This window comes from Photobacterium kasasachensis (assembly GCF_050336885.1).
GTDB lineage: Bacteria > Pseudomonadota > Gammaproteobacteria > Enterobacterales > Vibrionaceae > Photobacterium > Photobacterium kasasachensis.
In genome coordinates, this window is the sequence record NZ_JAKJSH010000033.1 from 1 (window position 1) to 50,233 (window position 50,233).

A 50,233-nucleotide genomic window follows, 5' to 3' on the forward strand; every position below is an offset into this window, starting at 1 on the left:
GCATTCAGGGCAAGCAGATTAGTTTGCTCGGCGCATTCAGGGCAAGCAGATTAGTTTGCTCGGCAATCCCGCTGATCACATCGACAACCATGCTTATGCTGGCTGAGTCTTTCTCAAGTTGCTCAACCATCTTGCCCGCATCTTCGATAACGCCTGCGACTTGCTGAATGCTCTGAATATTCTGCCGTACATTTTTGCTGCCGCGATTGGCATTTTCGGTGGATGTTGTGGCCGAGTGAGAGGCATCTTCAGTATTGCTGGCCACTTCGTTGACGGTAGATTGCATTTGGTTCATGGCAGCGGCAATCATATTGATTTCGTCTTGCTGCTGTTTCATCCCTTGCGATGTTTGCTCTGATACCGCACTGACTTCTTCTATCGCAGCGCTAAGCTGGGTGACGGCGCTAGAAATCTCATGAATTAAATCACGAAGTCTGTTTTGCATCGAGACGCAGGCCGATGCCAGCTTGCCCAGTTCGTCGTTGCCCATAGCATTGAGATCAAGCTGATAGGTGAGATCGCCTGCGGCAATACGTTGTGCCATTTCGATTGTTGTCTTTAGTGGCTGGCAGATTTGGCGAGTCAGGAAGATCGTCATGGCAACCATAAAGCCCAGGATGATGACGATACCAGATATTGTCAGAAGGTTTGCCTGTGAGACGCGGTCTAAAACAGTCAACCTATCTTCGGAGGTGTAAGTTTGGTTGAGCTCAAACAAGCTTTGCAGGCTTTTATCTAAGGCAAGGAAGCTCTCGAAGCTATTTACAACGAGTTCGTTGGCATGTGAGACTTCTCTTTGTCTGATTGCGGTTACAAACGCGTCCTGTTGTGTTTTGTAGCCTCTCCAGGCTTTGTCGACGATGTTGTACTGCTGGATGTCCTTTTCATCCCAGAGCGTTTTCTCATATTGTGCAAGCTTGTTTTCCATTTCGACGAATAGTTTGCTGTAGTCGGTTAATGAAGTATTGATATTCAGTTCATTAATATTGGAAACAAGGAAAAACTGATCACGACGAATGGTAGCCGCATCTGTTTGCATGTCTTTAACTAATACAATGCTTGGCAGTGAGGTGTCTGTAAGCACTAATATGCTATCTTTCAGTCTTCCAACTTCATAAGTAAGGAAGCTTCCAAGCGCAGTAATTGCGATGGAAATAATAAAGAATATTGCGCCAATCTTTCTACCGACTGACAGGTTCTTAAAGCTCATAGAGTAAATTCCCATTTAATGACATACGACTATGGGTAAGTCTATGTATGAAGGAGAGAGATATGTTATTGGTTGAATATGCTCGTTCAATTGGTGGACATAGAAAGTGAGATATTCCTTCCAACCATAGCCATATTACGCCTACAAATTATTGTTTGGCGTCGTTCAAAGTTAGGTTGCACCAAAACAATATGTTGATAAATGAGCCGCTTGTGACACAAATTAAGGAGTATGCCAAAATAAATAGTCGGTTAAACTAAAGCTAATCGTTATATCTGCTATCTATGCTTGGGTTGTAAGTGATGGGATTGATGTATACCAAGTCCATTAATCATCCTAAAAGTAAACGACTAATGGGCTTGGTATTGCTTATATGTTGAAGGGATTATTGTAATGTCGAATAAGGATATTAAGCCAGTTTAAATCGAGCGACATTATCTTGCAGGCTGACAGCCAGTTGACTCAATTCTACACAGGCCTGGGCTGTTTGCCCGGCACCTGAAGCCACCTCTGTCGACGATAAGCTGATGTTTTCGACATTGCGTCCGAGTTCTTCAGTGACAGAGTTCTGCTCGCTACAGGCACTGGCAATCTGCATGCTCATTGTTGCGATCTGGCCAACTTCCTGTTCGATTTGAGCGATATCATTGCCCGTATCTTGTGATTGCCCAACACATTCGTGGATAAGAGTGCAGCTCTGCTTGGTTGCTTCGCCTGCTTCTTTGGCTCTATTTTGCAACTGTTCAATGATTGTGATGATTTCACTGGTTGATGCCTGCGTCTTGCCTGCCAGTGAGCGCACTTCGTCGGCAACGACAGCAAATCCGCGGCCCTGCTCGCCAGCACGCGCAGCCTCAATAGCCGCATTCAGGGCAAGCAGATTRGTTTGCTCGGCAATCCCGCTGATCACATCGACAACCATGCYTATGCTGGCTGAGTCTTTCTCAAGTTGCTCAACCATGTTGCCCGCATCTTCGATAACGTCTGCGACTTGCTGAATGCTCTGAATATTCTGCCGTACATTTTTGCTGCCGCGATTGGCATTTTCGGTGGATGTTGTGGCCGAGTGAGAGGCATCTTCAGTATTGCTGGCCACTTCGTTGACGGTAGATTGCATTTGGTTCATGGCCGCAGCAATCATGTTGATTTCGTCTTGTTGCTGCTTCATCCCTTGCGATGTTTGCTCTGATACTGCGCTAACTTCCTCGATAGCAGCGCTAAGCTGGGTGACGGCGCTTGATATCTCGTGGATCAAATCACGAAGTCTGTTTTGCATCGAGACACAGGCCGATGCCAGCTTGCCCAGTTCGTCGTTGCCCATAGCATTGAGATCAAGCTGATAGGTGAGATCGCCTGCGGCAATACGTTGTGCCATTTCGATTGTTGTCTTTAGTGGCTGGCAGATTTGGCGAGTCAGGAAGATCGTCATGGCAACCATAAAGCCCAGGATGATGACGATACCAGATATTGTCAGAAGGTTTGCCTGTGAGACGCGGTCTAACACTTTCAATCTATCTTGAGCTGTATAGGACTGATTAAGTTCGAACAATGCCTGAAGACTTTCGTCTACTTTGAGAAAACTGTCGAAACTGTCCAGTACCAGCTGGTTTGCTCGAGATGTTTCTTTGGAGCGAATGGCCGAAATAAAGGCGGCTTGCTGTGATTTATAACCCTGCCATGCGTCGCTAACGGCATTAAAATGCTTGATGTCATCGTCACTCCATAGCGTTTCTTCGTATTGTGCGAGCTTGTGATCCATTTCGCTTATCATTTTTTCATAGTCACCGATCCAAGTGTTCATGCTGGGGTGGTTAATATTCGGAATAAGAGAAAATTGATCTTTGCGGATAGTAGCAGCATCCGTCTGCATGTCTTTAACTAATACAATGCTAGGTAATGACGTATCAGTCAGTACCAATACACTGTCTTTGAGTTTTCCGACTTCAGAAGTAAGAAAGCCTCCCAACGCAGCGACTGCGATAGAGATTACCATAAATACTGCGCCAATCTTTCTACCGACTGACAGGTGTTTAAAGCTCATAAGGTGAAATTCCCGATTTATTGCATGGGACTATGCTTAAGTCTCATTATGAAAGTGTGTGGTATGTTATGAGTTGAATATGGGTGTTCAATTAATGGACGCCAAAATTGAGATATTCCTTCCAACTATAACTTGGCTGGAGAAAGGGAATATTGTGAATTGCCGTTTGCTATAGCTGGATTATTATTTTCCACAATCCAAATGAGACAATATCGACACATTTCCTTATTGTTTTTTATTGGAGAAATAGGTTTGAAATTGCAGTTTGTGAAAGAATATTCACGGTCTAAATACAGGTTAGAATTAAAAGGTAATTTCTTTTATCTTGCTAATTTTATAAATGATGTTTATCCCAGCACAGGCTGTTGAAAAAATGGTTATTTTCCGACTCTATAACACAATAATCAGTTTTAACTATGGCTGAGTATTTACTTTATTTTTAGAATGCGCGCGAAACATCATTTCAATCAATAAGAAATAAATCATTAAAAGGAAATGAGATGCGCAAGGTTCTATATCCAGTTGCAGGTATGACTTTCATGACGTTTAGTGCAGTCAGTCATTCATCAACTATTGATCAGACAGATACACTATCCGATATTATTCAGTCGACAACACCCTATTTTCAGCAAGAGTGCCATTTATACGGAAACGAAAGTTCTTTACCGGAAAACTGTAATTACTATGTCCTAAACCTGGCTGATATCAACCAAGAGCAGAGAAAGACATTCACCTATGAGCTGTTGGGTTTAGGGGTAGAAAGCGATGTTGTATTGGTCACTAAGCCGAACGATATCAAGAAAAGGGAAATCTACCTACTTGATAACATGGATGAAGAATATATTGCTTCAAGCCTGGTTAATGACCTCAGTAAGTTGAGCCGAAGCCGGCGATCGGCTGCCCAGGATAGCGGCAGTGTGATGGAGTTTGTTATTCATCGTCGCTTCAATGTCGAACGCCAAAACAAAGGGAATGTGACTTTAAAATATAAAGTACGCTACTACAGCAAATCTCCGTTTTACGCCCGCTCAGGTGACAAGGATAAATATGTTGAGATAGTACTGGCCGAAGGATCTGGTGTCGATATGGGCATGGAGGGGAGTTGGTCAGATATTTACCGCCGTTGGTACCACAACAGCAACTCTAGCTACGTTTATAATGAATATTTGGATGCAGTAGATGTCGATATCAAAGTCAATGACAAAGCAAAATTGCAGGCAGGCCAAATTTACCTGAATGACTTATACCCGAGAATGCAGGATCAAGTTGAGTCAAAAATCGAAAAAGAAACCAGTACTAGTATCAAAGTGGGTTTGGGTTTTTCACCTAAGATCCCGATTAAGGATATTGAATATAGCTTTACCGACAAGTACAGCATTACTAACAAGAAAGAATTTGGCTTGGTAACCCAAACAAATAGTGATGGTTATAATATCAAGTACGTAAACAACAAATATGGATCAGCGATTAAGCCTGTTAATGGTTTTTGTAATCTAGGCACGGCAGATGGTTGGTGTTGGGATTATGACGAGCGCCGCGGCAATCCGTGGAACTTTGACAAGTTAAGATCAAATAACCCACTCGCTATCAGCGGGCTGCGTCCTGATTTTGTTGCTAAAATTGCGGCAAAAGACACGACATCTGGTTCGTCCAATATTACTGTCAAGACAACCGTGAACAGTTTGGCATTGTTCGGTCATAACCGTTGGATTTTGGGACGTCGCTACGCATCGGGCAGCCAGTTATGGACAGCTAATACCAGCGCTGACCGTGATTGGAAAGAATCGACTGATTATGAAAAGTTATCCTATAGCGATCAGTTTTCTTTGCTGGTGGATTGGGAGAGCCCATGGTTCCTTGGTGCTGATTCTGTAACAATAAAATCTACCTACCTTAGCCAGGACAGTGCCCAGTGCCTGACAGTGAAAGATGGCGGAGCATTAGCCTTCGAGAGCTGTGTTGATGGTGCAAAATCCCAGTCGTTTATTTATGATCAGGAGAAACGCTATCGTAGCATTGCCAATATCGATCAGTGCCTGGATACCGAGGGAGGAACATTGTTCCTAAGTTCGGATTGTTCAGATGATTTTGCCAAGAATACGCAGGTTTGGTACTGGCAGGAGCCTAATGGTTTTGCCAACGATGTGCTTTATACCGTTAACTATGACCGAACTATTAATGCTATTGATGCGTCATCAAAGGCACCGAAGGTTGTAACGCTGGCAGACAATGAAGAGAAGCCTAAAGGTGTGCTTTATACCAGTCGGTTTACAGATTTTAGTAAGATAAGACCATAAGAAAGACATCGTTCGTAGCATAATCCATGGTTGATTAACACTAAACCACCTCGACCCGGGGTGGTTTTTAGTTTTGACCAGAGGCGTTTAAGGGATATCAACCTGTTGCTTATGTTCTTGTGAGGTATAAAATGAGCTGGCTTAGCTAAAGGGTTGTAACAGCTGAATTATCTTGGAGTATGCGATGCGCCAGTTGATAAAAAATGCGGTAGTGATTGATGGCAGTGGCGGAAACACTTTTTCTGGGGATGTGCTGATTGATGGTGAGTTTATTGCCTCGGTAGCACCATACATCGATGAAAGGGCTGATGTGGTGATTGAGGCTAATGGTGCCTACCTTGCACCGGGATTCATTGATGTCCATAGCCATGCAGATTTGGCCACCTTTATGCCGCAAGGCTTTAAGCCCAAAGTTCTGCAGGGGATAACAACCGAACTGGTCGGTCTTTGTGGTTTGGGTGTTGCTCCTTTGCCCAAACATCTGCAGCCAGCACTTCGGGACCGGCTTATCATTGGGAACCCACCAATCGACTGGACCTGGGATGATTATGCTAGTTACTGCCAGTCATTGAGTCAGCATGGGCTCGAGGTGAATTTGTCGGCGTTTCTTCCTCATGGCTTGTTGCGCTATCAAATTTGTGGCAATAGTCATTTCCCCATGAGTTCACAGCAGCGCTGCCAGCTGGCAAAGCTAACCGATGAAACGCTGGCTGCTGGGGCCAGAGGGATCAGCCTTGGGCTTATTTACCATCCGGCATTATTTAGTGATAAGGAAGAATTACTCACCGTTGCACAGGTTGCTGCTCAACATCGTAAGCCGCTTGTTGTTCATGTACGTAGTGAGAGTGACGAGATTCTGGAAGCTGTGCAAGAGATGGTTGCCATCTCACAGCAAGCGGGCTGCCAGTTACATATTTCCCACCTAAAATTGATAGGGCGACGTAATGCCGCCAAACTAGACTCGTTACTGGCGTTGATTGATCGTCACAATCTGACCTTTGACCAATATCCATATCATTTCGGCAGTACGACGTTGTTTTCGATTTTGCCTCCTGCACTTATTCGTACCTATGCACCGGATGAGTTAATGAATGCATTGAATACTCAACCAATCAGACGACAGGTTAAGGATTGGTTTTCAGAGCGACTGTTACCTCAGGCGGGTGAACCATGGGATAACCTGCCTGCTTTGGTAGGGTGGGAGAACATTCTGATATGCGAGGTAGAAACACCGTCAGCAAGGCAATGGCTGGGGCTATCGGTATCAGAGTGTGCCCGGCAAACGGATCAGCACCCGGTAGACTTTGTGCTGGATCTTCTTGTCAGTGAGCGCGGCAATGTACGAATGATTGACTACTTCATGGATGAAGCGCTGGTGGAGCGTATTTTTACCCACTCGAGGGGGATGGTCGGTACTGATACCATTTTCGGCGGTCAGATCCATCCAAGGGTAAGCGGGACTTTCCCTCGAATTATTAATCAGTTTGTTAAGCATAAGCAGCTTCTCCCCTTAGAGCAGGCTATTCATAAGATGACAGCGCTGAGTGCAGAGACATTCGGGTTGCGCAAGCGTGGTATAATTGCATCTGGCTACTATGCTGATATCAGTCTGTTTGGTGCTGATTTCAGCGATCATTCGACAATAGAGCAACCGGATGCTTTTGCCCGCGGGCTGAGAGAGCTATGGGTCAATGGCTGCCGGAAAGTGGCTGGTGGAGAGTATCAGGAAACACGTTCTGGCCAGCTGTTACATCACTGGACGGATAATAGGCATCTGTAGCGCGACGTGAGTTGCAAGAATGGATTAAGCGGTTAAAAAACCAGCATTTGTTTCCAATAATACTTGCCTAACATCCAGTTCGTGATAATTTCTCCTCACTGTTTATTTATGGGATGACTACCATGCCAAAGGCAAGTGAAATTAAAAAGTTTGCAGCTATCGAACATAACGGCAAAGTGTACCTTGTTAAAGAGATCAGCAAGTTGACACCAAGCGGCCGCGCAGGTGCAAGTCTTTACAGAATGCGTCTGTATGATGTTGCTACAGGCGTAAAAGCTGATGAAAGCTTCAAAGCAGATGAGATGATCAACCTGGCTGACTTCAGCCGTCATCAGGCTTCTTTCTCTTACATTGACGGTGATGAGTATGTCTTTATGGATGATGAAGATTATACACCGTACAACTTCAATAAAGAGGCGATTGCCGAAGAGCTTCTGTTTATTACCGAAGAAACCAAGGGTATTCAGGTTTTGACTGTTGATGGTTCTCCAGTCGCGATTGAACTGCCTGCAACGGTTGACTTGGTGATTGTTGAAACCGATCCTTCGATCAAAGGTGCATCGGCAAGTGCTCGTACTAAGCCTGCTGTACTGTCAACTGGCCTTACTGTTCAGGTGCCTGAGTACATTGCCAGCGGTGAAAAGATCAAGGTCAACACTGCCGAGCATAAATTCATGAGCCGTGCTGATTCTAAGTAATCGACAGACTCTTTGAGCTGGTTATTAAAAGCCCAACCGGTGAATGCTCACTGGTTGGGCTTTTCTGTGGCTGCTGCTCAGTTTTAGTGGCAGGTTTTGACTTGCCAATGGTGCAATTTAAAACTCAGCTTCAACCTGGAATTGCATGAACTCATTGGTAATGGGATGAGTCAGTTCCAGCCTTTCTGCGTGCAGGTGAAGACGGTTGGCTTTTTTGCCGTAAAGGTCATCACCAATCATCGGCATATGCAGGCCTTCAATATGGGCACAGTGAACGCGAAGTTGATGGGTACGCCCTGTTTTAGGGTACAAATAGACCTTAGTTCGTGCGTTCTTTCGCTCAATAACTTCCCATTTGGTTTCTGCTGGCTTGCCGTGCTGGTAGCAAACTAACTGGCGAGGGCGGTCATCAATATCACCACGCAAAGGCAGCTTAATAATGCCTTCGTCTTGTTCAATTAAGCCGTCGACCAAGGCGACATAGCGCTTTTGCACGGTACGCTGGATGAACTGCTTCTGCAGGCTTTTATTTGCCCGGTGGCTTAATGCAATAACCATCAACCCGGAGGTAGACATGTCGAGGCGATGAACAATAAGCGGCCCCGTTGCATCAGGGAACTGTTGTTTCATTCTGTGGTAGACAGAATCTTCAATGGTTTTTCCCGGTACCGATAGGAATTCAGCTGGTTTGTTAACCACAGCCATATCATTATCCTGGTAGATAACCTCGACGGTTTTTCCTTCGCAAGGATTAACCAGTAGCGGGTTTTCATCCATTTCAATACCGTCCAGCATATGCTCCAAAATCGGTTGGCATTTACCTTTGCAGGCCGGGTAGAAGTTTTTATGTTGTCTGATCTCAGATTTTGGTGATGAGCCCCACCAAAACTCAACCATTGCCAGCGGTTTCATCCCCCATTTGAAAGCGTACTGCAACAACTTGGGGGCAGCGCACTCACCAGCACCAGCAGGTGGAACCTTGCGAGTGGTATCGACAAACAATTCATTGAGATCTTTCTCGATGCCGTCTACGTTAAGGAAACGGTATTGGGCAAACAGCTTCTTTTGCAGCTCAGATGAGAGGGACTTACGCTTGGCCTTGAGCTCGTTTACTTCATCAGTAAGCTTATTAAGCTGTTGTTGCAAAGCGCCTAGGCGTGATTCCCAATGTAGCTTAAGATCTCGCAGTTGCAGCTTTTCAATCACACTTTCTTGGCTAAGTCGCTTTTTCAGTTCTTGAAGCTCATCTGATGAAAGGGTGGTTCCGTTGGCCCGTAGTGCCTTTCGTGTTTTGCGCCCTTCGACCATACGGCTTCGGTGAGCTTCCAGTTGTTTGCGGCTTTCGGCTTGTTCTTGTTTTAGGCTTTGGCGAGTTACCTCAATCTCGGGATTACTCGCTAGCTCTTTGATAACTGCGGTGAGTTTGTTGATTTCTAACTGCTCACTAAGAAAGAAGCTATCTTCGGCCAGCATATCGAACACCGGTGGAACAAAGTGTGACAGCAGGTTTTGATCAGCCATTTTTCCAGAAAATGCAGAGAGGTAGCCAATCTCTCCTTGCTCATTTTGAACCAGCAGGACACCAAACATCTTACCAATAGGCGCGGTTTTGTCCTCGGAAAGGCCAAAATTATGCTGCCACTCGGTTTGCGTTTCCAGGTGGTGCTGTAACTCTTTCGCCGCCAGCAAACACAGAGGATGAGGCTCATAGTAGAACGGAAACGTAAAACGCTCCGGCAAGCTATATGTGTCAATCGATTCTTTAAACGGCGTAAAACAATGTTCCGGGGAGTGCATATGCTGATCTATTGTGATGATGTTTAACCCGAGGAGCATGCAGCTCACAGGGGAGTAAGGCGGCGATTCTAACCTTTCGGCGTTGAGATATCACTATAGGATAGTGAATTCTTATTGTTTGTTAATTTTCAGATTGCTTACCAGTACTTTAGGCACCTGAAGATCGCCACAGTATTTTCTCGCCATTGCTCAATAAGGCCAATATTGCTCCTGGCGGAATTGGTAATTGGTTGTCAGTTGTTATTGCCTGCTTTGAAAAGTTAGCGATTATCTTGCTGCCATCACTAAAAGTTGTTTGTTGTAGTTGCCCTTGTTTGTCAAGCCATTGGAAATCAACTAACGCCTTGTTCCATAACTGTTTGTGAATAGGGGTGAAGGCTTTTTGATAATGGACTAGGGCCTGTAAACGTGGGGCGTCCGCACGATTGGCTTCATCTCGGCTTAGATGCACCATTGCCGGTGTGTTGTACAGCATGCTGGTTAAATCACGTTCAATCTGTACATTGCTGAATTTCAGGCTGTCGCTATGCCAGTGATGGCTGTTAATGACTTCATCATGAAATACGGCCTGGTATAGCGGGATTCGGTACTGAGGCGCAAAAAGCAGTGTCCTGTAGGGTTCCTTCACCTTTGCAGATTTAAAGAAAAAGTCTGGTTTCTGATCCGGGTACCAGGCGCCTAAAAAGTAGGGGGAGCGGCGATTGCTCTTCATATCCGGATCTGTCCAGCCAAAGCCGACTGTTTCCATTCCGTGGGCGAAGGCGATCCCCTGAGTTGTCAAACTGTTACCATCCTCAGAACCTAGTATGACTTTTTGCTGTGAGGTGATCCATTGCATGCGATCATTAAAGGCTGAAAGCATCTCAGTCTGACTCATGCCATCGTGGGGGACATTGTAGTCTTCTCGGGCCATTGCCGTTGCATCAACATCTAAAAACAAACTGTTAAAGCGCCCGTAGTGGATGATGTCTTTGATTCGTTGTTCAACATACTTTCGATGACAAGCCGGATTGAGGTAAAAGCCATTGCCGCGAAAGCCTTTTTGCTTTTCTCCGTTTGCATTCTCAATGGAGCAGGATTCACGCATCGATTTTGGCAACTGGGCGGTAAGCCATGCATCATTCACACCGGGCGCTATTGCTGTATTGTAGGAGTCATAGGTACCGACAAGATAACCCGCGTCTTTGGCTTGGTCGATGACCTGCGGTTGATAAAATGCTGGCATCCAGTTATCGAATCCTAGCCAGAGCTTTTTCAGACCAGCTTCTTGCAGGTTATAGACCATATCTTTGGAAATCGCCTGCCCCCATCGCTCTGAAGAGATCAGATACCGAGCAGCGTGTTCGTTAAGCCAGGCTTTGCGCTTCACTGCTGCTTGATACTGTTGCTGTATATTATTGCTGTTTTTAGTAAAGCTGTTTTCAGTAACAGCTTGGGCAGGAAAGAGGTTGTTAACCGACTGATTAATACTCTCAATCAGTAGCCGTTTATGGTAACGACTTAGCCAATCACTGCCTTGACGCAGAGGTTTGATCTCACTTTTTGCCTCGCGGGTTGGGGTAAGTGTTGCTTGATGAAAGTACCACTCCTGTAATCCCCACCAGTCTTTGACATCTTCAACGGCAAGGGTATCGCGCCCAAATAAATAGACATGACTGGCACCGATCAGTTTGTCTATCTGAGGATTATCGATGAGCTTGGTTGAGAGCGGTTGGGAGAGGCTCTGTTGATTACGCCATTCCCGGTACTGTTTAGCGCCCGAAAGAGGAGCATCGCCGAGGGTGATCTGAATGCTAAACGGCTGATCCCTGTTAAGCATTGTAAACTCATGCGTAGCCTGCATATCTAGTCTTCGTCGAAGTGCAGAGAAGATCAGCTCATTATTGGTGGCTGTAAGCATTTGATAGTTAATAAAGGTGCCATTTTGTTCTATGGTCCAAAATGGCATCTTCAGATCTTGGGTCGTGTTCGAACCGGAATAGTTTTCGCTTAGATAACGGATCCAAACTTGGTGGTCGGTTGGTATACGCATTCCTTCGCTGAAAGGAATCAACAGTGTTTGAGCTTCTTTCTCGGCGAGATCGAACCAGGATAACTTGATTGGTTGATTTCGCCTGATGGTTGTTTTCGGGCTGACTGTAAAGTCTAGCTTCAGGTTTTCACTCAACGTAGCGTTAACCCTGATGTTGCTGGGTTCAAGCAACCAGTGCGCCTGATTATGATTCGACTGATTTATCTCAGTTACTTTCTGTGGCCTGCCGTTGATTGTCAAAGCTGACTGGTTAACCAAGAAGGTATGTGTCTGCCTTTGCCAGTTAATCTGCAAGTTCCTTGGATTGATAGAAATATGTTGATTGTTGTGTGTTAACTCAACATCTGTGCTTTGAGCAGAGAAACTAATTGATGTCAAAACTGCGAATAATGGCATGAGTGTTTTCATGGAGGCTATCTTGTTGTGGATTTGCCTCTATTAAAGGTCATATCTGGACCTGCTTTGTCACCTATATGTCTCTATTCCCGAGACAGGCAGACTTAAGCGTTGTACATATTCCACCTTGATTCTCCCTTGGTATTCATATTGGCTGACCACGGCACTTAACAATTCTGTTTTGGCTGGTAGGCTCTCAGGTAACTGAGCATGGTATCGTTTGTTGCTATCGGCAGTGATTGGCGTCAATGACATAAGGGACGGCCTATCTAGTAGGTTGTATTGTTTATCAAGCCATTGCCAACTGACAGTGGCTGGTGAGCATGAAACAGTCTGGCTGGGAGGAGAGATGATCAGTGACTCAAAAGCCCGGTCTGTCGAAGGTTGGAGCCAGGCTTTGCTCTCGAATGAGGAGATCACCAAAGGATAATGAACGCCATTGACTGATAGCTGATACAACCCGGCTTTGGGTTCAATTAAGAGTTCGTTGCTTTCAAATTCGTGGTATTTCTTGGCTGGCGTTGGGATCGTTGCAGTTATCGCCAGCCGGTTATCTGCATCAAAGAGCTGTAGCTCAATGGGTTGACTGACTTTTTCAGCTGATAGCTTAACCTGGTAGCCTTGGTTAGTTGCGTTGCCTTTACGGATAATGGATAGGCTAATCTCTGCTGCTATTGAAGCTGAATTTGTTAGTTGTTTGCCGCACTGAGTCTCAGTCAATATAGCCTGTTTAACTGGCCGCCAATAGCGCTCCTGAATAGTGTTTTGGCTCAAGCTTAGCTGGAGCTCTTGCCATGCAAGCATTGCATTGCCCTCGGCTAGGGCTGAGTAGCTGGCTTGTAGTGGGGTATCGGGAAACCAATCACTGGCTAATACGACAGAAGTGCCTAAGGCGCTAGTCAGTATGCTGGAGGTAATAAGAGTTAGTTTTTTCATGCGCTCTTTACCAATCGATAGCCAACACCGCGTAATGTTTCAATGTCCAGCCCGGGTAGTTTTTGTCGAATGCGCAGAACATGATTGTCCACGGTTCTGGTGGTAGGAAAAGCCTGATAGCCCCAGATCTTATTGAGCAGCTCTTCACGATGAAACACACGGCCTTGGTTTTGTACTAACATCAGTAGCAGCTGGAATTCTTTCGGTTTTAGTTCAACACTGCAGCCGTTGTCGGTAACAGCCCGGTTCGCAACATCGATAACCAGTTGTTGGTACTGGATAGCACTTTGTCCCAGTGGGCGGAGCTGCGCCTGGATACGTGCCAATAGCTCTTGGTGGGAGAATGGTTTTAGAACATAATCTTTCGCACCTGCCATTAACCCTTCAACACGCTGGTCAACATCGACTTTGGCCGTGAGGATGATGACGGGCAGTGCTTTTAGGCTAAGCCATTGAGGCAGAAAAGCGATACTGTCTCCCTCAGCCAACTGACGATCCAGGATAACTAAATCAGCACGATACCAGTGTTTTTCGATGTGTTGGGTATTGGCGAGCCATTGGCACTCAAACCCTTGTTGCGTCAGGTATTCATTGAGCCCTTCGCCGAGTAGCTTGTCATCCTCGATAAGCAGAATATGGTTCATAGCGGTAACTCCAATATGCAACGAGTCGGTTTACGCTGGCAGATAAGCTTTCCTCCCATCTTTTCCATCAGACGCGACACGATAGTGAGGCCGATACCCATATTTGCCTGATGTTTGGGTCGACTGAGTATGCCTAGCCAACGTTTGACTGCATTGGGAAACAGACCTTGGTCACCAACTTGAATATGCAGTACTTTGTTAACCTTAACCTCTATAGTGATTTGGCCTTCACCATGTTGCTGTGCATTTTTGATTAGGTTGTCGAGACAGATCCCGAGCCAGTAGTAGGGCAGATCCAGTTCGCGATCTTTGTCTAAGCTGTAGCTAAGCTGATATTTGTCCAGACAATGGTCAAGCCAATCGGAAAGATAGGCGCGCTGGGGTTGAAATTGCTCTTCCGGATTAGTGGCTAAATACCCCTTGCTGGTTTCGGTGAGTTGAGCCAAGCGCTGGTGGTCGGCCATTACACGCCATACTGCTTGTTGAGCTTGCTCATTCAGGCCATCGAACTGTTCACGAAATAACTCTACGGTTAAACCTAAGCTAGTGATCGGTGTTCTCAGCTCATGGGTCAGAAGCTGAAGAACAAACTGTCTCTCTTTGGTGTTTTGTCGCCGTTGATAGAGGCTACGCAATAACAGAGAAGCAATGACTAAGGCGCTGAAAATCAGCGCCCAGCGAGCCCGTTGTGAATGCGGCGTGACGGCATTAATACATATGTTGCTGTAGCGAAAGGAGCAGTTTGTTGCTGTGTGGTTTGTTAGTTTCAATGTCATTGATGCTGCAAGAGGCTGCCATTGGTCTGCCTTAATCACCTTCCATCCTAACTCATTGTTTAACCACAATGTATTTTTATCAGTGATATAGGCGCGATAGCCTGAAAGCAAAGCGTCTACACCTTTTGTCGATAGTGGGCGCAGCTGCGAATGAAGTGGGTGAGCAGCATTGGCCAGTGTTAACTGTCTCTTATGATGAGAGAGAAATTCTTGGGTCTCGGGGTGATCCTTCCCTAGGTTGTTTTCGAGTGATGCTAAATATCTATCGGCATAGCTGCCACCGGCCGGGTGTAGCAAGGTTCGGTTATCAAACCACGCACTGGCCAATGGTGTCCCCTGACACAGTGAAAGCTCAAACTCGGCGGCAGCTTTTAATGCGGGTGCTGTGGTTGGCGATTGAGGATCTTTGCAGCCCTGACTGATTTGCCATAGCTGCTGGATTTCTCGCCAGTGAAATCGTGTGAAGTCGGGATACTGGCTGCTGCTAAGCAGTAGCGGCTTTGGGTAACGGTTAAGCTCAGTTTGGCTAACTACTTGTTCGGAGGAAAGTAGGCTCGCTTGCTGATAAAACTGTTGCCATAAGTGTTGAAGGTTGTTCGCACTCTCTTTAGCGACAGTCGGCAAAGTATGTAGGCCAACGATAGCGAGTAAGCCAAGGTATTGAATGCGATTCATAATCTGAACAAAAGTAGCAAATAAAGGCAATTTTAGCTTTATCTAGCATCTGTTTGTAACCTCAGTGTCAACATTGCTGCTATTAAGTTTGCTATCGAGGTTTCACCAGCGTGTAAAGAATTCTTATGGTTCTGCGCCCATTACGTATACTTAGGTGAAACGTGAACAAAGGAGAAGAACATGGCCCAGGTCAATCCTACCTTTGAAGATATTGTTAACGCTAACAAACAATATTCTCATATTTTTAGTCTGGGTGATGCTGCTGGTGTGGCCAACCTGTATACAGAGAATGGACAGTTCTTACTGCCAAACAGCGATTTTGTAACAGGAAGAGAAGCATTGCAGTTAACACTTCAAGCTCTTATGAATTCTGGTATTAAATCAATACAGTTAGAAACACTCGAAGTCGAGGATTATGGTGATACAGCCACTGAAGTGGGTAAGTATATACTTGAAGGTGACGGTGGAACCATGCTGGATAATGGCAAGTATGTTGTTATCTGGAAAAAAGAGGCCGGACAGTGGAAATTGCACCGAGATATTATAAATAGCAGTGTGGTCGATTAATTGGGCTTTATTACCTGCTGGCGTTAGAAATCTCCTAGCGCCTGTTTTATAGCCTTTATTACGGTGCGATGGGTCAACAGCACCTTGTAGTTGTTGGCTGAACTCGCTATGTCGTGGTTTGATAATTTATTTACTATTGCCGTTTTTTCCTGACATATAGTTCTTTATAAACCTTGGCTATTAACTGGTCATCTTCACCCAAAATATGGAGCTTAAAGTTCGGATGATATTTTTCACCATGTTCAGTGTGCTGAATTATGTCGTTTAACTCTTCTTGTGAAATAGCTATCACGCAGCGAATTGGCTTTTTGCTAGCCTTAACAAATTCTATATGCGCACTTTTATCCCATACAATGTAGTCTCGTCCTAACAGGTTGGTTAGCATCAATGCTAAGTGAGGATCAACCATAGAATAGATACTTCCGCCGAAATGGGTGCCGAATGCATTTCTGTTGTACCAGCGCATTTGCAGCCTGACTTCAACCTGCCGCCAGTCTTCTTTGATATAGGTGACTTTCACCCCTGCTCCCAGATAGGGCGGGTATAGGTTAATTAATCGCTTAAAAATCTTTGGGGACGATAGCTTAGATTTTCGCTCTTTTTTCGTAGCCTTCTGACCAACAGAGTTAGGCTTCTTACCTGTGCCTGTTGCAGAAACTGAAGTGGGAAAATAATTACTGAAAAAATCATTAGTCCATGATTTTGTTTGTGAGTAGCGATTTTTAGAACACAGACTTTTTATGATACGTAACATCCGATGACCTTTTATTTATAAAATCAGAATGGCAACAGTTCTCTTCTCTATGTTTATACCCAAGTTACCTCAAGATGCTCGTTTCGGCGAGAATTACTTGGCCACTAGGTCGGGCTGTGCAGGCGAGGTTCCGAATAGAAGGTCTTGTATGCAAGCAAAGAACCCAAAAGTCGATTGTGCTTAGCGTGACGAGGAAGCGAATGCTCGGAATTCTTACGTTGTACCGGGGCCGGGACCCTCAGAAAAATTGTGCCAAGTATTGTCTAATACTTGGCACTGTTTGATCTTATGTTTAACACAATTAATGCAAGGGACTTACTACATCTCTTTCATCGCTGAAATGACTGAAGGGTCGTTGATCAGATTAAATAACAAGCTCTTTGCTGACGATCTTTGGGAATCTGATAAGACCTTCTTAGGGTTCTCTCTGGATTGTGTCAGTATATTTTTGATGAATCTGTTGTTAGTACCGGATAGTTCGTACACAAATCTGAGAGTATCTAGCAATTCGCCTTGAGGCAAACTATAAACAGCCATCTCACAACTAAGGTTATCCATAGAAAGTAAGTTGTTGACTACCTCTTTACGCTCAGCATTGAATTTTTCTTTGGCTTCATAGGCATCAATTAAAGTCTGCACTCTATCGGCGATTGCTACTGGTACTTCCATTGTTTTAGTTTCATGAGTCATTTCTGATTCACCTGTTTTAGCTGGGATTTAATCACTGGCACAAGTTTACACGCTAGCTTATGTTTCGGCACCTGCTTTAATGTGAATGTGAGGTAGTACACCGTTTAAGTTGTCATTGAAAGGTCCGGCCTGAAGGCAAGACCCGTAGAGAGAGCGCCTATTGAGTCCACTTATTTGGTTGTTTTTTAATCATCTGTTTTTTGTATAAAAAATAAATTTCTTTGATAAAAAGCAAATGCATTGAAAACAATATGAAAATAAATATTGTGATCTAGGTTATAGGAATGGCTTATAACCTTGTCAATTGTGTGTGTATGAGTACTACATTAGCAATAAGTAAATAAGCGTTTTGTTTTTTAGCTTTTTCTAACTCATGTTTGGTTAGTGCTTTCACCCAGAGTTGGCCCCAATCGTGTTTAGCGTTAAGGGCTAAGTCTACATACTTATATTAGATTATTATTGAAGTCTAATGTTCTGGTTTGTGGCCTTCATGCTGGCGATGAGAGTGACTTTGTAATCACGCTGGTTGGAATCATATTGCTGGAGGTGGCTTGTACTAATGAAAACTCAACTATTTCTGTTGCTACTGCTGTGCCTTTGCCCGAATGCTTTAGCTAGTGTTATTAACGAAGAAGACGTTACCAAGCGTAATGTTCCGACGATAGCCAGCACCGCAGATCACTCAACATTTGAGATCCTGGATCAGGACTTTGATTATGCACCGGATGTGAGCGAAGCTTGCATTAGTTGTCATACTGAAGCTTCTAAGCAGATCCATAAGACTTTCCACTGGACATGGTCAAAGGAAGTAGACGGCGTTGAAGTAGGCAAAGGGAAAAATGGGCTAAATAACTATTGTGTTTCAGCCAGAGGGAATGAGAGCTGTACCCAATGTCATATTGGCTATGGCTGGCGTAATGAAGATTTTGAGCATGATGCAGAGGAGAATGTTGATTGCCTAATCTGCCATGATAAAACAAAGACTTATAGAAAATCGGCGGCTTCATCCGGTCATCCATATTATGAAGACACAAAGGTGGCAGGCAAGATTCAGAAAGCGGTTGACCTGAAATATGTCGCTCAACATGTAGGTAGCCCGGATCGCGAGAACTGTTTGGCGTGTCATGCGGTGGGTGGTGGTGGAAATGGTGTCAAACATGGCGATACAGATCTGTCGTTAATCGATCCAGCCTTCGAGTTGGACGTACATATGAGTCCGGAAAAGCTGAATTTCAGCTGCCAGACTTGCCATACCGCCAACGACCATAAAATAGCAGGTCGTTACAATGATCGAGCTGCATTCTTAGATTTTGAACTGAACCAAGGCCGGGTGTCGCGCGAAGGCAATAATCTTTCCTGCGAATCATGCCATAGTGCCACGCCACACCAGGAGCGTGTACTAGATAATCACTCGGCTAAAGTGGCATGTGCCTCCTGCCATATACCGGAAATGGCTCGAGGGCCATATCTAACCAAACTATCCTGGGACTGGTCTACAGCCGGGCAGATGAAAAATGGTAAGCCGATGACTATCGATCAGGAGTTCGATGGTGTGGTTAATCATTCCTACATGAGCAAGAAGGGCTCCTTCACCTGGGGACGCAATGTTGTACCGGAATACCGCTGGTACAAAGGTGAACTGAAGCAGATGACATTGCTAGACATAATTAACCCCGATAGAGCACCAATCGATATTAATCCGCCAACAGGCAACTATAACGATCCGGATGCGCGGATCTGGCCATTTAAAATTCATCGAGGCAAACAACCTTACGATACAGAGCTAAATCGTATGTTGCCTATCAAGCTGTACGGTCGCCCCGGGTCTGGTGCGTTCTGGACCGAATATGACTGGAATAAAGCCCTAGCTGCTGGTGCCAGGCTGAACGGGGTGGCGTTTAGTGGTCAATATGACTTCATTGAAACCAATGGTTACTGGCCAATCAAGCATATGGTTGCTCCTAAAGAGCAAGCCGTAGCGTGCGAAGCTTGTCACAGCCGAGATAGTCGGTTGGCCGGGCTGAATGACTTCTATCTGGTTGGGCGTGATAGCAATTTCATCGTTGAGTATTTTGGCATGATTGTTATATGGGGAGGGCTAGCCGCAGTCTTTATACATGCGCTTACCCGTATAGTGACGATTCGCCGCAGGAAAACCCGAACTGCCAATAGTCAGAAGTAATGAAAATGGGGAATGGTGATGAAAAAAACAATTGTGATTTTTAAGCGATTCGAGCGCTTTTGGCATTGGGGGCAGGCATTACTGGTGTTACTGCTCATTCTTACCGGGCTGGAGCTCCATGGGATTATGAGTCTGCTTGGTTTTCAGCAAAGCTCCATGCTTCATCATTGGGGAGGCTTTCTCTGGGTGGCAATCGTTGTGTTGATTTTTACCTGGGTGTTTACGACAGGAGAATGGAAGCAGTTTGTGCCTGATAGAAAAGGGATAGACGCTGTACTTCACTATTATCTTTACGGGGTATTTGTTGGTGAGTCCCATCCACACCATATGTCACCGGACAACAAGTTTAACCCACTTCAGCGAATGGCTTATTTGGGGCTGTTATTTGTTCTGATCCCGGTTCAGATTGCTACTGGCATGATTTTCTATTTTTTTCCTGAGCTACGTGCTGCCGGGTATATCGAACAGATCGGTTCTGTGGCTGTGATACATACCTTTACAGCCTATGCCATAGTCGCGTTTCTGATTGTGCATTTATATTTGATCACCCTGGGAGCCAAGCTTTCAAGTCACCTCAAAGCAATGCTGACGGGGAAAGAAGTTATCGATGAATGACAAGATTGTAGATTAACGATTAAGGGGAAATGTAATGAAAAAATATGTTTTGGGACTAATGTTCGCTCTAGCCTCCTTTGGCGTATCTGCTGATGCCGCCAAAGGGCAGGAATATTACCTGGAATATCTGCGGCCTTACTTTGAATACAACGGTCAGGAGTTTGCTGAGCAGCATTTGAAAGTTGAGTGGAAACGCTACTTCAAGAAAGATGGAGCAAGGTTTATCAAAAAGTACAGTAAAAAACATCCGAACGCAGCGGAATTTCTGGCTAGCGACAAGTTTCAGGAAATAGCACCGCATATTAAAGATTTTGCTGTGAAGTATGCTGCTGATAGCGGAGAACTACCGAGTTGTAATTAATGAAAAAACGATCCTCACACCAGGAGTTTCCTAAGAATGAAAGGCTGGATAAAGGATTTTTTGCTGTGTATTAATGGAGAATACTCATGTTTAAGAAAGCCGCTATAGTACTCGTCTTATTTGGGATGCCATTTTCACTGATGGCGGAAGATGTTGTCGGTAAAATCCAATCGATATCAGTGAAAGGGAAAGTCATTCAGTACCTCAACCCGAAAACAAATGAAGTCAATGTAATAAAGTTTACCGATAAGACGAAGCTTGAAAGCGCGAGTTCATTTACAGAGCTAACGGTCAACACCAAGTTTAAGGCAACGCTTGATGGCAAAGGGGTGGCCAGAAAAATAAAGCGGATTCTAGTCAAGCTTCCTAAAGAGCAAGTGATTGATACAGAAGAACTGTATGAATTAATTGATGACGGACAGCCATTGTTTATTGGTGATGCCCGTCCGGTTGGTAAATATCAGATTGGGCACATTCCCGGGGCAAAGGCGACACCTGCCAATGAGTTACAGCAAAACCTTCATTGGTTACCACAAGACAAGGCGACACCATTGGTGTTCTATTGCGGAGGGGTAACATGTCCGCTCAGTCCCAAGGCGCTAAGAACAGCCAAGGCTAATGGTTATAACAATGTGAAGGCGTATGTTGAAGGTTATCCGGCATGGAAAGAAGAGGTATACCCTTCACACGTCAATAAAGAATGGCTAGCTGAGAATCTGGATATTCATCATATTATTATGGATGTCAGAACGGTACCAAAGAGTTACATCAAAGGAGCTGTTCACCTGCCTGCAGAGAAGCTGCTGGAGATGCACGAACAGTGGAACAAAGAGAAATACCCAACTAATAAGCGTACAATTTTCGATCTCAGGGATAAAAAGGCCTCGATCACCATTGTTGCTGATAGTGACTCAAGTGATGATGCGATAGAAGCCTATGAGATTCTGACTTTCTGGAAGTTCAAGAATGTCTCGATATTAAATGGTGGTGTATTGGCATGGATGCAGGCGAATTTACCTGTTGAGACCGGCAAGATTGCAGAAGAGCTCAATTATGTCAAAAAGCTGGCTAAAGGGGCTATTGATGAGAAAGACTTTGTTAAAGCCGTGACATCAGGAACTGCAACAGTCATTGACGTGCGCTCTGTTGATGAAGTAAGCCATGGTCACCTGAAAGGTGCGATCAACATTCCTCTTGATGAGCTAGATCAGAACCTTGACCGTATTCCCAGAACCGACCTTGTTATATTACATTGCGCAGGCGGAGCACGCGCATCATTAGCTTATACCACATTAATAAATAAGGGATATACAAACGTGAAATTCCTTGACGAGTCGTTTGAAGCTGTGGTGAAAGACAACGGAATTAAGCTGATTTAGATTGGTGCGTTTGTCTTAAGTAGTATGTGGGAATATCATTGGTTGTGAGTATGAAACATGAGAGTTACCTCTTAAATCAAGGTGGGTAACTCTCTTCTTTTTACGCTCGATTATTAGATTTAGCCTGAACTAAAACATTGAGCATGGTAATAAATTATTATCGCTCAGAACAAAGACAGCCTTGGCTAAAGTTGCCTTGATTTCCTCTGCTCGCAGGCGGTCTTTAATAAAACCCTCCATTCTTCAAATGGCTTAGCAACAATACTCCCGCAATAGCTAACTCCAACACCAACGGTGGGATAACCGCTTTATCGAATCCATCGAGAACAAGACCTACTAATCGGCCAACGGCGACGGCAATAAGTACAATAGCAACGAAGAAATATCCTTCCGTTTTACCTGACGTCAAACCAAGTGCCAGAATAGTTACGCAGGCTAAAAATAGACCACCCATTACTGACCGAATAGTATTAAGTCCTGCTTTGCCTACGGGTTCTAATGAGAAATTAGTGACCATCTTTTGTGGTGCAAACATAGACATGATCCCCAGCCCACCTAGCATAAGCGTCGATAATCCAACAAGAATTTGTAATGTGGTATGCATAGTGTTTCTCCTTAAATATTGGAATCGGGTTTACGAGAATTGTTGAATCGCCAGACGAGCGTTGTCTTGAGCGGTAATATTGCCAAGTGAAGGTTCAATCGTTAGTTGGTCAACCACTGGGCCAGTAGGTGAGCCTGCCTGGCTTGCATAGAAATGCCCGCTCTCGAATCGTGGATCAAATAAACCATCGAGATAGCGCTTCGCGCCTTTATCTACGCTGTGCATCATGCCTAGCATTGGCATGAAAAGGCCTCCAACATACTTGAAGAAAAGCTTCTTGAGGAAAGGTAAGTCGCTCATACCGTTAGTGCCGGTGGTGCCTCCTGGACTCATGGTTACAAAGCGAAGATGAGGGTGTTGTCTGGACATCGATGCCATCCATAAAGCGCCCGTAAGTTTAATGGTGCCGTATATATCAAGAGGGTCAGCTTTTGCGCCGAACTTGCTGCCATTAGCAATGGAAGCGAACTCTTCCATTGAGGAGGTTTCTAGCTCTGGTTTAGCTACGCCCATTTTGGGTATGCCTCTAGCCGTTTCTGAGCCTGCATAGAGGATTGTTGAGGTAACAAGTTGACGATTGATTAGCTCTTCGACAAGTACGGCATGACCTAATACATTAGAAGCGAATATAGTTGTTACGCCATCATCTGTTAGCTTATTTGGTGTTTGCCCGCCAGTACCGCCGGCATTTAACACTACGGCATCGACAGGTGACTCCAGCTTGTTAACAGCATTACGTACTGATGCTGAGTCAGAGACATCCAGTATTAATATCTCAAAGATGTCTCTCCCTGTTTTTTCTACAAGTCTGTCTTTCGCGTCATTAGCTTTCGCCAGATTTCGACAGCCAAGATAGATTTTATTAATGCCATCCTGCTCTGCTAGTTGGCGGGCAGCTTCGAGTCCAATTCCTGCATTCGCACCCGTAACCAGAACGGTTTGAATTGTGTTCATGTCTTTCTCCATTAATGTGATTATTGGCATGCGAATAAGTTAACAGGATTGAAAAATGAACTGTATATGGGTAAAAGTGGACATAGTGTTTCAAATATGAACCGGATGTCGCCGTGTTAAACAACGAGAGTTATGCCTTCAACTGGGATGATCTAAAGTTCTTTCTTGCTGTTGTTCGAGCTGGAACAATACGGGGAGGGGCGCAGAGCATCAGTGTCAACCATACAACGCTCACTCGCCGACTTTCTATCATGGAAGAGCAAATAGGAAGTCGCCTTTTTGATCGTTCTAAGCAGGGGCTAGTCTTAACCCAGATTGGCGAAGAATTGCTGCCATATGCCGAGAGAGTTGAGGAGGAGATGACATCTGCTTCCCGCATGATTATCGGTAGAGATGCGGATCCTGTCGGTACTGTCTATGTATCTATGCCGCACGGTATGGCGATGACCTCGCTCATGGATGATCTGGCGCTGTTCTCTGAGCGCTATCCAGATATTACGCTCAACTTACAGTTTGGGAATGAGATTGTTAATCTTAGCCGCCGTGAAGCCGATGTCTCCATACGAGTGGCAAATGAAGTGTATGACGATGCGGTGGGGCGCAGGCTTGTTCAGATGTCTCAGGCGGCATATTGTACTAGAGAATATGCTGAGCGAGTAAAAGATAATGCGGGGCAAGGGTTAAACTTTATTGGTTGGCATGAAGCAGAAGGGGATATAACAGCTAAGTGGTTGAAAGAGAGCTTCTACCCCAACGCAACGCTTAAGCATCGTGTCTCGGAACTCGTCCCGTTAATATCACTTGCGGCCTCTGGGCTTGGCATGGCATATCTTGCATGCAACATTGGCGATAGACACCCCAACCTTGTGAGAGCGCCTTTTCAAAAGCCGCTTCCTTATAGAAGTATTTGGCTGCTTCTTCATCGCGATCTCCGTCGAACCGCCCGGATACGTTGTTTTGTTGATTTTCTCGCCGAACAGATTCAGTCACGGGAAAATGAGTTTTGGGTTACCGGAACGGTTCCAAATGCTATGAAGGGTAATGATCAAGAATAAATTACCTGTGTTCATTATATAAATAGGAAAAGGAATGGGCAGCTTTAATTTAAGCTGCCTTATATTTGTTGTGATCAAAGTAAACTATTGAAACATTCAATATCTAAATCTTTTAAATGTAGCCTAATGTAGAAATGGTATAGAGAAGAGCTCCTTATATAAAATTATTCATAATGACGGACCGCAAGTTCCCTATATAGTGTGACAAAAACCTTTGGTTCAAAACAGGCCATATAACACCATCAATTTAGAGGGAGAGAAAACATGGCTAAGGATACAATGGTAGAAACTAGTACAGATGATTCTCGCGCCAAGAACCCGATTTCGAATAATCAAGCGAACATTCCTGCTACGAAGCAATTTGTCGTTAATGCGACTGGAAACCTATTTATTGCTACAACGCTAAGCTCTCCCGATACGCCTGAAAATATCTCGGAGGAGGCCAAGGAAGCCTTTGCTCAGGTCAGCGTTTTTTTTGCTGCATTAACCAAGGCGATGTCAGACTCAGGTAAATCACTTTATGATTATGATGCTTTGAATGATTTGATCATGGGCTCGGGGCTTTTTGTTAATGTGACTAAAAGTACGATCAATTTTGAAAGCAGTAGCTGGGGGGTTACATTTTCGAATCAACTTATCCAGGCACTTCTCGGGCTGAGCGGAAACCTGGCTGCATTATCTCACTCCTTGCGTTCACTGATTGCATCGGTAGGGAGTGAAGGACTTAAAGTTGCAAAGAATAGAGTTACATCAAATAAGAAAGTTGGAACGATTATTTTTGTCTGTGAGTATCTAATGGGGGCGGTTTCAATTACCCCGCTTGTTTTTTCTATTGATGCGAGTTTGTCTGAAGGTGACCTTAAGCTTGGACCTTGTTTCGATGCCAACAACCAAAAGAAAATTTTTCACATTGAAAAGGAAGTGCATTTATTCGTGCCACCCAATTTTATTCGTCAGGCGAGTGAACTTAACGAGGCCATGTCTGATCCCGAGTTCAACAATTTAGTTGAATCGATGAAGCGCAGTATAGAGGGAACAGACGGCTCTCCAGGTACATCCTCCCCAGCAGATAATTCAAAGGGGTAAGCCATGGGTATGTTGAGTTGGCTGTTTCGTCCGAAGCATACAGAGTCCAAGAGCTCTCACTATGCTCCCTTAAGTAAATACTATGCCTTTAATGAGACGGGTAATGTAATGGTATGTACTACCAATGAGGGAGCAGAGGTAGTCAGTGATGCCTTGAAGCATATGTTTTCTGATATGAGCATTTTCTTTGCGGCGATGACGAAAGCCATAGCTACCCACAAGGACGCACAAGGAAAAGCCAACTCAATTTACAGTTCTAATGCCATTCTAAAGATACTCGGTAAATCTGAATTTTTCGTTGAAGCGAAACGTGAGTCAATCAAAGCGTCATCGAGTGCGGTCGGTGACACAATGAGCAAGGAACTCACCGAAAGCATCTTAGGGCGAGAGTTCGGCGAGAGCAGGCTTCACTTTTCCCGGGGGTTGTTTCGTACGATGTCCTGCCGATTAGAGGAGGCTAAGAGAGCAGGGCATGATGGGGATGCTGGCAGTATCTTCTTTGTCTGCGAAAGCATCCTCGGCCTACCAATGGTCAGCGCTGTCGTAGTGACACTTACATCACCTGATGGCAAAGGCAAAACAACAAGTGGGGACCTTGTTGATGGGTATAAAGGGATGTCAGAAATTCTCGATACAGCAGAGGATGAACCTGCCAAAGGTATTGTTAGAGAATGGGAATTCGATAAACGAACCTACATCTTCATTTCACCCAGATCTATTTCAGGCGTTAACTTTCCAGAACCTGGGGATGACGTAGAATACGAAACACTCGTAGCTTCTTTGAAAGAGCATTTAGTCTGAAGCATTTAGTGCCAAACGCCGAATAAGCTAGAAAATAATTGGTATATTTACCTCTATCGGCTGACATTACCGTTAAGCTATTGTCCTGTATAGCTGAAAGTCTATCGGTCATGCCTTTACTGCCCCCGTTGATATAAACAGTGGAAAGCTGCCTTCTATTTGCCTAACTATACAAACAATCCTGTCTGTTATTTTGTTGTCAACTAGTTAGGCCAGCATGGCCTACCTGAAAACCGGTCTCATGAGAATCATCTGTCCTTATTAGATATAAAATATATTAATGCCTTTTTTCTGGCCGAGAAACAGTTTTTATCGACGCTGATGAGGCTGTTCTCAATATTTTCTAGCAATAAGGATACCTTACACGATGAGCATTTTAATGAGTCTAGTTGGTATGGTCGTTCTTTTAGCCATAGCTGTACTCCTTTCTGACAACAGAAAGGCAATAAACCTTAGAACTGTCGGAGGTGCTTTTGCTATTCAATTTGCACTTGGTGCATTCGTTCTATACGTCCCCTGGGGTAAAGACCTGTTAGGTGGTTTCTCTGATGGTGTTGCCAATGTTATTAATTACGGTAACGACGGTACGTCTTTCCTATTCGGAGGTCTGGTTTCTGACAAGATGTTCGAAGTATTCGGTGGTGGTGGTTTTATCTTTGCATTCCGGGTCCTTCCAACACTCATCTTCTTTTCTGCATTGATCTCTGTGCTTTACTACATCGGTGCGATGCAGTGGGTAATCAAGATCCTTGGTGGTGCACTGGAGAAAGCGCTGGGCACATCACGCGCGGAGTCTATGTCGGCGGCAGCTAACATTTTTGTCGGTCAGACTGAGGCACCTTTGGTTGTCCGTCCGTTCATTTCTCGTATGACACAGTCTGAGCTGTTTGCGGTAATGTGTGGTGGTTTGGCTTCTGTGGCTGGTGGGGTATTGGCAGGCTACGCGTCGATGGGGGTGCCGCTAGAATACCTTGTTGCGGCATCTTTCATGGCTGCACCTGGTGGTCTGCTATTTGCCAAAATTATCAAGCCTGAAGCTGACCACTTCAAAGATGAAATCCCTGACCAGGAAATTGCGGGTGAAGACGAGAAACCCGCTAATGTTATCGATGCAGCTGCTGGCGGTGCTTCTGCGGGTCTTAGCCTGGCGTTAAACGTTGGTGCAATGCTCATTGCATTTATCGGTCTTATCGCACTTATTAACGGTATTTTCAGTGGTATCGGCGGCTGGTTCGGTTACGAGCAGCTAAGTCTGGAGCTTATTCTTGGTTGGCTCTTGGCTCCTCTGGCTTTCCTGATTGGTGTTCCTTGGGAAGAAGCCACACTGGCTGGTTCATTTATTGGTCAGAAGACCATAGTGAATGAATTTGTCGCCTACGTTAACTTCGTTCCTTATCTTGGGGAGGATGGTCTGGTTGTACCTGCTACAGGTGAAGTCATGACCGAAAAGACAACGGCAATTATCTCATTTGCACTTTGTGGTTTTGCCAATCTGTCATCAATTGCGATTCTTCTTGGTGGCCTAGGTGGGATTGCACCGAACCGTCGTCATGATATCGCACGTATGGGTCTTAAGGCCGTGGCTGCGGGTACACTATCTAACCTGATGGCGGCAACTATTGCAGGTTTTTGCATCAGCCTTGCTGCGGTTTAATATAGCTTAGATTCAAATAACAATTGTGACACCAGAGACAAGAAAAACAGTGAGTTGTGATAATCATGTCTTTTCACTTCGCCCAAGAAATTTAAAGCGATGAATTATTAACAACTCACTGAAAATGAAACGTATATGTTCACTGTTCTACAGAATTCGGCCATCTTTCATTTCGATAAGCCGGGTTGCTCGCTTAGCTTTCTCTAGGTCGTGAGTAACCATCAAGATTGTAACTCCCTCTGCATTGAGAGATTCAATAGTGTGCATGATTTCATCACCGGTCTTTTGGTCTAGATTTCCCGTTGGCTCGTCTGCCAGCACTATTGATGGGGCTCCTACAAGTGCCCGGGCAATCGCCACTCTTTGTCGTTCGCCACCGGATAACTCGTGTGGCTTGTGCAATCCTCGTTTGTTAAGTCCCACTTTACCCAGTGCCTCGTTAACTCTCATGGTTCGCTGTTTGTTGGTGAGTCTCCTATAGAGTAGGGGCAGCTCAATGTTCTCCATGACGTTAAGCTGCGGCATTAGGTGGAAGGCCTGAAAGACAAAGCCTATCTGGGTATTACGGACATGGGAAAGTTCATTGTCTGATAGCTCGTCCACTCGAGTTCCATTCAAGGCGTAGCGACCTGCGGTAGGGCTGTCCAGGCATCCGATAATTTGTAGCAGAGTTGATTTGCCCGAGCCGGATGTGCCGGTAATTGCGATGTACTCCCCTGAGCAGATTGACAGAGAGACGGAATGCAGGGCTGTCACATCCGTTTTGCCCATCCGATATGTTCTGCTTACAGCGTCTAGTGCAACTAATGAAGGTGATGCTTCGGTCGTGTTCAATTCTCTACTCCCGTTTGAGGGCGCGAATGGGATCTAGCCGAGATGCCAGCAGGGCAGGGTACAGTCCGGAAACAATGCCGACTGCTGTTGCTGAACCGAGTGCCAGAATGAGAGCGCCTGGTGTAATCATTACCGGGAAGTCGCGCAAGCGTGCAATCAGAACCACTAACCCCAAGCCCAGAGCTAGCCCTGATAGTCCACCGATAGTAGTGAGGCAAGTCGCTTCAATGAGAAACTGGTTTCTAATATCCTTATTGGTAGCCCCCACGGCTCGTCGCAGACCAATTTCTTCTGTTCTTTCTCGCACTGCCACCAACATGACATTCATGATGCTGATGCCTCCTACAACCAGAGATATGGCTGCTACCGATGCCAGCCAGAACGTGAGCGATTTTGTAGCTTCGGCCATGCTTTCTTGGATTGCGGTCAGGTCGTTTATTACGAAATCATCAGGATGGGTCATCGGAATGTGATGTTGGCGCCTTAATACAATTTGGATATCTTCTATGGTCTGGTTTATCCGCCTCGGATCGTCTAAACGGATGTGAGCATAGTGAATGGCCCCTGGACGGGTTTTGCTCAGGCCGATGATGCGAAGTCTGGCTGTGTCGAGCGGAACCAGTACTTTGTCGTCCTGATCTGCACCTCCGGGGGCCTGCCCTTTCCGTTTTAGGACACCGACCACTTTGAATGGAGTTTTACCGATACGTATTGTCTTACCGATGGCGTGCCCCAAGCCGAACAGCTCCCGGGAAACGGTTTCTCCCAGTATCGCCACTTTTTTTGCCCGTACCTCTTCTCGTTCCGTGAACATGCGCCCTTGTGCAATCTCCCAGCCCCTAATCGGGAAATAGTCTCGGGTTGTACCCTGGATCCGACTGATCCAATTTTGTGCCCCATATATCACACGGGCGTCGGCATAGACTGATGGAGCTGCGGTCAATACGTTTGGTACAAACTGGCGTACGGCTTCGATATCCTGGACAGTCAGCGTGGGAAATTTCTTTTGTAGTTGTACTCCACCAGTTTCCATTACGCCTGGTTCGATAAACAGCAGATTGGCTCCCAGGCTTTCTACGCGCTGAAGTACTTGGTGTTGACTGCCTGCACCGACGCCGATCACGGTAACGACCGCAGCCACACCAATCATAATGCCTAGTATCGTCAGAAAGCTTCGAAGACGATGTCGGTATATAGTTCTCAATGCATTGGTCAGATATAGCCAGTAGCTCATTGCCATTAATTCCAAAATATGATTTTGAGTTTCTGCTCCGTGGGTTATCGGCTCGTCGCGGATGAAGGTTACTCAGTCCTTGAAGAGTACTTTTCGATTTCGTTGTTGGCAGCTTGACCTGCGGCTATCTCAACAACAGCTGTCATTCCCGGTAACAGCGAGTCCCCCTGATTTTCAGCTAACAAAACAACCGTATAGGTCACTACGTTATCGATAATTTTCGGTGAAACTCGTATTTGTATGACCTTGGCACTAAAGCGTTGCTCTCCGTATGCTGGAACCGTGAATATCGCTTGCTGCCCAACCTGGAGCTGGCCAATATCAGCCTCATCGACTCTTGCGTGGATTTCCATTTCACCGAGGGTACGGGCTATCTTGAATAACTTGGGTGCTTCGAGACTAGCGGCAACAGTTTGTCCACTCATAACCTCGCGAGAGATGACTACACCGTCAATCGGGGCGCGTATTGCGGTACGTGATAGCGTAACTTTGGCTTCTTCCAGGGCGGCTTCATGGCTTCTGACAAAGGCTTTCGCCCGGTCAAGTTCTGCCCGGGCTACCCATACTTCGGTTTCGGCTTCGTCCAACAGATTCTCGGAGGCGACATTTTTCTTGTTGAGGATTCTGATCCTCTCCAGTGATCGTGAAGATTGACGTAAGGAGGCTTTTCGCATTTCTACGGTGGCCTTGGCATTTAGCAGTGTTGCTTTGGCTTGTCTAAGCTGCGCTTCAAAGAATTCCGAGTCTATGCGGGCAATGATTTGACCTTGTTGAACGACATCGTTGAAATCAACTAACAGCTCGGTGATGCGCCCGGACACCTCGGAGCCAACTTCGACTTCCCCGACAGGCTTGAGGGTGCCGGAAGCGACAACTAATTGGTCGAGGCCGGGGCCGTCACCTGGAACGACAAACGGTAGCGAACTGGGTGACGCGGAATCTTGTGTTTCTTGTTGCGAGTTATCGCAAGCGGTAAGTGATGCAAGTAAGCATATTAAGTACAGACAGAGCCAACTAAATGAGTGCATCGCAACATTAACTCCAGAAACAAAAAAACTGTTTAGCTCGTAGATGGAATAATTAGTTAGGAGCTAATACCAGAAGGTAGCGGTAGCTCATAGAGAGCTCCGCTTCCTTGGGTTTTAGCTGCTAACCCCAGTAGCGATCGCAGCTTTTTTTACTCTTGTAACTATATTCCTTGTAACTTGGTTTCTTATACTTGGAACCATAGTACTTGCCGTTGGACTTTTTGTATGAGGGCTCACTGTAATATTTTTTCGAGCTAACCTGACAAGTTACTTTCGGCTTATAACTTTTATAACCGGATTTGGATTTGTAGCTATAAGCATGAGCTCCTGATGCAGCTATTGAAAGTGCAAGAGCAGTTAAAAGGCCAACCGTTTTAATATTCATTTGATCAATATCCTGATATCGATTCTTAGGACTAATCCTTTATGATTATCTGGCTACTTCCTTTAGCACGATATTATTTATAGATAACCTCTAAAATCTACGCAAAAAATACGGTAAATAACCGTCTCATTATTAAGATAGTATTATTTTTGCGAGTAGCCTTTTGATGATGATGAACATAACTCACTGCTCTGGCTATCAATCGTTCAAAAAGAAGATCATTGATTTCTTTCTCTCTGGCTCTCACGATATTTACTCAAGGGAGCGACTCCAATTGATTAGCTTTTGAGTCTCTCGAACAAAATACCGCTAACAAGTAAAATACTGTCGCGCAAAGCATAATTGACGGAATTCCGAAATTAAGAGCAAGTCCGGCAGCGACAATCGATGTAAGAACCGATGCGCATCCGTTCATCGCCCAAGCAAAGGCCCGCTGTAGTGGGGTTGTAAGGAGGCAGCGCATTCCCAGAGTGAACGGCACTCCCATGATTACTCCAGGAGGAAAAAGTATAAGCAGGGCAATTAGATAGCGAAGAAGTACGGGTAACCCTAGAAGGCAATCGATTATCAGATCCATAAAGTAAAGGATGCCAAGAAGCGATAGGAAAAGAGCCGACAGGGAATAGGTAACAGCATTTCTTCCCATTTTTTGCGACCACCATCCGCCGAAACCTGATGAGAGCAGAATACCTGCCAGGACAAAAGTAAAGCTAAGCACCGGGCTGGAAAATATCTGGATATAGGCTTTGATAAAATAGATTTCCACGAACATAAATCCCGCTCCGATGGAAAAGAAATAGAGCTTCTGGGATAAAGGGACTTTCTTTTGTTTCCCTTTGGCGAAGAGCTTGGGAAGCAATAATAGCAGGACAGAGACAGCGAGTGCTTCGACAAAAACGACAGCAATGACGACCTCACCTGAAAGTAGCATTGAATAGGGTCTGCTTCCCATGCTCTGGTACAAATCGCCTAATCTGTCCCATTTTATATAGCGGCCTGGAAATGGTCTGTGGTCATCCTGTGGAGCTGCATCCAGAAGGTAATTATCGAAAAATTGTTTTTCTCTCTTTTCACTGTAATGCTGAAGAAGGTTTTCGACGGCAAGGTAATGATGGGGAACTTCGAAAATATTGAAGCGATTGGCAAGAGATAACTGCATATCTCGGATATAGACAATGTCGAAATTCAGCTTTTCAGCAAAGTTCATCGGAATTTCAATATTTTTTATCGGATTATTGCTAATTATTAGAGTGTATATTCCCCAATTTCTTAACAGAGTAACGTGATGCTGTGGGTTCTTTTTGCCGCTCTCGCGTAGGGCCTGAAGTGCCGTAGCAAAAAGGCGGATCGAGTCGGAGGGAGGAAGAAGCAGCTTGCGTGAAACGATGATGACTCCCTTTTCCGAAAGATGTTTCAGATACTCCTCGAAGGCTTTCGTGGTAAATAGGTATTCTTGGCTAAGCGCTGCAGATCCAGCCAGAGATGTTCCCCAGCTCTCAAGATGGATGATGTCGTATTTTCTTTGTGAGTGTCTGAGAAATATTCGAGGGTTCTCGGGCGTTGTACGCAACTTATAATGTTCTGCTATGGCCCGAGATATACTTGGGCTTTCATGAATAACGGTTACATCCGGGATCCCAGTAGCAAGCGCTGTCGGTATGCTGGTTCCTCCGCCTCTGATGATAAGAAGAGCGCTTTGGGGATGTGGGACAAGATCATAGCCTACCGATGGCAAGGTGAATTTTGCGAACTCGAACGTCTTCGAGCTGCTATCAGCGCCATAGAGAACCAGTTGCTCGTCTCCGTCGCGAAAAATGGCGTTTTGCACAGGAAGGCTGCCGTTATATTTGAGGCTGAGGCCTGGTGCGTAGCGAATATAGGGGCTGGTCGCTGTGTCAATTTTGCCCGTTATGCTGCTCTTCGACTCTGTGACTGTTGACTGAGGAAATTGCAAAAGCTGACTCAGAGATTTATACGGTGATGGGGTGACAGCCAGCTGAGTAGCTCCCCATGGAGTGAAGAGCAAAGGTATAATCAGCAACATAATACAGGTGCTGACGAGAGATAAAGATAGGTTCCGGGGCTGATGACGGGAGCCAACATTTTTCTTTTTTATTATTAAAGCGGCTGCTGTTACATAACATAGAGGAACTATTGCAACGGTTACGGCAAGTTTTCCTTCTCCGATAAAAGGCAGCAACAGGGAGGGAAGAATTGTACCCAGAGCAGAGCCTGCCATAGTGGAAAAGTAAATGAAGCCCGTGTTTTCTGGCTGCTCGACATAGGCAGAAAGCACAATAACACCGGCGAAAAAAAACGGTATCGCGAGAAGCGTGTAGCTGAGAAAAAGATAAAATGCCTGGATTGACTCCAGTGGAAGCCTGAAGTAATCAAGGGGAAGTTTTATAAGGATAAGAAAGGAAACAAGTGTAGAACAGCTGTAGAGCAGTACTAAAATAGATGTTGCTTTCCCTGTCGCAAGTCGCTTAACCCAGTTGTTTTTCCTTGAATCGAGAATACTTAATACAGTGCCGCTGGCAGCAAAGCCAAATAGCGCAATGCTGATCACCATAAAGGAGAGATGATTCCACTGGCTAATTGAGAAGATTCTGGCTAACAGTACCTCAAAGGCGAGCGAAGAAAGGGATACAAGGAAAACTGCCGGGAGATTCATTGTTATTTCCCGAAGGGCTTCATTGCGTGTCCGGTCATAGGCACAAAGAGAACACCGGCAATTTGCCAAACCCTATAGTCATTATTCTCTTTGGTGACGAGCACAAGGTTTTGATAACTGAAGGGGTTTCCCAAGGGGAGTACTAGCCGCCCTCCATCCTTGAGTTGCGCCAATAAAGGCGGAGGGATATGGTCTATGGCTGCGGTGAGCATAATCGCATCATAGGGCGCTCCCTTATTCCAGCCGAAATAGCCGTCACCGCACCGTGTTTCAACATTGGTATAACCAAGCGAGTCAAGGAGCTTTCTGGCCTTAACACAGAGCTTTTTCTTGATTTCGATGCTAATTACTTCTTTGGTTACTTCGGAAAGCACCGCAGCCTGATATCCAGAGCCGGTCCCGATCTCGAGTACTTTTTCATTGCCTTTGAGTTCGAGAACCTCTGTCATCAGGGCAACAATATATGGCTGGGATATAGTCTGTCCTTCTCCGATCGGCAGGGGAGAATCTGTATAGGCTTTAAACGCCAGAATCTTCGGAACAAAAAGGTGCCTAGGGAGCTTGTTCATTGCCGCTAGCACTTTCTTGTCGACGATGCCGCGTTTAATTAGCTGGTCTTGAACCATTGTCTCTCGGGCACGGGCATACTTGTCGGAATCACTCGCGGCCAATGCTGCTAGGGGCTGGAGTCCGAATACGATGAAGGCGAACAATAGAACCAAAGAGCGACCCATAGCGTACTCCCTACAGGATTTTGATCTGGCGAAATTACTATACCCAAGCCACCTCAAGATGCTCGTTTCAGCGAGAATTACTTGGCTTGTAGGCAAGGCACCGATTAGAAAATCTAGTGGTTCTAAATTGATAATCGGTAACAACGCATAGAAGCCAAGTAAACTCGCCCTTTGGGAGTGAGCCAGCGTGCCCATTTCTGTGTCAAATAACGTTGAAAGGGGCTACCATTCCTACCGCTATTTTCCTTGAACTGAACACGCTGGTCTCACTCTGAATCCTGCATCTTGAGGTAGCTTGGGTATATAGAGTATAGGAAGAGTACAGTTCGCTTTTTGTTGTAATGTGCCCCAAGGCTTCGAACTACAGTAACTTGCTCTATCTGTCTCGACAGCTAAAAACAAATCAAATTGCGACTATAGAGATAGGTATGCTGAGAATGAAGCTACCGCATAGTATGCTTCTATTTTCTGAATAAGTGGGGAGACTAGAATACAGCCAGCGAAAACCATCAGGTAATGACCTATACCAGAGATAAACCCGATCTGCGTCATCGACCATTCTGAATCAACCGTTGCTATGCAGCCAACTTATCAAACCTCACGCATAACAATAAATGGTCAGCTCTGACGTATCAAACAACCAATCAATAACTTTCAAGTAATTGATTGGCATCTATATTCTCCTTGTGGTCAAATTAATTATTGGAGGGGTGAAAGATGTCTAGGACTAAACTGACACTAAGTACATTCAATTTGTACAATCAATATGCCCTAACACTAAAATGGATTTGTCTACATTCAATCTGTCAGCTCTTAAATCCCGGCTTAATCTGAACTGACAGATTGCTCTAACTCAGGTTTGCCCCATTTATTGTCAGTGCAAAGAATCTTCATAGCCTGTTAGCGAAGATTTGCCATGTTTTGGCTAATGTGGGTTTAAGTGGTTAACTCATACTGCTTTTGGTAAGTTTCAGGTTGGTCAGTGTAATGATGATATTCCCCCCTTACTAGGATAATTGATCCGTTATCAAATCAATTAAGTCAGAAGTTTGTTTTTGATTTTCCAAATACACACCATTAGTACCATTTTTCACAAGAAAAATTGTCGGTACAGGTACTATTCAGGAAGTTCGCGATATTCAAACCTGTGGCGTGTTATTCCATTTAGGCCTGTGATTGTATCAAACTCAAAAAATCCTTTTATAATCACGTATCGACATTCACTCTCTTCATAATCTTCAATACAGACCTTACCTGTTTTGCGGTCACGTCCACAGGGTTCTATGTATTCACTGCACCAGCCTGTATTTCGACGAATATAAGTGCTCTCATATTTACTATCATATGTTGTTACGAAAGAGGTATGATAAAAAAAATCACCATCACTGATGGTTATTCTCATCTCATTATAGGTCTCACCATCAAGTTCGAACCAGTCATAGCCATCCCGCATATCCATAGTTCTATCTGCAAGGTGGTTGTTATACTCGCTTTGCGACACAAAATAATCATCAACTAAGACGACATCCAACTTCACTTTATTTTTAATATTGTTAAACAAAAAAGCTGAAAACTTTTGCCAATCGTCAGGGGAAGAGCTTCTTAAGAGACCGCTAAACGACGGGACTGTTACCCACTTGAAATTATCCCATAGCCCTAGTGTAGTACTCAGCCAGCCGAGCACACAAAAGGCTCCAGTTATCCATGCCAGTATTTTTTTGGCTTTGATACTTAACTTATGCATGCATTCTCTCGATTAAGCAAAGAGGTTATTTATGGAGTCTGCCTTTGATTTTAGATGATATCGTAAGGAAAATTACCGTAAGGATGTGTTGTGGAATAGCTAACTTGTCCATGAGGACGAAGGTTACCAATAGAAATAGTAATTTATGGTCTGCTAAATTAGTAAAATCAATTGCTTAGTTTTGTCCAGAGGCGTGTCAGCATGATCGTCGCTGGCAGGTTTGTGCCCCATTGTGGGTTAGCGTAAAAGCTCACTCACATGCTATTCATCTGAATTTGCCCTAGAATTTCTTATAACTTTCATTCGAGCTAAGTTCAGCAGGTTATTAATGCACGCTTCAAGATAACTGTTGGATATACAGTTATAACTAAATAACTCTGATTTTTACATATCCTTGCGGTATTAACGACACAAGAATTGCTTGCTTTCCTCAGCACATAATCATCACATATCCAACTGAAAATATTAACTTTATTATTCTTTGGTGAGCGTATAAGAGGTCTCGTTATACGCGCTTGTTCGCTTTTACCAACCACAGGACTGCCAACGGTTATCTGAATTACACATAGTTGTTTAATTTTAAGTCTTAAATGTCCGAAGTGATTGAAACTTAACCTTGTCAGTGTGCGTGTTATTGAGCATGCTGTCTAATACACTATTAGGCATAAAGGTTTGGATATCATTATGTTTCTACATCAAGGATGATTAGCTCAACATTTACTAGGTAGTATAAGATTTATAGCTCAATATTAAACAATTGAACTAGACTTAAGCTTGCTAGTTTTATGTTAAAACGAGGCATTCTTGATAAGAGGTGTCAGTGGATGGATAAATGGCTGAAAAACTCAATAATCTCTGGAATAGTAAGCGCTTTACTTAGTTTTATATTTATCCTACTTGCTTTACTAGGGGTGTCAAAAGAACTAGTTCTTTTACCGATAGTAATTGGTGTTCTTGTCTTTCTTATTGTTCTTTTTCGAAATCCAGATTTTTGGGAACTTAGGGTAGCTCAAGCATCATTTACATTACTTATACTCACACAATCAGCTTACCATTTGGAATTGCGACTTGATGATCAGTCTATAGAAGGTGTAATCGTTGATATGCTATTCAAAATGGGAGGAAACTCTCTTGTAGGCATTATTTTTGCTATATTCACAATAGTATTTACTATTCTATTCAGATATTTTCACCGCCCTACTAGAAGGTATATTGTTTTAGCAAGTGATGATATTCATCCTGATGTAATAGAACAAATAAAGACAGAAGCAATGAAAGCCGCTGAAATCCCGATTAAGAAAGCAACATTCGGTGCTACTGAAAAAGGAAGTACAAAAATTCCGTGTAATCTTGCTGTAAAGTATGCAAGACGACTTGAATTAGCATTCTATTCTGGAAAACTAAGCAAAGTAATTATCCATCGAAAAAACGAACGTTTTATGATAGTTGACGTTGATTCTGAACACCCCAACTCTTTTCGAATTCTATTTAATGAATGGCTTGGATACCACGATGGTTACTTTAAAGATAAAAGTATCGTAAAAAAAAGAAACTGGATTACTGAACCTGCTTCAACTCGAAGTTTTATTAATAGAGCACTGGCTGTGGTGTGTCGTTCATTAGTCTGTTATGAACTCTCAAATCAACCTATAAAATTATCAAAAAGATTCTATTTTACTTCAGCGTTAATTTGCCTTGTTCCTTTAATTGTTTTTGTGGCTTTCAAGCTAGATGATGAGGTATTTTTTGATTTTACAACGATGCTTGAGATGCTTAATTTGATGTTTATGGTTACAATCATGGCTTATGTGCTGTTTTATCAACCATTAAGTATAGTGAGAAATGTTTATTCTTCATCGTCTAAGGATAAGATTGTTGCATCAATGGCGTTATTTGAAATAAGCGTTGTATTAAAGTATGGGAATGTTGAACAATCTAGCCTTCACCGTTTAAAAGTACTCGAAGATAAGGTAAGCAAGCTTCCTTCTGTTGATTCTCAAGAGTATAGAAAAGTGTGGGCTTCAGTTGCAAGAGAAGTCACAAGATCTCTGAAAAACACACTGACAGGAGCTCCTTGGGATTCGCTTTTATCAATTCCTGTTTATCAAAGATTTGATCCTCTATATGATGGAGAACTTTTTGTTCTGCCTGAAGGTTAATTTTGATAGCACACTTGTTTTTAGTACATCTTGCTGTATTAGAAAGTTGCTCTCTTCATGTGTATTAATTTTTACTGCCTAACAAATAGCACCATACGACACATTTAACTCGGCATTTTTTGTGTATGTTAGCTATAGTATTTACGGTGATTAATTTTTCGCCAGCATTAAATAGACGTATGTGCTTGGCGTTTTACCCATACTTTCTCTAATCCTAACCTTACCCGTTAGATCAAAAGCACTAACAAACTTCTGTCCAATACTTCGTTAGCATTTCACCTTCAGAACTACAGTTTCAGCCAATGTGTAGGTTCTTCTTCATATGGTCTCTTATCATAGTGGCCGCGTAACAATGCCATATCTCTTATTTTTAACAATTGTCATCCACACGGTATAAATTGACGGATTTGAAAAAGGCTTTTTAGCATATTGATGAGCTGTCAGATTTATATCTTCGTAAATCACTGATTATAAATACATTATTTCCTTTGGAGGTGGTGTGGCCATCTAGAGGTCCTTCCGGTCTTCTTTGTGTATTTACGGTTTATTGCCTTCTTTCACATAAATTGGAAAAGGGGACAATAGTCCGGAAATCGCTAATAGCTAAATCAACTAGTTAAAACTGAATCCAAAGAAAGTCGGAAAAAAAATAAGGGCAATAAGCCGGAATTTTACGCATTACAAGTAAATAACTGGAAAAACAGGAGGTTGTGAAAGGAAAGAGGCAGAATTCCAGCTACTAAACAAATGTAGTTCAAAGTGTGTGATCAATAAATATACAGAAAGGAACTTTTCTGGCGTGTCTTAGAGTTGAAGTTATTGAGGCGAAAATGAAATAGCAGCTGGATAGCTGCTATTTAGATGGGGTGCTGTTGAGTAACTTTTGTACATCTTGCGAATTGTAAGAATGGAAAAAAGCTTTGTTGATATGTGGGTTTGCCTTGCAACGGCGAATTTTTCCTTTGGCAACTAACGTATTGAGCTCTGTTTGGTTAATGCCAAGAAGTAATTTGACGATCTTTGCTGTCATATAGAATTCTTTTTGAGACAGCATCCGTGAGCTCCAGCTTTCTAGATCAGTCTTTCGCCAACATAGTGAACGAAATCCGTGATCAACTGAAGCTCTGTAAGTTTGAATGCGCTGATCTGTAAGAAGCTCCCCAAGCGAACTGCCACACTTCTCAAACAAAAGGTCGTTTCGAATGGATTCAAGAGAAAGATAGTGCTCAGCATCTCTATCGGCAAGGGGGAGTACAGCTAGTAGTTTGGCAAAGTCTCTCAGGTCAAATAGCATACCAGAGATAGATTTGGCGCTTTTGAACGGTACGATCACTTTTTCCTGAATTAGGGATGATAGTTCTTCATAGTTTGAACCTAGTATCCGTTCTACGCCCCATAAATCGCCGATAAACCTGGTGGACTCATCGTTAATTTCTTGTTCCTTTAGCTTAAATGCATGCTTTACCTTATTAATTATGGCATCCGTCGTTTGCCATTTTGTAAATGACGGTGTGAGACATGCTGAGTTATCTGTCATGGTGAATGAGGTATTGATCATGATACTTGGATAACGCACTGCATCCTGGCTGACTACTTCTATATCTTTGCGAGCCTGTTCAATCTCGAGTGCATATTGCTCGCGAGCTGCTGATTTGGTTAGTAACTCGTAAGCTGCTGTAAGGATCTCGACGAGCTCAGGAATCTTGAAGGTCTCCAGGTATTCTGATTTGCCTGGTAGTTGGTCATACGGCCTTAACAGTTGCCCAGCTGTTTCTAGAAGGTTTTTGGATGCATCCTTTAGTGTCTTCCCCCTCAAATCAATGAGATCGTTTAGATATGGCGGTAAATTATTGGTCTTGTAACTGTTATTGCTCAATTGGCTGGAGCAATAGCTGCAGCAATCATCGTTGATAGCCTCAAAAGAGAGTGGCTCATTACACGATGGGCATTGATCAATAAGTTGGATTCCATGCCTAGCGCAATGTGTTTTCAGTGAGATCTGCCAATCAATGATTTGAGTCCTACTATGAGCCAGGCAAGCCGGGCAATATCGCGCAACACTCTTGAGAAGAGGCGATAGTTTAGTTTCAGCTGCTTGCTGCTCGAAGTGTTTAATGGTTTCTTGGATGCCCTCATCCGCAAGGGCTTGTAGGACATTCGTAACATATTTATAGGAACCTGTTTGTTTGAAATTAGCAAAATGACTTGGCTCAACATCACATGCGCTTAGTATTTCGCTGCTGTTTATGCAGCAATTACTTGCTGCAAGCCGTGCGATAAATCCTTGTATGCATTCATTGCTTTCAGGTGTTGACGAGTATGGCAACTTTGATTTGCTCATTATTTATGCCTTGTAGTTTTCTTTGAGCCAGTGTTCAATGTCGAGCCGGCTGACTTCAAATGGATTAAAATCCAGTACATCAGATGGTTGATACTCTGCTTCGAATGCTTGTTCGATATCATCCGTGTCGATTTGGGATGTGCCCGGGTTCGTTCTGATAGCCAGCTCAATCAATGTATGCCAGAGTCCAGGTAGGCCGTCACAAGCAACATACAAGCGAAGCAGAAAATCTTCGTTGAATTCAACAAAAGGCACTGGACAGGTCTTGCGGTACATATTAATAAATGTATGAAATTCTTTGTTTTCCTTGAGTGGGGCACCTAAGCGCTCCAGTCTTGCGGTTCCGAGAAATCTGCGACGTAATTGGTCGTCTGTGCGTACGAGTTTTTCAGCAATGGGCTTACCTACCAGGATGAAAGCACATCCCGTGTCACGCATGACTGTTTTGTAGAAATCACACACGATTGATTCATGGTTTTTTTTGTATTTTTCAGTAAAGTGGTGCACTTCATCATTGGCAATAACCTTATATTCGTGTTTGTTTATCAGCTCGATGAGTTGTTTGGTTCGTCGAGCTTCTGTATGCCTTTGATTATCTAGTTTCGATGCCCCGATAGCTTCATAAAATGCACTTTGCAAGGCTTTGAGGCTCGATGGGGAGGGGGCTTCCACAAAAAGAAAAGTGTCCTTGTTGATGCCCTCGTGTGGGTGGTTATTTATGAGGTGAGCATTGGTCACCTCAAGCATAGCTGTTTTACCGGCTCCTGCGTCGCCAAGGATTAGAACACTTCTTGGAGTTCCTCCATCAATAGTGCTGTTGATGCACATTTCGATTTTTTTGAAAGCGCATTTTGCACTTTTATGCATAATGTAATTGTTTTGTAGTTGTTCTAATGCGTTCATACAAGTTTTCTCTCTATTTTTTAGTAAATGTTGTCATACCGTAGTCATCATCTTGATGCTGGCGAGTAGTTCTTTGTCGTAGGGTTCTTTTTTCACTCTGGTTCAAATGAACCGTTTCGTTGAGCAGCTCTTCAGTTAGTTCGTTAGCTTCATAGCCTGTTTTTGTGGCTTCCTTACTTTGTTGAGACTTGTTGGTGGCAGTTTTTGGGGCCGAGTCAGCCTTAACTCGTTTTGCTGCCTTATGTGCGTCTTCCCGGATCTTATGTTCTGCAATGCAGGCCTCTGCCGGCTTATGACGGCGTAAGGCTTTCATCTGTACCATATGATCCTCCAGTGTTGTTCCGGGTTGTATAACAGGTTTTACTGAGGGGACTTTAAATAGTTCTGATGTTGTCGGATTTATTACAAATATCGCGCTCACATCCAAAGGGTCGACATAGTACTGAATATCAATACTTCGCTCGATGTCAGCGATCTTTTGTAATTCTGGGCTGTTGTAGAACGCATAATGTTTGTTGGTACCACTCCTATAGTTAGCTTTGCCTGTCTCTAAAGTTCCAGAGCGGGAAAAACGTAGATCGAAATCTTTTGGTAGCAATGGCCTGGTTCGCTCATATGAATACTCCCAACGTTCTAAAGGCGTTTTAGTCTCACCAGTTTGCTTTGTTATTGCATATGCATCTACAATCCAGCTGTTTAAATACTCCAGATACTTCTCCACTGTGATGGCTTTTCGGTTCTTTATTTGCCCCTTTTTTCCCTCTTCACGAATGTCGTCATAGGAGCACGATAGCGTTGGTTCAAATTGGTTCTTAATTTGATAAATAAAATTCTCGACATATGGCTTTCTATAAGGAGCCTGAACTTCTGTGGTTTGGAATAGAATGCCAAAATCTCCAACAAGGTTGTTGATGAAACTCTCTTGGCTAAAACCAGAACCAGCGTCTGCAACAATTTGTTTAATAAGGCCGCAACAATAAATTAAATTCCCGGTAAATGTGGACATTATTGGTTTCTGCATTGCATTTTTGACACACAGCCGGAAACAGTTTGCACTTTCTCCTCTTTCAGAGAGAGAAACAATTGCTAATGGCATGCCACTGTATGTGTCAATGGCAACACAGAAAAAAACGCGGCTAGAAATCTCTTTCTTTCCATCATTATTTATAATCAGCAGAGCCTTCGGGCTGTAGAAATCAAATTCGACCCTATCGAGGATATTATCAACATGAAATCGTCGGAAATAATCCCTTATTGTTTGTTTTAGAGCAACAGAGCCTTTGCGCTTTTTGATCTTTTCAAACGGAGGGATTTTATTTAATTGCTGACGAAACCACTCGATACAAGGGACATCGGCTTCATTTAATTTTAGATCGCTAAGGCAGTAGCCCTTAAAACTATCGTATAGTGAACGCTGCGTGAATTTTCCTCCTTTAAGATAGTATTCGTAAATGTATTGTTCAGCTTTATGTTCAAGGAATACAGGGTAACGTGCACCTCTAAACCCTTTCTGTTTATGTCTCGGTAAAAAAACTTCAAGGTACCATCCGTATTTACGAGCATTAGATAAGTGCTCGTATAAGCGGGATTTGCCAATTGCTGGTACACCAAGTTTTTCAGCCATCGCTTTAATGGCCTTACTTGTGATGTTTTTCTTTGTCCTGAAGGCTTGGGCTAACTTCATAGTACATATGGCTTTTTCTCTTTCTGATAGAGTATGCACTGAACTTAAAGTTGGCTGCTCGAATACAGGCGCTAGTTGTAACTTATTCTCTCTAATTGCCTCAGAGACTTCTGTGATACTGAGGGAGACTGGTCTTTTAGCCTCGTGATAAAAAGTATAGTAGTTAGAGTCAATATGCTTGAGGATGTACTCTTTATCATGGTATATGACTGCATCATTAGTATTTAGTAACTTGATGTTAAACATAGAACCTCTGAATATACCGACTGTTTAGGTCGAATAAAGCCTGGTAACTAAATAGTGACTCATCACTGTTTATTAAAAAAGTGATACCTTTTCGTTCTAAGATATGTTTTACAACTTCAAATTTTTCTTTGAAAGGTTTTATATGATTCGCTGGCTTGACTTCAATTACACGCCATTCCCCATCTAACATCTTTACTAGAAAGTCAGGGGTGTAGTGGCATTGCTTTCCGTTGAATAGGTATTTTATTGTAAACGGCTGTGTGCATTGTGAAACAACATTAGTATCTAATTCGTTTCTCAAACCTTGGGTGACTTCAGCCAGACTTTCACATTTTAGAATTTTGTTGGCCTTAAGACTTTTGAATCTGTAAATGTTGCTCACTCTAGAGTTTCTTTTGATAGTTCTCATATGTCCTCCAAATTAGTTGATGCTGAATGATAGCGGCAAAAAATATAGTTTCAAGTCTAAGATTTTATATTTTTACGTGTGTGTTAGTATTGGTGTAATTAATGTTTTTATATTTTTGGTGTTGTTTTTATAGCTTTTATTTGTCTCTGGTTGTAAATAAACTAAGGTTGTATTTAAATAGCTGTTTAATTTCTTTATGTATTTCATAAGTTTGTTTCTTTAATTATATCAAAATTAATTTGCTACTATTTGTATTTGTTGCTTTTGAATTGTTGGTTAGTATTGATATAATTAATRCTTAATGAGGTGGAAAATAAATCTTTCTGACTTTAAATTTATTTCCTTCTTTGTGGTTTGTTGACTTGTCTAAAAGATTGGTGTGCTCAAGAAATGCACAGATAGGAGGTTTCAGTTTTATTGATGAGAATTTCACAAAGAGAATCAGCTTTAAGAAATTATGCAAGCTTGTGCGCAAAAGGGGTTATCTAAGGGGATGGTGCCTTATAACTACACTAAGAGCCTAGTTAGGAGTGTTGATATGACGTGTCATAGGTATCAGAGAGACCGTTAACTGTTTCGCCCTGCCTATTACCTCAAGTCACTATGGTTGCCTGGGATGCAAGATCATCAAAAGGATCGCAGTCGTGTGCGTCAACGGTACAAGTGTAAGCACTGAACGATATCCTTCCCATATAAAGGAGTAATTAATCCACACTTTTACCTGGAAAAAAGTGTTAATGACTCATGCGAATGACCTCATACACAGTGGTTTATACAGTAGTTATATACCCCTGATGTACTAGAGTCAGTTCCAGTGTCAGTTCCAGTCTCATTTGGGATTTTGTCCGGCTAAATGGGATTCTTGTTTTTGGCTTATCTGCCTGATGATTAGGTGAATTTCTTAGTTTGGGAGGTTCTGGATGAAATGAGTTGTCCAACTTTCCGCTTCATACAACCAGAAAATGAGAGCCTTGAAGTTTGAACTATTTCACGTGAGAAGGCTGAATGGCAGACTTTGTTTGTATGGCTACATTGACCAGTTGTATAGAGGATGTCTGATATCGAATGGACAACAACTGTGTCTAGCAGGAGGTAGAAGGCTCCGCTTCCTGGCTTGGTTCTGCCCCAAAGTGTGTTTTAGCCGTTTTTGGTGTTTAATACGCAATCTAAAAGGTAGATGCCTCTCACTAGGAGAGGCCCCTAGATTTATTTCTTAACTGTTCAATTAGTCAATGTCACCTTTTGTTTTAAGCTCTCCCTGAGCTGAGGAGATACAAAGCTTGCATCGAGCGCATCCAAGTTAGTTTGGATAAAGTCAGCCTCTTGCCAGCCAAACACGTCGTGCAATAGCTGATACTCTTTATTTAATGTGGTGTCGGCTATCGTACGGGCATCTGTGTTGATGTTGAGTTTAACACCCGCTCGCTTAAGTTTATCCACGGAGTGCTCTTGGATAGTACCGAACACATTACACACCAAGTTACAGCTTGGGCAGACTTCCAGTAAGGTGTTTTGCCGCTTCAGCCTCTCGATCACCTCTGGCTGTTCAATGCTTCTCACGCCATGGCCGATTCGAGTAACGTTAAGCTTGTCGAGAACCTCCGTCACACTGTCTGCACCTTTCGCTTCTCCAGCATGAGCAATTACATTACCTCCTGCATCGAGCACATGAGCGAATGGCGCAATATGGTTGTCTAGTGGAAAACGCGCTTCGTCAGCGGCTAAATCCATTCCCACCACACCTTTGCCCATAAACTGAGTCACCAATTTGGCTGTTTGCATGCTCTCTTCTGCACTGAAATGACGTAAGGTACATAACAGTAATCCGGCATGAATCTGATATTCCTTGATGGCCTTTTCCATCGCTGACAAGGTAATCTCCACGACTTTTTCTGCGCTCAAACCCAGTCGAGTATGCAGAAGAGGGGCAAAACGAAGCTCAGCGTAGATGACATTATCAGCTTGGAATTGGTCGAATAGATCATCCACCGCCTGTTCGATCGCTGACTGGGTTTGCAAAATATCCAACATGGGAGCAATTTTACTCAAAAAGTCACCCAAATCGTCACACTGGCTTGGCGCAATAAAGGTGTCTTTGAACGTTTTCAAGCGCATTTCTGGCAACAGTTGGCGAATAAAGTAGTAGCTAAGGCAGGTATCCAGGTGTACGTGTAGTTCGACTTTCGCCAGTTTACTCGGGGCAAATTTCGCCATGGTTATTCTCCTAAAGTCGGTTTTGTTGCCAGTAGCTCAAACAGCTTGCGTTTGAAGCAGCCATCTTTAATTTTGGTGATCACGTTTGCGTTCTCAGGCTTGTGCGTCAAATGGGTTGAATCAATCACAAAATGTCCGTACCCCTGCTCACTCTTGTACTCGATCCACGAATAAGCTTTGATCGATGACTCAACGATTTCAGGGTAGAGCGCAACCGCCATGGTAGTCGGATCGGGTAGATCGAACCCAATGCGATCCGTTCGTCCCGCATTGAACTCCATCAGCGTCTTGTTACAACGAACAGCAAACTGACCAAGCTCACCCAACTCATTGAGATGTTTCATGTCTTGTTCGTCAATAAACGCTTCTCCCATGCCGATTTCCCAACCGACAATGTTTAGTGGTAAACCCGATTGTAAAACCAGATGAACCGCTTCCGCATCAACATAAAAATTGAATTCAGCCAGCGGAGTAATGTTTCCCGGCGTAAGCCCCGCGCCTCCCATAACAGTGACTTGCTTAATGTTGCGGGCAAAATTGGGATCTTTGAGTACCGCCATGGCCAAGTTAGTGAGCGGGCCTAAAGTCACGATTTCCAGCTCGCCTTTAAAACGGTAGGAGTAGTCAATCATAGCATCAACAGCGTGTTGGTCTTCTACCGTCAGTTCAGGCTCAGGTAGGTTCATATCGCCCATGCCGTCGTCGCCATGAATATGGTGAGAAGTAAAATGCTCACGAAATAGTGGCTTCGTCATCCCTGCATAAACCGGAGGAGCGTACGTCGCCGCTTTCTCCACACAGATTAGCGCATTGCGTTTGCATTGTGGTATCGCACAATTTCCCGCCACCGTGGTTATCGCCTCTACGCGCACTGAGGGCTCTCTAAGGGCCATTAACAGTGCGACAGCATCATCAGAAGCGGTATCAGTATCTATCAGTAGGTGTCTCATCGTCTTTTGTCCTTTTGCTTTTGGTATAGCGAGAGACTAAGTTGGCGTCGCAATCTAAAAAAGGTCATTTGTCCTTTTTTAGATTTAATCGGAAACGCACTATTTGAGTCAATAAACATAGCAAGACGGTTAGCGTTAACCGCACAAACTAATACGTGAACAAGGGGATGTAGCGATGAAAAACCGAGTGTTTGTTTTCGGCTCTTACAATGTCGATATGGTTTCTGTTGTTGAAGAGTTTCCTCTTCCAGGACAAAGCGTAACGTCAAAAGGGTTCAACTTAGGCAGTGGCGGGAAAGGTGCTAACCAAGCCTATTCCGCACAACAAAACGGTGCTGATGTCACCTTTCTTAGCAAAATAGGGACAGATCAGTTTTCGACTTATGCTCAAAAAGCCTTAGAGAGATGCAACTTCTACCGTTTGCACTTGTTGAAATCAGACGAACAATCAACCGGGATGGCGAACATTTTTGTACGCGAGTCGGATAAGGAGAATTTTATTGCTATCAACCTTGGTGCAAACGCGAGTGTCACCAAACAAGAAATTAGGCGCTTTCAGCCGGAAATTTGTGAAAGCAAGGTTCTTCTTGTTCAATTAGAAAACAATCTAGATGCCATTTTGAGTACGATGAAAATCGCGCAAAAACATAACGTAACCACCATTTTGAACCCAGCGCCTTATTCCAAGGAGGTTACAGAGCTATTACCCTTCACCGACATTATTACACCGAATGAAACTGAAGCGAAAAAGCTCACCGGCATTACAATAAAATGTTTAGACGATGCTAAAATGGCAGCGCGTGTTTTAAACAGCATAGATAAGATTGCAAATGTGGTGATTACCTTGGGCTCACAGGGGGCACTTGCGTATGATGGTCAAGAGTATCATTTTGTTGAGAGCTTCAAAGCCAGCCCTGTAGACACCACGGGTGCAGGGGATGCCTTTAATGGCGCTCTCGCCACTCAAATTGCTCAAGGTACTTCATTGGCTGACGCAGTTCGTTACGCCACGGCTTATGCGTCATTGGCTGTTGAGCGTAAAGGAGCAGCAAACATGCCAGAGGGCAGTTTAGTCGCCGAGCGTATGGGTGCCACAGTCAGATAACGTAAGTACAAACAAAGCTAGGAAGGAAGACGATCTTGATGGAGAAGCTCGCTAATAAAGACTTGATTGCTGCCTTTGTCAGCACTTATTCGTTAGATCGTCATTTTTCACCTCAGCTTATCGAGTCCATGAGGTTGACCAAACTCGCACCGGGTGAATACCTCATTGCTCAAGGCAGTCGATTGACCAAACTGCACCTCGTGGTCAAGGGTAAACTTCAAGTCGAACACTATGAGAGAGATGGCAATCGAGCGGTTTTTTCTATTGAGAAGGCATTCAGCGTCATTGGGGATCTTGAGCTGTTTCATCATCAAGTTGCTGAAACGGTGAGCACGGTGAAGGCCTTGTCAGATACCTATATTCTTGAGATTCCAGTCAGTAAAGTCGAGCAGTTTGGTCTTTCTGATCCGGCTTTCTTACGATTTATCTGCCAACAATTGAGCAATAAGTTGTACAACTCCTCGCAGTTCCACTCTAACGCTGCATTTAAAGCGGTGTTTAAAGTTCGAAAATATCTGGCGTATCGGGCGGAATCTGAAGGGCTCACTATTCGACTCGAAAAAAGAGAATCCATCGCAGCCATGCTAGGTGTTTCGGTACGCCAACTCAATCGCTCGCTTAAGTCACTGGCGGAGCAACAACTGATCGATTACAAGAACAAAACGGTGCAAGTTCGTGATGTTGAGAAGCTCGCCAATGTCAGTCCGACCGAGTTTGAGTAAAGCGCGGTTTTTGCAACAGAAAAAATACATAATCACAATATGAACAATAAATTACAAAGTATTATTCAGTTTCTTCAACAAGCGGAGAAGCTTAAATCAACGCTTAGAACCGCTTGGACAGAGACTGGTCGCCAAGAGAGTACCGCTGAACATACTTGGCGTCTTTCCTTACTGGCGATGTTATTGGCTGACGAATACCCACAGCTGGATAGCTTGAAAATACTTAAATTGTGCATCATTCATGATCTGACCGAAGCCGTCAGCGGCGATATTCCAGCGCCCCTGCAACATCGTGTCACCAACAAAAGTGAGCTAGAAAAACAAGATCTACTGACATTGGCTGCCCCTCTTGAACCCGCTAAACGAGAAGAGCTGCTTGCTTTATGGACTGAGTATGACCAGATGAGCACAGAAGAGGCTCGGCTAGTCAAAGCGTTAGATAAGATTGAGACCATGCTCCAGCATAACCAAGGGCAGAATCCTAGTGAATTCGATTATGTGTTTAATCTAACCTACGGCAAAAAGCACACAGATTATGACGCAATAACCCGCCAGCTTAGAGAGCTGATTGATCTTGAGACAACTAAACGCGCTAAGGGTCTATACTAGCGAGTCTTAGGAAGGTTCTCAGACTAGTGGTTATTAAAACTTATCCGACTCAATTGTGCTGGATCACATGCTCTAACTCGTTTCTGTCCAACAGTGTGCCAAGTGGTTCCTCTGGCACACTTATGCCCCATTCCTTGCTAGGGATGCCAATTCGCCGATTTCAACTTACTGAATAATTTTCAGTCCATTCGGGTAATAAAGGTTTGCTCGTCATCCACAAAAGCCACAAAGCCGCCGTGATAGATAAACACCCGACCACGCCCCTCAACTAGGC

At 44.0% G+C, this 50,233-nt stretch carries 40 protein-coding genes and 1 pseudogene; 16 read left to right on the plus strand and 25 right to left on the minus strand.

Features of this window, described 5'->3' with window-relative positions:
• Window positions 1–4: 4 nt before the first annotated feature.
• Together L4D19_RS28380 and L4D19_RS28385 are read right to left on the minus strand one after the other, a co-directional pair.
• On the minus strand, window positions 5–1,210 hold the full coding sequence (locus L4D19_RS28380; protein ID WP_428455151.1) for a methyl-accepting chemotaxis protein: 1,206 nt from the start codon (window positions 1,208–1,210) through the stop codon (window positions 5–7).
• Window positions 1,211–1,619: 409 nt separating this feature from the next.
• Window positions 1,620–3,251: a methyl-accepting chemotaxis protein gene (locus tag L4D19_RS28385; RefSeq protein WP_428455152.1), complete on the minus strand. Its 1,632-nt coding sequence runs from the start codon at window positions 3,249–3,251 to the stop codon at window positions 1,620–1,622.
• Window positions 3,252–3,751: 500 nt separating this feature from the next.
• Here L4D19_RS28385 and L4D19_RS28390 point away from each other — a divergent pair, with 500 nt between their 5' ends.
• The 3 genes from L4D19_RS28390 (at window position 3,752) to efpL (ending at window position 8,026) form a co-directional block, all read left to right on the plus strand.
• Window positions 3,752–5,548: a hypothetical protein gene (locus L4D19_RS28390; RefSeq protein WP_428455153.1), complete on the plus strand. Its 1,797-nt coding sequence runs from the start codon at window positions 3,752–3,754 to the stop codon at window positions 5,546–5,548.
• A 184-nt stretch (window positions 5,549–5,732) separates the two neighbouring features.
• Complete coding sequence (locus L4D19_RS28395; protein ID WP_428455154.1) at window positions 5,733–7,328, plus strand: N-acyl-D-amino-acid deacylase family protein; 1,596 nt, start codon at window positions 5,733–5,735, stop codon at window positions 7,326–7,328.
• Between the two features lie 122 nt (window positions 7,329–7,450).
• Window positions 7,451–8,026, plus strand: a complete 576-nt coding sequence (gene efpL, locus L4D19_RS28400) for an elongation factor P-like protein EfpL (protein ID WP_075765988.1) — start codon at window positions 7,451–7,453, stop codon at window positions 8,024–8,026.
• A 117-nt stretch (window positions 8,027–8,143) separates the two neighbouring features.
• On the opposite strand, the gene L4D19_RS28405 is transcribed toward efpL, so the two are convergent.
• The 5 genes from L4D19_RS28405 to L4D19_RS28425 all read right to left on the minus strand — a co-directional run bounded on the left by L4D19_RS28405 (window position 8,144) and on the right by L4D19_RS28425 (window position 15,282).
• Complete coding sequence (locus L4D19_RS28405; RefSeq protein ID WP_428455155.1) at window positions 8,144–9,823, minus strand: RluA family pseudouridine synthase; 1,680 nt, start codon at window positions 9,821–9,823, stop codon at window positions 8,144–8,146.
• 148 nt (window positions 9,824–9,971) lie between these two features.
• Window positions 9,972–12,251, minus strand: a complete 2,280-nt coding sequence (locus L4D19_RS28410; RefSeq protein WP_428455156.1) for a glycoside hydrolase — start codon at window positions 12,249–12,251, stop codon at window positions 9,972–9,974.
• Between the two features lie 69 nt (window positions 12,252–12,320).
• Window positions 12,321–13,187, minus strand: coding sequence for a DUF2861 family protein (locus L4D19_RS28415; RefSeq protein WP_428455157.1), 867 nt, complete (start codon window positions 13,185–13,187; stop codon window positions 12,321–12,323).
• Window positions 13,184–13,831 carry a response regulator transcription factor gene (locus L4D19_RS28420; protein WP_428455158.1) on the minus strand — a complete coding sequence of 216 codons (648 nt, stop codon included), beginning with the start codon at window positions 13,829–13,831 and terminating at the stop codon, window positions 13,184–13,186. The genes L4D19_RS28415 and L4D19_RS28420 overlap by 4 nt, the downstream gene beginning before the upstream one ends.
• Window positions 13,828–15,282, minus strand: a complete 1,455-nt coding sequence (locus L4D19_RS28425; RefSeq protein WP_428455159.1) for an ATP-binding protein — start codon at window positions 15,280–15,282, stop codon at window positions 13,828–13,830. Before L4D19_RS28425 ends, L4D19_RS28420 begins: the two co-directional genes overlap by 4 nt.
• A 180-nt stretch (window positions 15,283–15,462) precedes the next feature.
• On the opposite strand from L4D19_RS28425, the gene L4D19_RS28430 reads away from it, so the two are divergent.
• Window positions 15,463–15,849, plus strand: coding sequence for a YybH family protein (locus tag L4D19_RS28430; protein WP_428455160.1), 387 nt, complete (start codon window positions 15,463–15,465; stop codon window positions 15,847–15,849).
• 133 nt (window positions 15,850–15,982) lie between these two features.
• Here L4D19_RS28430 and L4D19_RS28435 read toward each other — a convergent pair whose 3' ends face one another.
• Both L4D19_RS28435 and L4D19_RS28440 read right to left on the minus strand, forming a co-directional pair.
• Window positions 15,983–16,603: a DUF4442 domain-containing protein gene (locus L4D19_RS28435; RefSeq protein WP_428455161.1), complete on the minus strand. Its 621-nt coding sequence runs from the start codon at window positions 16,601–16,603 to the stop codon at window positions 15,983–15,985.
• Between the two features lie 318 nt (window positions 16,604–16,921).
• Window positions 16,922–17,293: a hypothetical protein gene (locus L4D19_RS28440; protein ID WP_160657284.1), complete on the minus strand. Its 372-nt coding sequence runs from the start codon at window positions 17,291–17,293 to the stop codon at window positions 16,922–16,924.
• 559 nt (window positions 17,294–17,852) lie between these two features.
• On the opposite strand from L4D19_RS28440, the gene L4D19_RS28445 reads away from it, so the two are divergent.
• The 4 genes from L4D19_RS28445 (at window position 17,853) to L4D19_RS28460 (ending at window position 21,830) form a co-directional block, all read left to right on the plus strand.
• Window positions 17,853–19,475 (plus strand): tetrathionate reductase family octaheme c-type cytochrome, encoded by a 1,623-nt coding sequence (locus L4D19_RS28445; protein WP_428455162.1) that lies wholly within the window; start codon window positions 17,853–17,855, stop codon window positions 19,473–19,475.
• A gap of 18 nt (window positions 19,476–19,493) precedes the next feature.
• Entirely contained in the window at window positions 19,494–20,090 is a 597-nt protein-coding gene (locus tag L4D19_RS28450; protein ID WP_428455163.1) for a cytochrome b/b6 domain-containing protein, read from the plus strand.
• A 34-nt stretch (window positions 20,091–20,124) separates the two neighbouring features.
• Window positions 20,125–20,451, plus strand: coding sequence for a hypothetical protein (locus L4D19_RS28455; protein WP_428455164.1), 327 nt, complete (start codon window positions 20,125–20,127; stop codon window positions 20,449–20,451).
• Between the two features lie 86 nt (window positions 20,452–20,537).
• On the plus strand, window positions 20,538–21,830 hold the full coding sequence (locus tag L4D19_RS28460; RefSeq protein ID WP_428455165.1) for a rhodanese-like domain-containing protein: 1,293 nt from the start codon (window positions 20,538–20,540) through the stop codon (window positions 21,828–21,830).
• Between the two features lie 223 nt (window positions 21,831–22,053).
• On the opposite strand, the gene L4D19_RS28465 is transcribed toward L4D19_RS28460, so the two are convergent.
• Entirely contained in the window at window positions 22,054–22,434 is a 381-nt protein-coding gene (locus tag L4D19_RS28465) for a DUF4345 family protein (RefSeq protein ID WP_428455166.1), read from the minus strand.
• Window positions 22,435–22,464: 30 nt separating this feature from the next.
• On the minus strand, window positions 22,465–23,388 hold the full coding sequence (locus L4D19_RS28470) for an SDR family NAD(P)-dependent oxidoreductase (protein ID WP_428455167.1): 924 nt from the start codon (window positions 23,386–23,388) through the stop codon (window positions 22,465–22,467).
• A 113-nt stretch (window positions 23,389–23,501) separates the two neighbouring features.
• On the opposite strand from L4D19_RS28470, the gene L4D19_RS28475 reads away from it, so the two are divergent.
• The 4 genes from L4D19_RS28475 (at window position 23,502) to L4D19_RS28490 (ending at window position 27,984) form a co-directional block, all read left to right on the plus strand.
• A complete protein-coding gene (locus L4D19_RS28475; protein WP_428455168.1) occupies window positions 23,502–24,443 on the plus strand; it encodes a LysR family transcriptional regulator in 942 nt (313 codons plus the stop codon).
• Window positions 24,444–24,707: 264 nt separating this feature from the next.
• Window positions 24,708–25,529 (plus strand): hypothetical protein, encoded by an 822-nt coding sequence (locus L4D19_RS28480; protein ID WP_428455169.1) that lies wholly within the window; start codon window positions 24,708–24,710, stop codon window positions 25,527–25,529.
• A 3-nt stretch (window positions 25,530–25,532) separates the two neighbouring features.
• The gene (locus L4D19_RS28485) at window positions 25,533–26,330 is read left to right on the plus strand and encodes a hypothetical protein (protein ID WP_428455170.1); all 798 of its coding nucleotides are present in this window, start codon (window positions 25,533–25,535) and stop codon (window positions 26,328–26,330) included.
• A 367-nt stretch (window positions 26,331–26,697) separates the two neighbouring features.
• The gene (locus L4D19_RS28490) at window positions 26,698–27,984 is read left to right on the plus strand and encodes a NupC/NupG family nucleoside CNT transporter (RefSeq protein ID WP_428455171.1); all 1,287 of its coding nucleotides are present in this window, start codon (window positions 26,698–26,700) and stop codon (window positions 27,982–27,984) included.
• Between the two features lie 147 nt (window positions 27,985–28,131).
• Here L4D19_RS28490 and L4D19_RS28495 read toward each other — a convergent pair whose 3' ends face one another.
• The 7 genes from L4D19_RS28495 to L4D19_RS28525 all read right to left on the minus strand — a co-directional run bounded on the left by L4D19_RS28495 (window position 28,132) and on the right by L4D19_RS28525 (window position 36,617).
• The gene (locus tag L4D19_RS28495) at window positions 28,132–28,755 is read right to left on the minus strand and encodes an ABC transporter ATP-binding protein (RefSeq protein ID WP_428455188.1); all 624 of its coding nucleotides are present in this window, start codon (window positions 28,753–28,755) and stop codon (window positions 28,132–28,134) included.
• 67 nt (window positions 28,756–28,822) lie between these two features.
• Window positions 28,823–30,052 (minus strand): ABC transporter permease, encoded by a 1,230-nt coding sequence (locus L4D19_RS28500; protein ID WP_428455172.1) that lies wholly within the window; start codon window positions 30,050–30,052, stop codon window positions 28,823–28,825.
• Window positions 30,053–30,120: 68 nt separating this feature from the next.
• The gene (locus L4D19_RS28505) at window positions 30,121–31,080 is read right to left on the minus strand and encodes an efflux RND transporter periplasmic adaptor subunit (RefSeq protein WP_428455173.1); all 960 of its coding nucleotides are present in this window, start codon (window positions 31,078–31,080) and stop codon (window positions 30,121–30,123) included.
• 121 nt (window positions 31,081–31,201) lie between these two features.
• Entirely contained in the window at window positions 31,202–31,465 is a 264-nt protein-coding gene (locus tag L4D19_RS28510) for a hypothetical protein (protein WP_428455174.1), read from the minus strand.
• A 256-nt stretch (window positions 31,466–31,721) separates the two neighbouring features.
• The gene (locus L4D19_RS28515) at window positions 31,722–34,139 is read right to left on the minus strand and encodes a spermidine synthase family protein (protein WP_428455175.1); all 2,418 of its coding nucleotides are present in this window, start codon (window positions 34,137–34,139) and stop codon (window positions 31,722–31,724) included.
• A 2-nt stretch (window positions 34,140–34,141) separates the two neighbouring features.
• A complete protein-coding gene (locus tag L4D19_RS28520) occupies window positions 34,142–34,873 on the minus strand; it encodes a protein-L-isoaspartate(D-aspartate) O-methyltransferase (protein WP_428455176.1) in 732 nt (243 codons plus the stop codon).
• Window positions 34,874–35,990: 1,117 nt separating this feature from the next.
• Entirely contained in the window at window positions 35,991–36,617 is a 627-nt protein-coding gene (locus tag L4D19_RS28525; protein WP_428455177.1) for a hypothetical protein, read from the minus strand.
• A gap of 824 nt (window positions 36,618–37,441) precedes the next feature.
• Between L4D19_RS28525 and L4D19_RS28530 the strand changes: the two genes are divergently transcribed.
• Complete coding sequence (locus tag L4D19_RS28530; protein ID WP_428455178.1) at window positions 37,442–38,776, plus strand: hypothetical protein; 1,335 nt, start codon at window positions 37,442–37,444, stop codon at window positions 38,774–38,776.
• An 853-nt stretch (window positions 38,777–39,629) separates the two neighbouring features.
• Here L4D19_RS28530 and L4D19_RS28535 read toward each other — a convergent pair.
• The 6 genes from L4D19_RS28535 to L4D19_RS28560 form a co-directional block, all read right to left on the minus strand.
• Window positions 39,630–41,117, minus strand: coding sequence for a TniQ family protein (locus L4D19_RS28535; RefSeq protein ID WP_428455179.1), 1,488 nt, complete (start codon window positions 41,115–41,117; stop codon window positions 39,630–39,632).
• Between the two features lie 3 nt (window positions 41,118–41,120).
• Entirely contained in the window at window positions 41,121–42,020 is a 900-nt protein-coding gene (locus tag L4D19_RS28540) for a TniB family NTP-binding protein (RefSeq protein ID WP_428455180.1), read from the minus strand.
• A gap of 13 nt (window positions 42,021–42,033) precedes the next feature.
• The gene (locus L4D19_RS28545; protein ID WP_428455181.1) at window positions 42,034–43,950 is read right to left on the minus strand and encodes a hypothetical protein; all 1,917 of its coding nucleotides are present in this window, start codon (window positions 43,948–43,950) and stop codon (window positions 42,034–42,036) included.
• Window positions 43,943–44,359: a TnsA endonuclease N-terminal domain-containing protein gene (locus L4D19_RS28550; RefSeq protein ID WP_428455182.1), complete on the minus strand. Its 417-nt coding sequence runs from the start codon at window positions 44,357–44,359 to the stop codon at window positions 43,943–43,945. Before L4D19_RS28550 ends, L4D19_RS28545 begins: the two co-directional genes overlap by 8 nt.
• A 1,221-nt stretch (window positions 44,360–45,580) precedes the next feature.
• Entirely contained in the window at window positions 45,581–46,573 is a 993-nt protein-coding gene (gene add, locus L4D19_RS28555; protein ID WP_428455183.1) for an adenosine deaminase, read from the minus strand.
• A gap of 2 nt (window positions 46,574–46,575) precedes the next feature.
• The gene (locus L4D19_RS28560; protein ID WP_428455184.1) at window positions 46,576–47,523 is read right to left on the minus strand and encodes a nucleoside hydrolase; all 948 of its coding nucleotides are present in this window, start codon (window positions 47,521–47,523) and stop codon (window positions 46,576–46,578) included.
• A gap of 175 nt (window positions 47,524–47,698) precedes the next feature.
• Between L4D19_RS28560 and L4D19_RS28565 the strand changes: the two genes are divergently transcribed.
• Genes L4D19_RS28565 through L4D19_RS28575 form a run of 3 tightly spaced genes read left to right on the plus strand, consistent with a single transcriptional unit; the run spans window position 47,699 to window position 49,959 of the window.
• The gene (locus L4D19_RS28565; RefSeq protein WP_428455185.1) at window positions 47,699–48,628 is read left to right on the plus strand and encodes a ribokinase; all 930 of its coding nucleotides are present in this window, start codon (window positions 47,699–47,701) and stop codon (window positions 48,626–48,628) included.
• A gap of 38 nt (window positions 48,629–48,666) precedes the next feature.
• A complete protein-coding gene (locus L4D19_RS28570) occupies window positions 48,667–49,350 on the plus strand; it encodes a Crp/Fnr family transcriptional regulator (RefSeq protein ID WP_428455186.1) in 684 nt (227 codons plus the stop codon).
• Window positions 49,351–49,389: 39 nt separating this feature from the next.
• Window positions 49,390–49,959 (plus strand): HD domain-containing protein, encoded by a 570-nt coding sequence (locus tag L4D19_RS28575; protein ID WP_428455187.1) that lies wholly within the window; start codon window positions 49,390–49,392, stop codon window positions 49,957–49,959.
• Between the two features lie 179 nt (window positions 49,960–50,138).
• On the opposite strand, the pseudogene L4D19_RS28580 reads toward L4D19_RS28575, so the two are convergent.
• A pseudogene (locus L4D19_RS28580) lies at window positions 50,139–50,233 on the minus strand (cytosolic protein); the annotation flags it as partial.

Excerpts from the sequence above, each read along its gene's own strand:
- L4D19_RS28440 (WP_160657284.1), bottom strand. The coding sequence starts at position 17,293 with ATGACTCATGAAACTAAAACAATGGAAGTACCAGTAGCAATCGCCGAT.
- L4D19_RS28490 (WP_428455171.1), top strand. The coding sequence starts at position 26,698 with ATGAGCATTTTAATGAGTCTAGTTGGTATGGTCGTTCTTTTAGCCATA.
- add (WP_428455183.1), bottom strand. The coding sequence starts at position 46,573 with ATGGCGAAATTTGCCCCGAGTAAACTGGCGAAAGTCGAACTACACGTA.
- L4D19_RS28470 (WP_428455167.1), bottom strand. The coding sequence starts at position 23,388 with ATGAACACAATTCAAACCGTTCTGGTTACGGGTGCGAATGCAGGAATT.
- L4D19_RS28530 (WP_428455178.1), top strand. The coding sequence starts at position 37,442 with ATGGATAAATGGCTGAAAAACTCAATAATCTCTGGAATAGTAAGCGCT.
- L4D19_RS28420 (WP_428455158.1), bottom strand. The coding sequence starts at position 13,831 with ATGAACCATATTCTGCTTATCGAGGATGACAAGCTACTCGGCGAAGGG.
- L4D19_RS28390 (WP_428455153.1), top strand. The coding sequence starts at position 3,752 with ATGCGCAAGGTTCTATATCCAGTTGCAGGTATGACTTTCATGACGTTT.
- L4D19_RS28380 (WP_428455151.1), bottom strand. The coding sequence starts at position 1,210 with ATGAGCTTTAAGAACCTGTCAGTCGGTAGAAAGATTGGCGCAATATTC.
- L4D19_RS28450 (WP_428455163.1), top strand. The coding sequence starts at position 19,494 with ATGAAAAAAACAATTGTGATTTTTAAGCGATTCGAGCGCTTTTGGCAT.
- L4D19_RS28550 (WP_428455182.1), bottom strand. The coding sequence starts at position 44,359 with ATGAGAACTATCAAAAGAAACTCTAGAGTGAGCAACATTTACAGATTC.
- L4D19_RS28560 (WP_428455184.1), bottom strand. The coding sequence starts at position 47,523 with ATGAGACACCTACTGATAGATACTGATACCGCTTCTGATGATGCTGTC.
- L4D19_RS28540 (WP_428455180.1), bottom strand. The coding sequence starts at position 42,020 with ATGAACGCATTAGAACAACTACAAAACAATTACATTATGCATAAAAGT.
- L4D19_RS28410 (WP_428455156.1), bottom strand. The coding sequence starts at position 12,251 with ATGCCATTATTCGCAGTTTTGACATCAATTAGTTTCTCTGCTCAAAGC.
- L4D19_RS28515 (WP_428455175.1), bottom strand. The coding sequence starts at position 34,139 with ATGAATCTCCCGGCAGTTTTCCTTGTATCCCTTTCTTCGCTCGCCTTT.
- L4D19_RS28430 (WP_428455160.1), top strand. The coding sequence starts at position 15,463 with ATGGCCCAGGTCAATCCTACCTTTGAAGATATTGTTAACGCTAACAAA.
- L4D19_RS28525 (WP_428455177.1), bottom strand. The coding sequence starts at position 36,617 with ATGCATAAGTTAAGTATCAAAGCCAAAAAAATACTGGCATGGATAACT.
- efpL (WP_075765988.1), top strand. The coding sequence starts at position 7,451 with ATGCCAAAGGCAAGTGAAATTAAAAAGTTTGCAGCTATCGAACATAAC.
- L4D19_RS28480 (WP_428455169.1), top strand. The coding sequence starts at position 24,708 with ATGGCTAAGGATACAATGGTAGAAACTAGTACAGATGATTCTCGCGCC.
- L4D19_RS28395 (WP_428455154.1), top strand. The coding sequence starts at position 5,733 with ATGCGCCAGTTGATAAAAAATGCGGTAGTGATTGATGGCAGTGGCGGA.
- L4D19_RS28570 (WP_428455186.1), top strand. The coding sequence starts at position 48,667 with ATGGAGAAGCTCGCTAATAAAGACTTGATTGCTGCCTTTGTCAGCACT.
- L4D19_RS28535 (WP_428455179.1), bottom strand. The coding sequence starts at position 41,117 with ATGAGCAAATCAAAGTTGCCATACTCGTCAACACCTGAAAGCAATGAA.
- L4D19_RS28415 (WP_428455157.1), bottom strand. The coding sequence starts at position 13,187 with ATGAAAAAACTAACTCTTATTACCTCCAGCATACTGACTAGCGCCTTA.
- L4D19_RS28425 (WP_428455159.1), bottom strand. The coding sequence starts at position 15,282 with ATGAATCGCATTCAATACCTTGGCTTACTCGCTATCGTTGGCCTACAT.
- L4D19_RS28460 (WP_428455165.1), top strand. The coding sequence starts at position 20,538 with ATGTTTAAGAAAGCCGCTATAGTACTCGTCTTATTTGGGATGCCATTT.
- L4D19_RS28500 (WP_428455172.1), bottom strand. The coding sequence starts at position 30,052 with ATGAGCTACTGGCTATATCTGACCAATGCATTGAGAACTATATACCGA.
- L4D19_RS28435 (WP_428455161.1), bottom strand. The coding sequence starts at position 16,603 with ATGTTACGTATCATAAAAAGTCTGTGTTCTAAAAATCGCTACTCACAA.
- L4D19_RS28575 (WP_428455187.1), top strand. The coding sequence starts at position 49,390 with ATGAACAATAAATTACAAAGTATTATTCAGTTTCTTCAACAAGCGGAG.
- L4D19_RS28545 (WP_428455181.1), bottom strand. The coding sequence starts at position 43,950 with ATGTTTAACATCAAGTTACTAAATACTAATGATGCAGTCATATACCAT.
- L4D19_RS28465 (WP_428455166.1), bottom strand. The coding sequence starts at position 22,434 with ATGCATACCACATTACAAATTCTTGTTGGATTATCGACGCTTATGCTA.
- L4D19_RS28485 (WP_428455170.1), top strand. The coding sequence starts at position 25,533 with ATGGGTATGTTGAGTTGGCTGTTTCGTCCGAAGCATACAGAGTCCAAG.
- L4D19_RS28495 (WP_428455188.1), bottom strand. The coding sequence starts at position 28,755 with ATGGGCAAAACGGATGTGACAGCCCTGCATTCCGTCTCTCTGTCAATC.
- L4D19_RS28445 (WP_428455162.1), top strand. The coding sequence starts at position 17,853 with ATGAAAACTCAACTATTTCTGTTGCTACTGCTGTGCCTTTGCCCGAAT.
- L4D19_RS28565 (WP_428455185.1), top strand. The coding sequence starts at position 47,699 with ATGAAAAACCGAGTGTTTGTTTTCGGCTCTTACAATGTCGATATGGTT.
- L4D19_RS28405 (WP_428455155.1), bottom strand. The coding sequence starts at position 9,823 with ATGCACTCCCCGGAACATTGTTTTACGCCGTTTAAAGAATCGATTGAC.
- L4D19_RS28505 (WP_428455173.1), bottom strand. The coding sequence starts at position 31,080 with ATGCACTCATTTAGTTGGCTCTGTCTGTACTTAATATGCTTACTTGCA.
- L4D19_RS28520 (WP_428455176.1), bottom strand. The coding sequence starts at position 34,873 with ATGGGTCGCTCTTTGGTTCTATTGTTCGCCTTCATCGTATTCGGACTC.
- L4D19_RS28455 (WP_428455164.1), top strand. The coding sequence starts at position 20,125 with ATGAAAAAATATGTTTTGGGACTAATGTTCGCTCTAGCCTCCTTTGGC.
- L4D19_RS28510 (WP_428455174.1), bottom strand. The coding sequence starts at position 31,465 with ATGAATATTAAAACGGTTGGCCTTTTAACTGCTCTTGCACTTTCAATA.